Source organism: Atopobium fossor DSM 15642 (genome assembly GCF_000483125.1).
Classification (GTDB): domain Bacteria; phylum Actinomycetota; class Coriobacteriia; order Coriobacteriales; family Atopobiaceae; genus Atopobium; species Atopobium fossor.
Window position 1 is genome coordinate 853155 of sequence record NZ_KI519553.1, and the last position, 57671, is coordinate 910825.

The 57671-nt window shown below is 44.8% G+C and carries 44 protein-coding genes and 2 tRNA genes (2 of these 46 cut by a window edge); 7 read left to right on the forward strand and 39 right to left on the reverse strand.

All coding sequences use genetic code 11. The features are described from left to right. Positions 1–239 carry the 3' end of a threonine aldolase family protein gene (locus G469_RS0106790; RefSeq protein ID WP_245579129.1) on the forward strand. The gene continues 841 nt to the left of window position 1, outside the view, so 239 of the gene's 1080 nt are visible here — the last part of the coding sequence; the start codon falls outside the window, past its left edge; the stop codon is at positions 237–239. Here G469_RS0106790 and G469_RS0106795 read toward each other — a convergent pair. The 6 genes from G469_RS0106795 to G469_RS0106820 all read right to left on the reverse strand — a co-directional run bounded on the left by G469_RS0106795 (position 219) and on the right by G469_RS0106820 (position 8806). After that, positions 219–1001, reverse strand: coding sequence for a ZIP family metal transporter (locus G469_RS0106795; RefSeq protein WP_028264405.1), 783 nt, complete (start codon positions 999–1001; stop codon positions 219–221). The genes G469_RS0106790 and G469_RS0106795 overlap by 21 nt on opposite strands. Positions 1002–1140: 139 nt before the next feature. Further along, positions 1141–3423, reverse strand: coding sequence for an HAD-IC family P-type ATPase (locus G469_RS0106800; RefSeq protein ID WP_028264406.1), 2283 nt, complete (start codon positions 3421–3423; stop codon positions 1141–1143). A 142-nt stretch (positions 3424–3565) separates the two neighbouring features. Further along, entirely contained in the window at positions 3566–4663 is a 1098-nt protein-coding gene (locus G469_RS0106805) for a glycerol dehydrogenase (protein ID WP_028264407.1), read from the reverse strand. A gap of 236 nt (positions 4664–4899) precedes the next feature. Continuing rightward, positions 4900–5565, reverse strand: coding sequence for a transaldolase family protein (locus G469_RS0106810; protein ID WP_028264408.1), 666 nt, complete (start codon positions 5563–5565; stop codon positions 4900–4902). 93 nt (positions 5566–5658) lie between these two features. After that, complete coding sequence (locus tag G469_RS0106815; protein ID WP_245579130.1) at positions 5659–6522, reverse strand: radical SAM protein; 864 nt, start codon at positions 6520–6522, stop codon at positions 5659–5661. Continuing rightward, positions 6512–8806 (reverse strand): formate C-acetyltransferase/glycerol dehydratase family glycyl radical enzyme, encoded by a 2295-nt coding sequence (locus G469_RS0106820; protein ID WP_028264410.1) that lies wholly within the window; start codon positions 8804–8806, stop codon positions 6512–6514. The genes G469_RS0106815 and G469_RS0106820 overlap by 11 nt, the downstream gene beginning before the upstream one ends. Before the next feature lie 223 nt (positions 8807–9029). On the opposite strand from G469_RS0106820, the gene G469_RS0106825 reads away from it, so the two are divergent. Beyond that, positions 9030–9785: a DeoR/GlpR family DNA-binding transcription regulator gene (locus G469_RS0106825; protein WP_028264411.1), complete on the forward strand. Its 756-nt coding sequence runs from the start codon at positions 9030–9032 to the stop codon at positions 9783–9785. Between the two features lie 96 nt (positions 9786–9881). On the opposite strand, the gene G469_RS0106830 is transcribed toward G469_RS0106825, so the two are convergent. The 6 genes from G469_RS0106830 to G469_RS0106855 all read right to left on the reverse strand — a co-directional run bounded on the left by G469_RS0106830 (position 9882) and on the right by G469_RS0106855 (position 18361). Beyond that, positions 9882–10190 carry a PTS fructose transporter subunit IIB gene (locus G469_RS0106830; protein WP_028264412.1) on the reverse strand — a complete coding sequence of 103 codons (309 nt, stop codon included), beginning with the start codon at positions 10188–10190 and terminating at the stop codon, positions 9882–9884. Positions 10191–10257: 67 nt separating this feature from the next. After that, complete coding sequence (locus tag G469_RS0106835; RefSeq protein ID WP_028264413.1) at positions 10258–11355, reverse strand: PTS fructose transporter subunit IIC; 1098 nt, start codon at positions 11353–11355, stop codon at positions 10258–10260. Between the two features lie 259 nt (positions 11356–11614). Further along, positions 11615–15244: a mucin-binding protein gene (locus G469_RS0106840; RefSeq protein WP_028264414.1), complete on the reverse strand. Its 3630-nt coding sequence runs from the start codon at positions 15242–15244 to the stop codon at positions 11615–11617. A 130-nt stretch (positions 15245–15374) separates the two neighbouring features. Further along, a complete protein-coding gene (locus tag G469_RS0106845; protein ID WP_028264415.1) occupies positions 15375–16340 on the reverse strand; it encodes an LPXTG cell wall anchor domain-containing protein in 966 nt (321 codons plus the stop codon). 186 nt (positions 16341–16526) lie between these two features. Then, a tRNA-Val gene (locus G469_RS0106850) sits at positions 16527–16601 on the reverse strand. 104 nt (positions 16602–16705) lie between these two features. Beyond that, positions 16706–18361 carry an alpha-galactosidase gene (locus G469_RS0106855; protein WP_028264416.1) on the reverse strand — a complete coding sequence of 552 codons (1656 nt, stop codon included), beginning with the start codon at positions 18359–18361 and terminating at the stop codon, positions 16706–16708. A 113-nt stretch (positions 18362–18474) separates the two neighbouring features. Here G469_RS0106855 and G469_RS0106860 point away from each other — a divergent pair, with 113 nt between their 5' ends. Next, a complete protein-coding gene (locus G469_RS0106860; protein ID WP_028264417.1) occupies positions 18475–19857 on the forward strand; it encodes a M18 family aminopeptidase in 1383 nt (460 codons plus the stop codon). A 115-nt stretch (positions 19858–19972) separates the two neighbouring features. Here G469_RS0106860 and G469_RS0106865 read toward each other — a convergent pair whose 3' ends face one another. The 5 genes from G469_RS0106865 to G469_RS0106885 form a co-directional block, all read right to left on the reverse strand. Next, positions 19973–23557: an exo-alpha-sialidase gene (locus G469_RS0106865; RefSeq protein ID WP_028264418.1), complete on the reverse strand. Its 3585-nt coding sequence runs from the start codon at positions 23555–23557 to the stop codon at positions 19973–19975. Between the two features lie 167 nt (positions 23558–23724). Then, on the reverse strand, positions 23725–24696 hold the full coding sequence (locus G469_RS0106870) for a glycosyltransferase family 2 protein (RefSeq protein ID WP_035425431.1): 972 nt from the start codon (positions 24694–24696) through the stop codon (positions 23725–23727). Between the two features lie 6 nt (positions 24697–24702). Next, positions 24703–26412: a glycosyltransferase family 39 protein gene (locus tag G469_RS0106875; RefSeq protein WP_028264420.1), complete on the reverse strand. Its 1710-nt coding sequence runs from the start codon at positions 26410–26412 to the stop codon at positions 24703–24705. Beyond that, on the reverse strand, positions 26412–26780 hold the full coding sequence (locus G469_RS0106880; protein ID WP_028264421.1) for a YccF domain-containing protein: 369 nt from the start codon (positions 26778–26780) through the stop codon (positions 26412–26414). The genes G469_RS0106875 and G469_RS0106880 overlap by 1 nt, the downstream gene beginning before the upstream one ends. 15 nt (positions 26781–26795) lie before the next feature. Beyond that, positions 26796–27836 carry a glycosyltransferase family 2 protein gene (locus G469_RS0106885; protein WP_028264422.1) on the reverse strand — a complete coding sequence of 347 codons (1041 nt, stop codon included), beginning with the start codon at positions 27834–27836 and terminating at the stop codon, positions 26796–26798. Between the two features lie 139 nt (positions 27837–27975). On the opposite strand from G469_RS0106885, the gene pfkB reads away from it, so the two are divergent. From pfkB to G469_RS0106905, 4 genes are all read left to right on the forward strand, one after another. Then, positions 27976–28932 (forward strand): 1-phosphofructokinase, encoded by a 957-nt coding sequence (gene pfkB / locus G469_RS0106890; RefSeq protein ID WP_245579132.1) that lies wholly within the window; start codon positions 27976–27978, stop codon positions 28930–28932. Between the two features lie 237 nt (positions 28933–29169). Beyond that, on the forward strand, positions 29170–32013 hold the full coding sequence (locus G469_RS0106895; protein WP_028264424.1) for a lectin like domain-containing protein: 2844 nt from the start codon (positions 29170–29172) through the stop codon (positions 32011–32013). 186 nt (positions 32014–32199) lie between these two features. Then, complete coding sequence (locus tag G469_RS0106900; protein ID WP_028264425.1) at positions 32200–32493, forward strand: rhodanese-like domain-containing protein; 294 nt, start codon at positions 32200–32202, stop codon at positions 32491–32493. 260 nt (positions 32494–32753) lie between these two features. Beyond that, complete coding sequence (locus G469_RS0106905) at positions 32754–34307, forward strand: YfcC family protein (RefSeq protein ID WP_028264426.1); 1554 nt, start codon at positions 32754–32756, stop codon at positions 34305–34307. A 194-nt stretch (positions 34308–34501) separates the two neighbouring features. On the opposite strand, the gene G469_RS08685 is transcribed toward G469_RS0106905, so the two are convergent. From G469_RS08685 to uvrC, 22 genes are all read right to left on the reverse strand, one after another. Further along, positions 34502–36124 (reverse strand): ABC transporter ATP-binding protein, encoded by a 1623-nt coding sequence (locus G469_RS08685; protein WP_084522335.1) that lies wholly within the window; start codon positions 36122–36124, stop codon positions 34502–34504. Beyond that, the gene (locus tag G469_RS0106915; RefSeq protein WP_169726184.1) at positions 36109–36792 is read right to left on the reverse strand and encodes an energy-coupling factor transporter transmembrane component T family protein; all 684 of its coding nucleotides are present in this window, start codon (positions 36790–36792) and stop codon (positions 36109–36111) included. Before G469_RS0106915 ends, G469_RS08685 begins: the two co-directional genes overlap by 16 nt. 28 nt (positions 36793–36820) lie before the next feature. Next, complete coding sequence (locus G469_RS0106920; protein WP_028264428.1) at positions 36821–37435, reverse strand: MptD family putative ECF transporter S component; 615 nt, start codon at positions 37433–37435, stop codon at positions 36821–36823. 84 nt (positions 37436–37519) lie between these two features. Then, positions 37520–38278, reverse strand: a complete 759-nt coding sequence (locus G469_RS0106925; protein WP_028264429.1) for an anti-sigma factor antagonist — start codon at positions 38276–38278, stop codon at positions 37520–37522. A gap of 37 nt (positions 38279–38315) precedes the next feature. Then, complete coding sequence (locus G469_RS0106930; protein WP_051353822.1) at positions 38316–40565, reverse strand: GAF domain-containing SpoIIE family protein phosphatase; 2250 nt, start codon at positions 40563–40565, stop codon at positions 38316–38318. Between the two features lie 75 nt (positions 40566–40640). Next, positions 40641–40730, reverse strand: a tRNA-Leu gene (locus tag G469_RS0106935). A gap of 113 nt (positions 40731–40843) precedes the next feature. Next, positions 40844–41269: a hypothetical protein gene (locus tag G469_RS0106940; RefSeq protein WP_028264431.1), complete on the reverse strand. Its 426-nt coding sequence runs from the start codon at positions 41267–41269 to the stop codon at positions 40844–40846. Positions 41270–41314: 45 nt separating this feature from the next. Further along, entirely contained in the window at positions 41315–41575 is a 261-nt protein-coding gene (locus tag G469_RS0106945) for a hypothetical protein (RefSeq protein ID WP_028264432.1), read from the reverse strand. A gap of 288 nt (positions 41576–41863) precedes the next feature. Further along, the gene (locus tag G469_RS0106950) at positions 41864–42904 is read right to left on the reverse strand and encodes an ABC transporter ATP-binding protein (RefSeq protein ID WP_407637652.1); all 1041 of its coding nucleotides are present in this window, start codon (positions 42902–42904) and stop codon (positions 41864–41866) included. Then, the gene (locus G469_RS0106955; protein WP_028264434.1) at positions 42904–43992 is read right to left on the reverse strand and encodes an ABC transporter ATP-binding protein; all 1089 of its coding nucleotides are present in this window, start codon (positions 43990–43992) and stop codon (positions 42904–42906) included. Before G469_RS0106955 ends, G469_RS0106950 begins: the two co-directional genes overlap by 1 nt. Before the next feature lies 1 nt (position 43993). Then, positions 43994–44932, reverse strand: coding sequence for an ABC transporter permease (locus tag G469_RS09105; RefSeq protein ID WP_028264435.1), 939 nt, complete (start codon positions 44930–44932; stop codon positions 43994–43996). 12 nt (positions 44933–44944) lie between these two features. Further along, entirely contained in the window at positions 44945–45985 is a 1041-nt protein-coding gene (locus G469_RS09110) for an ABC transporter permease (RefSeq protein WP_028264436.1), read from the reverse strand. Positions 45986–46163: 178 nt separating this feature from the next. Then, positions 46164–47798, reverse strand: a complete 1635-nt coding sequence (locus G469_RS0106970) for a peptide ABC transporter substrate-binding protein (RefSeq protein ID WP_028264437.1) — start codon at positions 47796–47798, stop codon at positions 46164–46166. A gap of 235 nt (positions 47799–48033) precedes the next feature. After that, positions 48034–48282 carry a preprotein translocase subunit SecG gene (secG, locus tag G469_RS0106975; RefSeq protein WP_028264438.1) on the reverse strand — a complete coding sequence of 83 codons (249 nt, stop codon included), beginning with the start codon at positions 48280–48282 and terminating at the stop codon, positions 48034–48036. Positions 48283–48396: 114 nt separating this feature from the next. Next, entirely contained in the window at positions 48397–49956 is a 1560-nt protein-coding gene (gpmI, locus tag G469_RS0106980) for a 2,3-bisphosphoglycerate-independent phosphoglycerate mutase (protein ID WP_028264439.1), read from the reverse strand. Beyond that, on the reverse strand, positions 49956–50720 hold the full coding sequence (tpiA, locus tag G469_RS0106985) for a triose-phosphate isomerase (RefSeq protein ID WP_028264440.1): 765 nt from the start codon (positions 50718–50720) through the stop codon (positions 49956–49958). Before tpiA ends, gpmI begins: the two co-directional genes overlap by 1 nt. After that, positions 50713–51906, reverse strand: a complete 1194-nt coding sequence (locus G469_RS0106990) for a phosphoglycerate kinase (RefSeq protein WP_028264441.1) — start codon at positions 51904–51906, stop codon at positions 50713–50715. Before G469_RS0106990 ends, tpiA begins: the two co-directional genes overlap by 8 nt. 100 nt (positions 51907–52006) lie before the next feature. Continuing rightward, positions 52007–53032, reverse strand: a complete 1026-nt coding sequence (gap, locus tag G469_RS0106995; protein ID WP_028264442.1) for a type I glyceraldehyde-3-phosphate dehydrogenase — start codon at positions 53030–53032, stop codon at positions 52007–52009. Between the two features lie 210 nt (positions 53033–53242). Then, the gene (whiA, locus tag G469_RS0107000) at positions 53243–54187 is read right to left on the reverse strand and encodes a DNA-binding protein WhiA (protein WP_028264443.1); all 945 of its coding nucleotides are present in this window, start codon (positions 54185–54187) and stop codon (positions 53243–53245) included. Beyond that, entirely contained in the window at positions 54165–55211 is a 1047-nt protein-coding gene (locus G469_RS0107005; RefSeq protein WP_028264444.1) for a gluconeogenesis factor YvcK family protein, read from the reverse strand. Before G469_RS0107005 ends, whiA begins: the two co-directional genes overlap by 23 nt. A gap of 12 nt (positions 55212–55223) precedes the next feature. Beyond that, on the reverse strand, positions 55224–56120 hold the full coding sequence (gene rapZ, locus G469_RS0107010) for an RNase adapter RapZ (protein ID WP_028264445.1): 897 nt from the start codon (positions 56118–56120) through the stop codon (positions 55224–55226). Positions 56121–56155: 35 nt separating this feature from the next. Continuing rightward, on the reverse strand, positions 56156–57671 hold the 3' portion of the coding sequence (gene uvrC, locus G469_RS08690; protein ID WP_084522337.1) for an excinuclease ABC subunit UvrC. 503 nt of this gene lie beyond the right edge of the window; 1516 of the gene's 2019 nt are visible here — the last part of the coding sequence; the start codon falls outside the window, past its right edge — the gene reads right to left on this strand; it ends in the stop codon at positions 56156–56158.

The window sequence follows — 57671 nt, forward strand, 5'->3', positions numbered from 1 at the left end:
AAAATCATTTGGCCGAGAAGGGCTTTGATCTATATATAGACTCCCCTACCAACCAGGTATTTTTTGTAGTAACTAACGCACAAATGAACTGGCTTAGAAGCCGTGTGGAATACGGTTTTATGGAACGCTTAGATGCCAATCGATGTGTCATACGTTTTGCTACCTGCTGGTCCACCACCCAACAATCAACTGACCAGCTCCTTGAGCTTATCGACCAATTAGCCCAGTGCCACATCTAAGGTCATCATAAGGGCAAAGCCAAGCATAAAAATGACAGTAGCCAGATTTGAATGTTTGCCAGCACTCATTTCTGGAATGAGCTCCTCTACCACCACATACATCATTGCACCCGCTGCAAAACCAAGAAGATATGGCAAGATAGGAACAATTACGTTTGCAGCCAAAATAGTAACCAGAGCAGCAAGGGGTTCTACAATGCCAGAAAGCAAACCCATAGTAAATGCTTTAGGCTTAGACTGACCTACGGCACGTAATGGCATAGATATGATGGCGCCTTCGGGAAAGTTTTGTATTGCAATCCCCAACGCCAAGGAAAACGCACCTGCCAAAGAAATAGTTGCGTTGCCACTTACCCAGCCAGCATATACAACACCAACCGCCATGCCTTCGGGAATGTTGTGTAGCGCTACCGCAAGAACCATAGTGGTAGTGCGCTTAAGATGAGTTTTTGGACCCTCGGGTTCGTCTTCACCAATATGCAAGTGAGGGATTACGGTATCGAGTAGCAATAAAAACGCAGCACCAAACAAAAAACCAAACGTTGCTGGAGCAAAAGCAAACAATCCCATGTCACTGCTCTGCTCAATTGCAGGTGCAATCAAACTAAAAAACGAAGCTGCTACCATAACCCCAGCAGCAAAACCTTCTAGCGCATGAGTTACAGAATCACTCAGCTGATTACGCATAAAAAAGACCATTGCAGCACCAAATGTGGTACCAGCAAATGGAATAAGCAAACCAGCCAGTACATCGGTATTCATAAAACTATGTTCCATCCTATTTGAAATTTAACAGCTTGCTCCCTCTCCAAAGAACAAGCTGCACTATTTTAGTCCTTTTTAAGCTTTTTATGTTGGTAATTTCCTAGCAGATACAAAACGACTGCTTCTAAGCCAAAAATTACTGTTGTAAAAACGAAAGATGCTTGTGGGCAAATATGCCAAACAAATTCAGACACAGCATAAGTAGTATCTCAATTACAGCAATCGCACCTGTAAGAAGTGTCGCATCAAACGAAATGGGTGTAATAGCAAACAGGTCTGACAGGAAAAATGCTGTACCAATAAAACCTGCTACACAGCCCACAAAAATACAAGCATGCCACAGGTTGAATGGTCTACTAAGCTCAAACAACACCATAAAGCCTGCTATAGAGAGCAAAAAGGTACTTCCTACTCCCACATCTGTCTCGGAAATTTTTAATACAGGTGCTAGGGCAACCAATGCCGCAATAGCACAAAATGAAGTAAGCGCAGCAGGGATTGCACGAATAAGAGCTTCATAAATAAACCTACCGTGCTGTTTTTTATTATTTTGTTCCATCGCCAGCAAAAACGCAGGAACACCGATATTAAACATGGAAACAAGCGATACCTGAGAAGGCTTAAGCGGATACACCCAAGCAAATAAAATTGCGCAGGTAGCCAGCAACATCGAGAAAATATTCTTATACAAAAATAAAGTTGCCGAACGTAGCAGGTTGTTAATATCGCGTCTGCCCTCGGAAATAATCTGCTTCATGTGACTAAAATCATCATCCAAAATAACAACCTGGGCTGCCTGACGAGCTGCATCACTACCAGTTCCCATAGCAATGGAACAGTCTGCTTCTTTCATGGCAAGAATATCGTTTACGCCATCACCTGTCATAGCCACACGTAAGTCTTGAGCTTTGAGCGCTTCTACAATCTGCTTCTTTTGCTCTGGCTTAACGCGACCAAATACTGTGTACTTGGTTACCGCAGTTGCAAAATCTTCATCCGACAACTCCGAAGCATTAACATACTGATCTGCATGTGGAATCTCTACCTGTGCTGCAATCTTGGAAACAGTCTGGGGATTATCTCCAGAAATAACCATAACGCGCACTTCTTGCTGACCAAACCACGTAAAGGTTTCGGAAACATTGGGACGCAATCCGTTTACCAAACTCACAAACAACAAAGGTTTGAATACACCTGTTGTATCTGCCTGCGCAAATACCAACACACGTTGGCCACGAGCCGTGCGCTGAGTAAGAGCATCTTTACAAATCCCAAGAATAGATGCATCCAACACAAATTCAGGTGCACCAAAGCGTAGCGAACCGCCATCCATAAGGTCAACCTGTGAGTACTTATTTTTTGACGAGAAGGGCAAGACATTGTTTACGTTAAATGCTGATGTTGGCGTTGCTGATGAAATCTGCTCTAAACAAGCACGGATAGCTTCCATGGTTGCATTAGCATCGGGCACAGTAGCTGCATAGCGTGCAAGTAAATTACAGGAAGCACAATTGTCTTTCTTAACAGCCACTCCAGTTGGATCAAACAGCTCAACAACCTGCATATTATTGTTGGTAATTGTGCCTGTTTTATCCACACATAACACGTCTATACGAGCCAAGGTTTCCGTACTACGCATGTCATGAAGCAAGACTTTGTTTTGAGCTAGTCGTAAGGCAGAAAGTGCCAGCGCCACAGTTACCAGTAAATATAGACCCTCAGGAATCATACCAATAATGGCACCAACCATGGATTCAACCGACGCCTTAAATACATATCCATTTACATAAAATGCCTGATAAAAGAGCATGCAACCAAGGGGAATGATCACAATACCAGCAATACGAACAATCAGATTAATATCGTGAATCATCTCGGAGGGCTTCTCGCGAACCTCCTTAGCCTTTGCTTGCAGACGTGCAGCATAGCAATCCTCTCCTACATGAGTGAGAAGTGCAGTGCAGCTGCCAGAGACAACAAAACTACCCGATAGAAGCTGTGCCTGAGCAAGTTTTTCAATCTCATCCGCCTCGCCCGTGAGTAAGGATTCATTAGCTGCAATGAGTCCATCCATCACAATGGCATCTGCGGGAATTTGTTGACCCGCTTCTAAGGTAATGATGTCCCCTGCCAAAAGTTCTTCACTCGCAAGAGAAAGCTGCTGTCCATCGCGCAAAACCACATAGCTGGAGCGCGACAATAATGAAAGTTTGTTAAGTACGCTGCGTGCACGTAGCTGTTGCACAATGCCAATAAGCGCATTAGCAATTACTACCGGAAGAAAGGTCAAACTACGATAACTACCTGCAAAAATAAGCAATACTGCAATAACTGCAAAGATAGCATTGAAGTAGGTAAAGACATTGTTGATAACAATGTCTTTTGGTGTAAGTTCTGACTTGTTAGTTTGTTTTTTCATGCACTAAATTAAACGGTGGTCAGCAGTTTATCGCAAGAGTCATTAAGCAGATACAACAAAAGACCCTAGAAATGCTTTTTACACGAGCACTTCTAGGGTCTTATTGCTGACATATGCAATAACTAAAACATAAATCCAAAGATTAGTTAATACCCAAGGCCTTCTTACCCATTGCGTCAGTTGCCACAATAGCAGCGTACAGCTCATCAACCGTTACATCACCAGCAAGGTTATGGATAGTCTCTCCCTCAACACATGCAGCTTCTGCAATCTTTTGAATTTGCTCGGGAGTGGTTACACCCAACTCTTCAAGCGTTACGGGAAGACCTACCTCAAGACAATAACCCTGAACGTCAGAGAACTCGTCCTGGTCTACACCCTCAAGCACAAGCTGAACCAAGGTGCCAAAGGCCACACAGCAGCCATGAGGAGCACTGTGTCCACCTAGAGAAGTAAGACCGTTGTAGAAAGAGTGAGCAGCAGCACAGTTTACATTGTCTGCACCAACACCGGACAAATATACACAGGCCTCTACGATATTCTCAAGCGCAGGGGTAACTACATTGTTTTCGCAGGCAGTAATTGCCTGAGAGCTGTAGTCGCGTAGAGTCTCATAACACAGCTCGGCTAAAGCTAGACCAGCACGCGTAATACCAGTGCCTTCAAGGCTTGGAGATTCGGTACGAATAGAAGCGCGGCCCTCAAAGTATGTGCCCAAAGCATCACCCATACCGGCCACAAGAAACCGAACAGGGGCGTTTGCAATAACTTGGGTGTCTACCATTACGGCAGCAGGATTTTCTGGGTAGAACAGGTACTTATCAAAACTACCATCATCGTTGTAGATTACAGACAAACCAGTGCAGGGGGCATCAGTTGCAGCAACTGTTGGAATAATAACAACTTTCTTACCTGCATAATATGCAGTTGCCTTAGCAGTATCTACCGCAGATCCACCGCCAATAGCCACTACTGCATCAATATTGTCTTCTTCCACGATTGCCTGCATCTTTGCAATCTCGCCCTTACTAGAAATACCGCCAAAAATTTCATAGCGACGATAGCTATCCGAATCGCCAAAGCTCTGCTCAATCAAATCATGACATGCCTTGTAGCCACTGTTGGAACAAACAAACAAAAAGCGAGTTCCCATGTAGCCCATCTCTTCTTCAAAATGAAGAAGAGCATTTTTACCCTGAACATACTTGAGGGGCTCACGCATGGCACGCAACATTTTCATATACAACCTCTATCCATCATTTGCTTGCTCTTTAGCGGCAAACAAAACCAATATGAATAGCTTAGTACTTTTATCGTATATAACATGCATATTTTTTATATTTTAAACATAGATATTCGTCTTCAGAGTAATAGACATAAAAACAGGCTGAGATACTTCTCAGCCTGTTAAAGACAAATCTATGTTTACTACATTTGTTTGTGCAACGCCAACTTATAAGCAGCGATCTTAAGAGCTTACATGAAGGTATCGCGACCAAAAGCCTCATGCCAAGCAGTGGAGAACTCATCAACTGCAATCTGAGTGCCAGGATGATCAATCATGGACCATGCAACAGCAGGAGGAATAGTAACAGCTTGAATGCCCGCAGCAATCAACTCATGAACCTGATGAGGATTCTTAAAGGAGGCAGCAATAACCTTGGTATCCATATTGTTAATGGAGAGCATCTCCAACAAATCCATTACTTGACCAATGCCATCACCATAGCTCTCCATACGGTTAACGTAAGGAGCAAGGTAATCTGCACCATTCATAGCAGCCATAAATGCAGCGTCAGCGTTATAAATAGCAGTAGCTAATACGCCTAGACCCTCTGCCTTAGCAGCTTTAATAGCACGCAGACCCGTATGAGTAACGGGAATTTTTACATACATATTCTTGGAGCGAAGGGAGCAAATCTTGCGAGCATCTGCCATCATACCATCAAAATCAGTGGCAACTGTTTGCATAAAGAAGGTCTGGTCATCAGAAAGGACGTTAAGCATCTCATCTGCAACTTGCTCAGGAGTCTTGCCGCTCTTAGTAATAATAGTTGGATTAGTAGTCACGCCCGAGACGGTAAGAACTTCAGAAACTTCCTTAACGGCTTGTGCATCGGCTGTATCGAGTACCAGTTCCATTCCCACTCCATTCATGTAAAAAACTATGCAAACAAAAACTTATATACGTAAGTATACTTGCTTTTCTACGTAAGTATACTCGCATAGGCCACGTTATTCTCCGTCAATCACAACAGATAAACCCGCGTCCTCTAAAATTGCTACAATTTCCGCAATTTGATTGTCTGTGGGAGGCTGCACATCATGTAAGGTATACGGACGTCCCACATAACTATACTTATTCTCCCCTAATTGGTGGAACGGAAGTACATCAGCACGCACAATACCCAACTCACACAGCTTGGCTGCATTAGCACGAACGTTATCTAATCCATCGGTAAACCCAGGTACAATGGGCATACGCGCTATTACACTTGCTCCCTCCGATAAGATTGTTCGCAAATTAGCATCTCTTATCTCGGGATCAAGACCGAGCAACTTTTTACTTGTAGCATGGTCTGCAATTTTGAAATCCACTAAGAAGCTATCTACCACAGCTACCAGCCTACGCGCATCGTACAAAGGCAGGGCCAAGGTGGTCTCTAAAGCCGTGTGAATACCCTGTTTTTTTGCCGCAGAAAAAAACGAACATACAAAAGGTTCACGTGCAAGCGCTTCTCCACCAGAAAGCGTTATACCCCCGCCGCTTTCTTCAAAAAAGATACGGTCACGTAGCATATCTTCGAGTAAATCCTCTACCTCACGCGGTGTACCCATAATCTCTTTTGCACGCGTAGGGCATAGCTCCACTGTCGTGCTACACAGCTCTCCATGAGGTCGAGGTGAGCAATGAATACATAGATTTTCTTTAAGCGATAATTCGGGCTCAAAGGATAGATTTTCTGGATTACAGCACCACGGACACCTAAAAGGACATCCCTTCAAGAATGCCACGGTACGAATACCGCCACCATCATGAAGGGAGTAGCGTTGTACATTTGTAACTATTGCCGATGTAGCAGAAAGTCTAGAGGACATGCTCGGTCCTACTAATGATGTCATCCTGGACAGCCTTTGAAAGCTCAACAAACATAGCAGAATATCCTGCAACACGAACAATTAAATCTTTGTGTTTCTCTGGATGAGCCTGTGCATCCAGCAATGTTGCCTTATCTACTACATTAAACTGCACATGCTGAATTCCCAAGCGAGAAAATGCCTTAAGGAATGCCTCAAGCTTGGTAAGCCCCCCTTCACCTGCTAAGGTAGCCGGTGAGAATTTCACATTAAGCAAGCTACCATTGGAATCCAAAATATTCTTTAGCTTGGATACACTCTTAAGACTTGCAGTAGGACCGTTGGTGTCGCGTCCCGCCATGGGGCTTAATCCGCCATCTGCCAGCTGCTCTTTTGCAAAACGTCCATCTGGAGTTGCGCCGCACTTCTCGCCAAGAGGAATATGAGCAGAGACGGTATAGCTGCCGGGCTGGAAGTAACCGCCACGAGGGTTCGTATACTTTTCTACCTCGTAGCCATAATGCTCTAAGAAATGGCGACCTAGCGTATCCACCTCGTCAATATCATTACCATATTTGGGATAGGTATTTATCAAACGCTGGCGCCATACTTCATCGCCCTCGCCTGCCCAATTACGCTCAAGCATGCTCATAAGATCCTGCCAACTCAAGACTTTCTCTTCAAAGACAGCATGCTTAATGGCAATCAGCGAGTCAGCCAAATTTGCCGTACCTACCCCCTGAACACCAGAAGGATTATAACGTGCTCCACCTGCAGTAATGTCTGCACCATTAATCATGCAATCTGCTACCAACACACTTAATAGAGGTGTGGGGCTTGTTGTGCGATGCGCTAAATCACAGGTGTTGCAGCCTTCAACCATAAGACCAACGTAGGTATCAATAACACCATCTACTGCATCGAGAAGTTCTTGGAAATGGGCATAGCCCTCAGGACGTGCCTGCATGGCAATTTCTAGGCAGCGCACCATATTGAACATAGAGATGTCATGCAAGCCATACATACGGCCTGGAATAGACAGCTCAACGCAACCTACGATTGCATAATCACGAGCGTCTTCTATGCTAATGCCACGATTTACAAACGCAGGAATGTTTACCTCATCGTTAAAGCACTGAGGAATACCATCGCCTAAGCGAATGACTTCACCCGCCTTATGATACAAGGTCTCGGGCAAGCCAGAAAACACACGTAAAGACAGGTTAGGCTGAGGTAAACGAGTGTCCTTTTGGATGTCCAACAAAAGCTCAGATAGCTCATTGGAAGCATCATTACCCTGAGCATCTACGCCACCTACAACCAGGTTAAAACCTGAGGGAAAACCAGCAAAAGATTTAGCGCTATCCGTAGAGCGAACAAACACAATAGTATTAGTCTTAAGATAGAAGCACTGGATAAGTTCACGAATATCCTGAGCACTCACACCAGCATCAACTGTTGCACGATAATACGGCCACAAATACTGATCCATACGCCCTAGAGAAATGGAACTCGCGTTGGATTCGTGCTCAAGCACCAGCTCTGTTAGCCAAACCAACTGTAGAGCATCTCGCAAATCACGTGCAGGCTGAGTAGCCACATGCGCTAGAACTTCTGCCATAGCCAACAGCTCTCCTGCGCGCTTCTCGTCCGCCGTAGAAGCCATGACACGACATACATGCTCATAACGCTTGATGTAAGCAATTGTTGCTTCTAAACACACAACCGCAGCAGCATAAAACTCATTGCTGGGATTTTCTTCTGCTCGCTGATGAGCATCTGCAGCCAAAGCGCCAAATCCACGCGAAAGCACAGCAGGAATGTCTGCAATGATATGTCCTTGACCCTTATCGGTCTGGGCTACCGAGAAAATCTTAGTCTTTTGAGCATCTGCTGCCTGCTGAGATATATGAGCGTTATACCAATCGTTGAGCGACTTACCGCTCCAATAGCTCAACAACTCATCTTTGAAGGTGCGCTTATCTGCCTCGCTCATCTCAAAGGTGTCTTGCGGACGCGTAGGAAATTTATCCAGCTCGTCTAAAATCCAATAGGGAGACATTTCTGGAGACAATACACCCGCACGAGGAGTACGCGTACGATTACCCACTAGCAGGTCATATTCATCAATTACAATCTCATGCTGTTCAAGAATATGACGCAACGCCAAAGCTCGACGCATAAGTACCGATTGACCCTCTGTCTGCTTCCAACTTTGGGTATATAACAGTGCACGCTCAAGATCAATCTGTCGGGGTTTTGCAAAAAGAGAATCCCTGATGGCTTGTGTTCGAGCGCTTAGCATACATGCCTCCCAGCACAGTATTGAGCATGGATTATTGAGTACTTTCAGTCTATATTGTTATGTATTGATTTGCAATTCTTTTTTATTGTTAATTATTGTTTTGTCCCAATCAATCGAGAAATTTTTGCACTATTAATCGATATTTTGCAGTCAAGCATATATCTATAAAAAGTATTGTTTAGTATTGTTGTACCACAAACAATCCAATTTTAGAGGAGAACCTATGTTCCTCAAGGAGCGTCAAAACGCGATTGCCAATATGGTTAAATCCAACGGTCGTGTAGCTGTAGCAGACCTTGCTGAACAATTTGCTGTTACCGTTGATTGCATACGTAAAGATCTTCGCCAACTGGAATCGCAAGGTGCGCTCAAACGCGTATACGGCGGTGCTATTAGCATTACCGAAACCCCAGAGCGTACCGTCTATAAACGTTTCAGCACTAATACTGCCGAGAAACAAGCAGTAGCTGCAAAAGCCTATGATCTTATTGCGCCTGGAGATATTATCTTTTTGGACATTTCTACCACTAACTTAGAACTTGCTCGCCTATTAGCCACAGGACATAAGCGCTGCATTGTGGTTTCCAACATGATGGACAGCTTGCAAGTCATGGCAGAAAATCCCGCCCTTACCGTCATGTGTCCTGGTGGAAATGTAAGCCTGGATCTCAATGGATTTGTGGGTACTCTTACAATTGCTAATCTCAAACCTATTACCTTTGATAAATCCTTTATTGGTGCTATTGGTATTGATCTTCTCACTGGCGAGGTAAGCACATTTGAGATGGATGACGGCATGGTCAAACATACCGTTTTGGAAAACACAGACCAAGTCTACTTAATGGCTGATTCCCATAAATTTGACTCACGCGGCAATTATAATTTTGCCTCGCTCAGTGAGTTTGAAGGTCTTATTACCGAAGCTGTAACAACCAAGCAGAAGAAGGCGCTGGCCAAGTTTGATATCGAGCTTATCTAAATCTAAGCAAATACGCAACAAATAAGCGGCGCCCCACAATGTTAGGGACGCCGCTTTTCTTACCGTTAAACGGTGGATATAGAAAGCTGCAAAGAATTAGCCAAGCTCTTTTTGAACCTTAGCAACAATGGCCTCGGCAGACTTAATTACCTGACCAGCAGTCAAGCGAATCTTAGGAAGTTTCTCAAAACGCTCGGCACCCTTGATGGGCATATCGGTAGTAAGGACAACTGCGGTTGCTTCTGCAATATCCGCATCAGTCAAAGCATCCTCAATACCAATGGAGCCCTGGGTTTCCACGCTGCAGTCTACACCAGCCTTTGCACAGGCCTTCTTCAGAGCTTCGGCTGCCATATAGGTGTGTGCAACACCTGAAGGGCAAGCGGTAACAGCAATAATCTTCATTGAGTAAACCTTCTTTGTTGCGAATGGTTATCACACTATGTGTGACGCTTACTTGGTTACGAGCTTATTAGAACTCAATCTGGATGTCCAGATCATCTGCATCTGCTGCAGAGTTAATCTCTTCTGCTACATAATCCTTCTTGAAGAGGAAGATAAGTGCCAAATACAGTGCAATACCTGCACATAAAGAGATCAGGTATGTAGCAATGGAAGTTACAGGAAGAACAACCAAGCCACCCCATGCAGCGTTGCAGTAAGTACCCAATGCACCAGCTACGCCACCTGCAAATGCACAGGAAATCACATTAATAGGAATCATACGACCAGGATCGGTAGTGGTGTAAGAAATTGCACCCTCAGTGATGCCACAAGCACCCATGACAATAGCGCCAATACCAGCATCGCGCTCCTCCTGGGAGAACTTGTTCTTAAAAATGAAGGTAGCAAGACCAACTGCAATGGGAGGTACGCAAATTGCCAAAGCAATGGGACCAAAGAATGCACAGTTGTTGCCAGCCATAACCTCGGTACCTACAACTGCCACACCAGTGGAATAAGCAACCTTGTTTACAGGGCCGCCCAGGTCAAAGCCAATCATGGCACCACAGATAATACCTACAATAATTGCACTTGCGCCACTCATGGAAGTAAGCCACTGAGTAAGAGTCTCCAGCAACCAAGCACAAGGAGCGCCAACTACGCAAATAATGATGGTGCCAACTACCAGCGAAGTGATAAGAGGAATAATCATGATGGACTTAAGAGACTGCATAGACTTAGGCAGTTGAACCTTCTTAAGTTGCTCTGCAAGCAAACCACAGAGAATACCGGCGATAATACCGCCGATAAAACCAGAGCCAACGGTTACGGCAAGCTGACCACAAATAAGTCCAGGAGCAATGCCGGGACGATCTGCAAAAGAAGCTGCAATGTAAGCAGACAGGACAGGAACCATAAGGCCTAGACCAGTGCCACCAATCTTGCTCAGTACATCAATAACAATGTTGCTTGCCTGTACAGAACCCTCAGTAGTTACCGAATTAAGCGACAACATTGTTGCAATTGCATACAAGATTCCGCCAGTTACAACGACAGGAATCATATGCGAAACACCATTCATAAGGTGTTGCTGAAGCTTCTGAGCTCCAGAAGTTGACTTGCCCATTAACATCCCCCTTTAAACACATTTACTATTTATTGCTCTTGTTTTTTCTTACTGTGTCCCCAATATATGTAGAAAATTTGTTTATGTCAACACAAATTTGGGTAAAAGGAAGAAATATTTTGCTCCTATGTATAAAAAATATTTAAAATACAAGCTTAACAATCTAAGCAATATAAACAATGTATAAAAATGAGCTGCTGGATACCTTTCCAACAGCTCATTTTTGCACTACAAACCTATTTTCGTGCTGTCTTTTGCACTATAAGTCTACTATTGACTTATATCTTTCTAGAGCTAATTGCACACGCCTCTGGTCATGCTTATCTTTCAAAACCCATGCAATGATTACAAGCACCGCGGATACAAACAAGATTGATGCACTGCCAACGGTACCATCTCCCATCTTGGGCAAAATCTTTGAGAGAACATCCGCCTGAGCATTGTTGCTAGTACCAGGCGTTTTATTGGTATGAGTTCCAGGAGCTGTAGAGTTATTGTTGGAATTGTTAGGAGTATCAGGAACACGAGGAGTGTTGGGATCCTGAGAAGTTGCTGCTACAACAAATGAGACTGTTGCAGCACCATCAGCAGATACAATTGATAGCGTATGGCTACCGGCTCCAAGAGTCTTAAGGTATGCACCCTTAATAGTTACCTCAGTACTACCGCTCTTGGACGTATAGTTAGCTGGATCTACAACCTCATTATCCATCCGAACTTCCTTAAACTTATCGTAAGGTGCTTCGGAAATAAACAAGACATCAGTGCCATCTATCGTTATGGATGTAGGCGCCTTAATCATCTTATAGTCAATAGGCTTTATCGCTGTATACACAACCTGTGTATCTTTTGCAGGGTCTTGTGGTGTAACCTGTGAAAACTCTGGCTTGTATCCAGGGACTTCAGGCACCGACATATCTGCCAAAACCTTTGTTGGATCATTTTGATCGTTTTCATAGGGCTTTGGCTCCACCCCCAACAAAGGCTTACCCTCTGTATCCACAGGGACAATACGTCCAACCTTTTTGTAGCTAACCTCAGCAGTTGCAGTTGGTTTATCAGGCGTTACCTGAGCACCTGGAACGTAGGCTTTATCGGCAATATATCCCTCAACAACAGGAGTGGGGACATCATTATAGGTATAGCTCTGTTCGTTCCAAATAGTCTTTCCTGTTCCTTCATGTCTCTTGCCGGTAAAGCTAAATGTCTCTTGGATATTTGCAGCGGGAGTCTTGCTATCAGCACCTGTATAGGTCACCGTCTGGCTTGTCTTCAGGCTTACTGGCTTAGCTTCGGCATCCCATTTATTTTGTTCAGATTCTTCTTTTGTAAGAACCTTTACCGTGAATTTGCGTTTTACTAGCACACCATCTTCGCCATTGCGCACTTCAAAGCTAAAGACATAGGTACCTGGCGTGACAAACATCTTATTAAGTGTATTTGGAGCTTCAGACTCAGGTACTGGAACAGTCCATGCACCCTTTGCATCCTTCTTAAGTAACTTTCCTTCATAAAGTTTTGTTGTCTTATATTTTGGGTTGTCCTCATCGTCGAGCAAATAAATATTTGCCTCATCAAAGCGAGTATTAGTAATACCAAGGGAGTTCTTCCATTCCCTTGTTATGGGGTGACCCCTATATTGGAAGAACTTTTCAAAGTTACCTCCGTCTGGTATTTCATTATTGGTGTCTTCCATTTGTTTTGTTAGTCTGTTGTACTTTCTAGCCATCAGACCAACTTTGTCATCAGCGTCTTTCTCAATGTAGTACGTATCACATTCGAGTTTTGTCGTTGTTGTCTTTTCAACTTCAGTAAAGTTAATTTTGAATTCAAGGCTTGACCATTTACCATCATCGCCTTTAGCCAATACTGTTCTTACAAGATAATTGTTATCCTTTGTTGGCTTATCGATAGGTGCATTGTCATCGTTATACTTTGAATCTTGCCAGATAATTTTTTTCTCGCCCTTAAATTCCGTAAGTGGAACACCCTTGCCATCTTGCATGACTTCGGTACGTGCCATGATTTCTTTGTCTATCTCGGCAATCTTGGCTGTCCTCAGAAGCTTATTCTCAGACGGTACGTTATTAACTACCTGCTGAGGAAGGGTAATTAGACTATCGGAGCCATCTTTGAGCTGCATTGCTAAGGTAGATTGAAATTCACTATTAGGTGCAATTTCCAGCGCTACGTCTTTTGCGTATCTTTTACCATCTACCTCAAAGAATGCCGTAAGAGTGATTTTTGCTCCCTCAGTGTCTTTGATTTTCTCAAATTCTGCTGCTTGCTTTTTATCATCATGACTTACAGCTATTGATTTGACCGTAGCAAAGTTGACGAAACCTTTTGCATTGCGGCTTCCATCTTGAAGCATAACTCCACATACACCCGCAGACCTTAGTGCTTCTTCGGGTGTCTTGATGCCCTTTCTAACCTTAATAGGGTCTGCACCTTCTTGGTAAGCTGGCGTAACAACCTCATATCTAGTTTGAGGAACATATTTCAAATCTTTTTTCTCAAAATTGAGCTTTCCCTTATCATCATAAATACGACCCAAGGGATAGTTATTTTCAAAAGAGCGCTGCAAATAGGGATCTGAGTTGACGCCACCATTGAAGTCAAACGCATACATAACATCGTAGGTCCACTTAAACGGCTCGGTTGCAGTGTCGTAATTTTCGTTTTGATCCCAAACTAAAAACTGTTTACCTACGAGGAAGTTTCCCTCGTCATCGGAAGCCGGTACGGTAACGGGCTTCTTCATTTCTTCGTCTGTTCTTAGGAAATACTTATAGCAAAAATGCTGTGGTGTAGGCCATGAATTTTCGTAGTGAATATGAGTTTCACTCGAATCGCCCGAAATATCGGCGTTATACCATTTATCGCCTATCTTTATTTGATTCCAGCCATGGTTTGCACCATATTCGCTGGTATCCATACCCCACCTACCACCTTTTTTGGCGGTAGCAACAGCGGCATTCATGTTGTCAATATATTCCTGCTTAGAAGCATCGTTGTTATACACATACGAAAGCCCCTTGTAGCCACGTACCATTCTGGTATCAAGACCTACTCGATTTGCAATGCGTGAATAGAAGAGGAAGAAACCCTGGCAGACGCTTTCCCCTTCAAACACGGCTGTACTCATAGCATGACGCTCGTATTTGTCTTCTCCAAGGTAAGCCTTGTTTCCATAGTATGGTTTAACATTCTTGATTACATAATCATGAATGAGCATGGCTTTTTTGAGATCTTCGACACCCTTTGCATCCAAATGATTTTGCTTAATCATCTCATCTGGAATCTGCACATTCTTAGTCTGCTCAGTTACCCATGCAGCAATTTGATCTACCCGGTCTTCCATCTCTTCAGTGTGATTTTTAGGAACCGCATACTCAAACGATACAAGATGACGATATATATCATGAGCTGGGTCGATAAGCTCAGACTCTATTTTCCAATTACTTAAATGCTTGAGATATATGCCATACGACGCATTGTAGATAATGTCTTCTATTGCGTTTTTTGCAAAGTCTTTACTGCCAAAGAGTACTATACCAGGCTGCCCTTCAGAAGCAGCTTTTATAAAATATTCTTTTGCCTCTTGATCAGATGGAAGATGGTTTGAGGTTGTACTGCTATAATCCAAAATTTTTGTAGGATTGTTAACATCAATTTTATTCTGTGCATATTGCATGAGATCGGCACTTGGCTCAAAGCGCTTACCAGTACTGGCAATCTTTCCGATTGTCTGTTCCGTCTCGGCAACTTTTGAATCTATACTTTGCGGTTGAGCAAAAATTGATACTGGACATACATTAAGGACAAGTACACAGACGAGCACAAATCCTACGATTTGGCGCCAGTGAACCCTCTCCTCACTTCTCATTGCACATACCTCTTTTCGCAATAAACTTGTTAGCAAGATACAAAAACTTCGATGAAGGGGCACCCTTGGGACAGAGAAGTCTCAAGGGTGCCCGCATAAAGACAACCTTACTATGTAACTCTAAAGTCTTTTAACTCAGGCTATTTTCTTTACGCCCTGTAAATCCAAAGACAAGACCAATGCAACCAAGGGTGCCTAAGAGATAAACTACCTGAGACGTAGCATCGCCTGTTGCTGGAAGTACTTCTTTATTAGTAGATTTCTTCTGTTTTACAACAGGATCTTTGGCATTTGCGTGAGCTGCAGAAATCTTCTTGAGATTTGCCTTTGCTACCGATAAATCTTTTTTAGCATTATCAGCATTCTGCTTTGCGACCTGCAATGCTGCATTAGCTTGAGCTGCAGCATCGTTAGCTTTATCGCGTTCCACTTGTGCCTTATCGAAATCTTTCTGAGCCTGCTCTTCAGCTGCAGTAGTTTGGGCAACTGCATTACGTGCATCAGCAAGTTTGGCTGCTCGAGCATCTGTTTCTTTATCAGCAGCATCTAATTTTTCATATGCTTCTTGTACTGCTTTATTATTTTCTGGCGTCGGGTTAGCGTTCGCCTTTTTTACAGCCTCATTAACCGCATTTTGTGCATCATGCCATTTTTTGATGGCGTCATCAAGAGCAGCTTTTGCGGCCGTCTGAGCTTGCACAGCAGCGTTTTTAGCATTTACAGCTTGATCATACGCAGTCTGTGCCTGATTAAACTCAGCACTCTTAGCTGCAGCCTGCTGGGCAGCAGCGTCTGCATCCTTTTGAGCTTTTTGTAAATCGCCTTCGGCTTTCTTTACAGCAGCAGCACACTTGTCTACTACCGACTGCGCCTCGGTCTTCATTGCACCGAGTTCCTTTTTGGTTTTCTTTGCAAGGTCAGATTCATTAACAGGCTGCACGCCACTATCGCCTGTTTTAGCTCCAGCAACTGCAACTGCTGGAACTCCTAAACTCACATCCCATGCAAAGGCCAAACGAGCCGGAGTTACTGATGCAACAATAATGCCGGCTAATAGTACAGCACTTCCCCGCTTTAAAGTAGACTTCATTTTCATAACAAATCACCTCTTTATCACTACTCTACACCATTATCTATATAATTTTTCAAATAATATAACATTGTAATTACGTTTAACGAGCGCTGAATATACGCTGATATGAAGTTTTTTGATGGCAGATTAGCGACCAAGAAAAATAAGAAAAAGGTCAGGCGGAAAATATACCGTCTGACCTGCTGTTTTTGGTGGGCGATACAAGATTTGAACTTGTGGCCTCTTCCGTGTCAGGGAAGCGCTCTCCCCCTGAGCTAATCGCCCGAATACGCTACAAACCGCAGCGGAGGTAACTATACGACAACAACGCTTATTGTGCAAGACAAATTATGCGATTCATCTGCCAATCGCACTTATCCCACAAGCAGTTATTTGACAATGCCATGATGTGCAGCAAATTGCTTAATAGCTCTGCTGTATGCCTTTTTCTGCTCTTCTGTCCATGTACCAATATTGCCCGCAACTATAAGCGCCTGGGTATTTCTTGTAAAAGCATCAACCACCTGATTGTAGCGAGTTTCTTTAAGTACAGAAGCATCGTTAAACACCAATACACCAGGGTCTACACCAAACGCATGCTTATTAAGACTGTTTCGTGCTGTAATAGTACGAACAGCATGCTTGGTACTTTTGCGTTCGTGTGTATTCAGACGGCCAAACATACGACCATCCCAATCGTTGCTCGCACCACAAGATATTTCACAAAAATTAGCGCGACCAATGGCACACGACAATGGCGTAGCTCCCAATGAGATAAAACACTTCTCGCCAGCCGCCTTACGAATGGTATCGAGAGCCGTGCAGGTAAGCTGAGCTCGATTGTGACCTCCATGGTCAATAAGAGCTGCTGCATAGGTGTAATCAATCTTGAGATACTCAAAACCCCAGCTGTGAACCGCCGTATGAACTACCATATTGATATAAGCCTGAACTTCTTTATTGCACACATCCAACGCATATAGACCACCATTGTTGGCGCTCACCTTTTGAGGCTTGCCCTCAATATTGGTAAGAACCCAATCGGGATGGTCACGCAAAACTAGAGAATCTTTTTGAGCCACAAAGGGTGCCAACCACAAAGCTGGACGTAACCCTTTAGCTCGAATTGTCTGCGCAATATTCTCTATACCGCTGGGAAATTGCTCTAGATTGGGTGTCAACCAGTCTCCCACTGTGCAGTAACCCTCTCCCAGCTGGAAGATTTTATCGATACCACGCAAATGTAGGGGCAAGCCTGACAAGAGCTCTGTAAAACTGTTAAGGCTTTTTTTCACACCAGTTTCACTCACATCCGCCAAACGTGTTTGCTCAGAGGCTTTAGTAGGATGTGTTACACCATCATAACTGGTGGAATAGCCAATAGTAGGACGTGCCTTGAGCGGACGAGTTACATAGCGACCAAGCCAGCGGCGCGTTACATTTTCTAGTGTGCCACTCAAAACACACAGGCTTAAAATATCGTAATCTACGCCAGGCTCCAAGGCTGCGGCAGACGGCTCTTTTTCAAAGGTAAGGAGCTCTTTTGAAGCGTTTTGACGGATTAACGTAAGACCATCATTTTCATCCAAAGATCCAAAAAGCGTAACCTGAGAACCACGGCGCACATAACCATAGGTAAAACCATGTTGATGACCAGCAAGTGAGTCTTGTTTTACAAAGCGATAGTCACCAATCACATCCGCAGCAGTAGCGTTAATAAGAGAACGTGGATAAAACGGTAATGCTTGGGTCTTCCCAAGAAGAGGTTGCTCATAGCAATCTGTATCTGACTGATACCCATTCATAAAGATGGCTTTGGCACCTTTTTGAGGCATCTTAAGAACCATGGTGAGCTTATCAATAACTATCCATTTTGTTGGCACAACATGAATATGCCATTCGTCCTTTTCTGCTTGGACATAAAAACCAATCTCACGTGCAAATGACACAGGCCTAGCCACGCGATCGCTGCCCAAAAAAAGCTCGTAACGAGCGCGTTCTCCTGGAATATGATAGGTAAGCGTCACCGATTGCAATGGATTCATGTATAAACTCCTTAGTTTGCCGCACATATTTTACGTGTTGCAGCTTTGAAGGCGCAAGGTGCACCCTATTGGTGATAGGCTTTTTACAAAACCACTCGCTTTTGGAGGTAGTTGTGGACAGCGTTACCACTTCCCAAAAACTTATTGCTTTTATTCAAGATTCACCAAGCATGTTCCATTCGGTAGCAACTATTTGTAAAATCCTTGATCAACACGGCTTTGTTTATTTACCTGAAAGCGCTGATTGGTCCAATCTCGTTAAAGTCGGTGGAAGCTACTACACAACGCGTAATGGATCGAGTGTTATTGCCTGTAAGATAGGCGCTTGTGCACTAAAAAATCTTTCTCGTAAAACTACCTTACATACTGCAGAGAAATCCCAGGATACAGCACCCTTTCACTTTCAGATTGTCGCCTCACATAGCGATTCTCCCACTTTTAAACTCAAAGCCCAGCCTACGCTAGAGGGACCCGGTTCTTACATACGCCTGAGCGTGGAAGGCTACGGCGGCATGATTAATTCCACCTGGCTGGATCGTCCCCTAGGTCTTGCCGGTCGTGTGCTTATACGCACACAAAGCGGTATTCAAAGCCGCTTATACAGCTCCCATGCAGATGTTGCGCTTATTCCTAATGTTGCTATTCACCTTAATCGCGATGCCAACAAGGGCTTTGAATACAATCACGCCGTGGATCTCTGCCCGCTTTTCTCGGCAGGAAAGCTGGAAGAGGCCGATGTTATGCGCATGGTTGCTAAGGGTTTAGGCGTAGATGTATCAGACATTGTGGCGCATGACTTGTACTTAGTAAATCGCCAACGCGCTTGTGTATGGGGTGCAGCAAGTGAATTTGTGTCCTCTCCTAAACTAGATGACTTGCAGTGTGCTTTTTCTTCTGTTGAAGCTCTAATAAGCGCAGGTAACGAGAATACCATTAGTGTGATGAGCTGCTTTGATAATGAAGAGGTTGGCTCAGGCACTAAACAAGGCGCACTTTCTACCTTATTGCACGACAGTCTGCTCCGTCTAGTTTTGAGCTTAGGGGCTAACGAGCAGGACTATTTACGAGCGCTCTCTGCCAGCTTTATGGTGAGTTTTGATAACGCTCATGCTGTACATCCTAATCATCCAGAATTGCATGATGCCACCAACCAGTGTTTCCTTAACAAAGGTATCGCCATTAAGGAATGCGCTAGCCAGAGCTATACAACAGATGCTTTTAGTCGCGCGGTCTTTGTTACACTATGCGAAAAAGCTGGTGTACCTGTGCAGCTCTTTGCGAATCGTTCTGATAGAAGCGGTGGATCTACCTTAGGAAACCTATCCAATATACAAGTAAGCATGCATGCCGTAGATGTAGGCCTACCTCAGCTAGCCATGCACTCTAGCTATGAGACTGCTGGTAGCACGGACACAAACTATGCCATTGTGGCATTGAAGAAGTTCTACAACACTAATGTGATAATCGATGGTGCCAGCAGTGTTAAGCTGTGCTAAGACTTACTAAGACTTAATGCGCTGAAGATAAACCTGTTGCATTAAAAGAGCGTCGGCATACAATCTTAGATGCTAACGCTCTTTTTTAATACATGCGAATAACTAGTTTATGTACCTACCACGTAAACTTACTACTGTTTTTTCTTACTGCATAGCCAACCACACCAACAAGAACACCAAGGGCCATTACAGAAACTACCGCTATAGCGGAGCTGTCACCTGTTTTGGGCAGTACCTTTGCACTAGCACCAGGCTTTTTGTTAGGCTTAGCGCCAGGAGCTATAGAATCGGTATTGATCTTATCAGACTGTTGGAAAGTATCAGATTGGCCAGGTTGATTTGGATTGGCAGGAGCTGACAGTAAGGCAAATGCTACCGTTGCAGCACCGTCATTGGATACGATAGCCAATGTGTGGTTACCAGGCGCAAGAGTCTTAAGATAAGCACCTTTAAGAGTTATTTCTGTACTACCACTCTTGGAGCTGTAGTTGGATGAATCAACTACCTTACCATCTATGCAAACTTCTTTAAACTTATCATAGGATGCCTCAGAAACAAACAGGATATCAGTACCATCTGCCACTATGGACGCAGGAGCTTTAATCATCCTGTAATCGATGGGCTGAGGTGCAAGCTTTGCAAGAGCAAGTTTTGCCGCATAGAGCTTACGAGCGGTCTCATCAATTGTAGCCTGGGCGGCTTTTGCCACTCCCTCATCCTCATACGTAGAGCTACCTTGGGCCACTACGGTCTGGGCATCCTTAAGCATTGTCTGGAAAGCTGACCATGTCTGCTTAGTAAACTCACTTTGCTCGATAAGAGAAAACTCTGTCACCATCTTTTCCAAGCCGATTACCGAGGTGGTATACAGGTCGCAATCCTTCTTGTCTCGCTTATGGAAAAGTAAGAAGTTAGTTGCTTCGGTGCTTACATAATGCTGACTAGTAGCAGCATGAGCAAGATAAAGCTTAGAACCATTTACCTCGCGACTAATGGTATACAAGCCTTTATCTGCATCAACAGCGGTCAAGGTTAGTTTTTGAGCATCAGAAGTTACCGGAGCCTTAGAACCAGGCTGAGTGACGTTATTGAGGTTAAGATACTTACCTACAGCGTCATTACCAGCCAAGGTATAGCCTTCAAAATCAGAACCAGTAATAGTCCAAAGCTGTGTAGTAGCGGCAAAACCAGAGTTCAAAAACAATTGATTATTGAATACGCGCCCGCCAACCTGATCGGTTGTATTCTTACCATATGCGTAATACAAAATACGTGCGCTATCTTCATGGAAAATCGCATAACTGTCACCAGACGTAATACCGTTAGTTACCAAATCATAGGTAGTACCCGCATTCTGATGTTCCTTAGAAAGAGTGTCAGCAAAGCGCTTGGGTATAACAGTGGTCTTACCGTCTTGTACGGTTACCTCTACAACAGCAAAGCGTTTAATGTTACCAACCTTGACGGTTGCATATACATCTGCCGTACCTGCAGTTTTAGCCGCAAGAATGCCATTTTCTACAGATACAACCTTGGGGTCTGTAGACTCCCAATCCAGTAGAGCATCTGAAGGGCTATACGTAGGCTTAAGTTCTAATTTATCGCCTGTCGTGAGATCTGCATATTTGGTATTTAAGCTGATGGAAGGTAATTTATCTGCATGTTCCACCAACAGCCAACCCTCACCCAGCATGTCAGCAACACTTATCTGAGCGTATTCAATGGTATTGGTAGTGGGGCCATACTCGTAAAGCAAACCAAACTGGTCCAGCTCGGGCAGCTGTGTTACGCAAGAGTATGCAAATGTGCCGTTGCCCCTAAATTGCTTTTGGTCAGACAGCCAAGTTACACTGCCCTTCTCATCCATATATCCAAGACGAATAACACCAAGGTTACGTTGAACTCTAGGATATGAAGCAAGAATCACATGGTCGTAAATCTTATTGTCAGGGCTTACAAGGACACCTTTAATATTGATAAAAGAAACCATGCAGCCGTTACCAGGGTTAGTGCTCTCCAGCGCATTGTCACGATGGTTAGGACCCCATGTTATGCCACCATCAGAAGAATCCGCATAGCTGATATAGTTAACCTTATTACGAGAGTACATGCGCAACTTACCGTCGGGTAATGCAACGATTTGCGATTCACTGGTCTTGCCTACACCATTTACCTGCGAGTTAAGATCACCACGCTGCCACGTTTGACCGTTGTCATCGGAGTAAATGGTGCTTGCGTATTCCTCCCCGCGAGAATTGTCATACAACGGAAAAATAAGACGTTCTTTACCCTTGTACTCAAAAGACAGACCACGACCAGGACAAACACCCGTGAATCTCTCACTCACGCTCTTCTTGATGTTTAAGAATTGGGGGTCACCCCATACTAAACCATCATTAGTAACAGTTGCCGTACGATGCATGATATAAAAAACAGGAAATGCCTTCCATTCGCTATTAAGGAAGAAAAGGTTCTTCTGAACAGACTTAGAACTGGAAAGCTGTTGACACATATCGGGAACAATATTATTGCCCTCACTGATATATATGTTCAGCCAAGCATCAACCCACACTCCGGTATTCTCGTTAGTGTTCTTATCACAGATGGGATGCAGCGTAACGGTCTTCTCACCCACTATCTTAGGTTCACCAGCTGTGTTGAGATCAACATAGTAGCCATATTGGTCTACCGTTTTAGGAGCGCTCTTGCCCACAGCAGCCTTAGCAACAATCATACGGCCTTGATTATCAAAACCAGTAGAACCAGAACCCATTTGATTGCCATGCATAAGACCAACATAAGCAGGGCATGCATCTACAACCATATGCACCTTGCCATCGGCAGCTTGCATAATGGATGGATCAATAAAAGAAGCACTGCTTTGACTAGTTGCAGTATGTGCCATATCACCATAATAGTTGGTTACTTCCCAGTTCCAGGTTTTACCACCATCTTTGGATAGGCTCACAATGGTATCTAGATTTTGAGGAGAGTCAGCAGAGGTACGCCAGCGAATATCAGAAGCTGCCAAAATCCAACCATTAGAAAGTGTAGTTAAAGAAGGAATACGGAAGTACTGACTGCCAGTCTCGTGTGTAGAAAACGGCTGATGAGCACTTGTACCCGCAAAATGAGTCTGCGCCGGAGCGGAAACTACCGCAGTCTTCTTATATAATCGCATGCCATGCGCACGAGAAGACGAGAAGAAATTGGTTGGTCCAGCCTCATCAAAGCTCAGAGCCATACCGTTCGCACTAAAAGCATACGTTTTTACGGAACTGTCAAATACAACGGTAAGTACAACTGGCTCAACAGAGGTATGGATATTCTTGCTGGTTGCAGTACGTAGATCAAGATAGTAACGAGAATCAACAGACTGGAGGGTAAAGCCGTCACCCACTTTTTTGGCAATCCACTCCTGACGAGACGCAGAAAAACTCCCATTGAGTGTCAGGGTCTTACCTTGAACACTACCTGTAACCTTATCTGTATCTCCAGATCCTGTATGATATAAAATTCTATTACTTCCTGCAGAAGAAGCGTTGGTGTACAGTGCATATGTTGCACCATCATCAAGGCCATCTTCATCCAAAACATACTCGTAGCTCGTAACAGCAAGAGCAACGGTAGGAATAGTACCTAACACCACTCCCATAGCTACCAAAAGAATTAGAGCCCAAGGATTAAAAATCTTTTTCACCAGCCAGCCTCCCTTGTATATCGAATACAAAAGCATGACATGAGCATGACATGACTTACTCAGTCATTACTTATACGATACTGAGGCTTTACATACTTTTGACTAGAGTTTAATTGGATTTAGGCGAGCGGTATTCAGTTGTTTAAGAGTTTTATGAAGGCAAAATACTAATGCTTATTATTCTTTTGCCAATCCTGCTTACTGGTCTCTTTTATCAAATAGACAGGTCGGCCTTTTACCTCTAGGTAAATTTTGGATAAATAGAATCCGATAATACCCAAACCAAAGGTAATGACACCTGTCGCCAACAAGATAATAGCCATTAGGGAAGGCCAGCCCGAAACGGGATCACCATACAATCCAGCGCGAATAACAACAAATAAAAGAGCAAGCAGCGCAAAAGACGATGCCATAGCGCCAATACCCATGAGCATTTCGAGTGGCTTTACGGTGTAAGCAACAATGCCGTCAAAGGCGTAGTGTACCAAAGACCAAAAGGACCAGTTAGTCTCTCCTGCCGCACGTCCTACATTGGTGTACTCAACCCATGTAGTAGGATAGCCCACCCAACCAAACAAACCTTTAGTAAAGCGGTTGTACTCTCCACACGATAAAACTGCCTCAACAAAGCGCTTGGTCATAATGGAAAAATCACGCGCTCCATCACGTAAATCCAAATCTGTCAAACGAGACATAAGCCCATAAAAACGCCGAGCAAACCATGAACGAATGGGTGGCTCACCCTTACGAGACGTACGACGTACTGCAATGCGATCATACTCACCCGTGAGGGCTAAATCACACATATGTGGCAACAAGTTAGGTGGGTCCTGCAAATCTACATCCATAACTGCAATTAGATCACCAGATTGTACTGCAGCTTGTAAACCAGCTAAAAGTGCTGCTTCTTTACCAAAATTACGAGAAAAAGAAAGATAGGAAACCTCAGTATGTGCCGCTGCTAATGCTCGTAGCTTAGCCAAGGTACGGTCTCTCGAGCCGTCATCTATAAACACGTAGCGCAGCTCTACTCCACGTTTTGCAAGCTCGTCAGTAGCAATGGCTTGCGTAGCTGTGTAAAACAGCTCTACCGTTTGCTCCTCGTTATGACAAGGAACAACAATAGATAAACGAATCATATTAGGCTACGACCTCTCCAAAATAGAAATGGTCCACATGTTTGACTTGTAAGGACGCCAAAACGTTTTTGATTCAATAATAGTCGCATCCGTTTGACGAGCAAACTCTTGCGCATAGTGGTCATCATTACCATTAGCAACATAAATCATACGACCATGTTTGGTTTTAGCATCTGCAATTACGTTGTCTACCAGCTTAATCGAAGGCGTATATGCTTCATACGCAAGCTTTTCGGTAGGAATGGTAATGGTAGCCTCGGGTACATATATAGATAGCGGAGCTGCAGCAACAATGTTGTCTCCTATGTTACCAGCTGCATACACCGGTACTGGTGTTCCATCCTTGGTATACACCACATCACGATAGTAATCAACAACTGCCCAGTTATACCAGTCATAACTGCTATTGCAAATCTGTACCTGATTAACAATGCCCAAAAGGGTATAACTAACCACGGCTACACCAAGCAAGACCTTTTTGCCGAGAAGCCCTGTGTGAGTGGGCAAAGCATTTGATGAAGCACTTGCGATGTTATCCGTATCATATTCTATCAGCTTGGCAAAAAGCACTGCGAGTGCCAAACACGCTGCACCTGCCACGCAAGACAGATAACGCGCCTGCATAATGGATTGATGAATAGCAACAGATAAACCCGCGGATAACAAAATAGTGCTATATAACATTATTAAAGGCATGCACAACTTACCAGAAAGGCAGGCCACAAACCAATTACCTTGTGAAACAACACTACAAGCGCGCTGTTGCTTAAAACCCTTTACTGAACTAACGCCATACACAACTGCCGCCAGAACAATGGAAAATAACAGCGCATAAAACGCTATCCGAGGAATAGGTCCTAGAGCTGTGGGATCATTGTGATTAACGATGCCGTTAATGGCCACCGTTCGAACCGGAAACTCTAAGAATTCATAGATGGTTTGCGGAAAGTAAAACTCAATCCAGTAGTCATGAGAAACACCTTTGACCTGTGACATCATGGCATGAATCCAAGGTAGATAAGCTAGCACACACACAAAGGCTCCCACAACAAAGTTACGCAAAGCCTTATAAGCTCCTTCTACCTTTCTTGACAGCACATAACCAATAGTAATCAGCAATACAAACATGCACGCAAAGGCAGCTATAGCTGCATAGTAATGTGTGTACGCAGAAGCTAAGGCAAAACCAAAGTTAATAAACCACCAGGAGTGAGGAATACGTATTGTAGCCTTGTTGTCCAGCAATGCTTTACAAATACGCGCAGTATAAATGAGCACAACCATAGTAAATACAGCCGCCCAAGAATACATACGTATATCAACTGACTCTTGCATGCCCCAAGGGCTCATAAGTGAAAAGAAACAAAATAAGACAGCAGTGACAGCGCCATAATCTTTGCGAATATGCGTCCATCCCATCAGTGCTAAAACAGCGGTTCCTACAAGCGAGAAAAGACGCATAGCAAGAATGCTTTTACCAAACACCATATATACAAGATGCAACATCCAGTAATACAAAACCGGATGCACATCTGCAGCACCAATACGCCAAATATCAAAGAATGATTTGGTAGCAAGACCTACAGAGTAGCTCTCATCAAACCAAATCTGACCATTAAAAGCATCAACTACATTTACCGCTATGCCCACTACATATACAAATAAAAAGAGCGTTAACGCTCCTTGTTGCTTTATCCAAGAGATAAGCTTTGCCATTACAAAACCTCAGCACCAAAGGGAGCAAGAGAAAGCTGAGCCATCTTAAAAAGCTGTATACCAAAAGGAATGCCCACAATGGTCAGGCAATATAGTAATCCTACTATAAAGTAGTACAGCGCCATTATAAAGCCACCGCAGATAAACCAAATAACATTGGCTAGCATACTTACACTCGATCCATTCCAAACAATCTGGGATCCAAAGGGCATAAGGGTCAACCGCGCCATCTTAAAGGCTTGTATTCCCAAAGGAATACCTATTATTGTGCAGCAAAATATCACACCAATAAGTAACCAGCCAATAGCAGTGGTAATACCGCCCAAAATAAGCCATACAATATTGCCTACTAATTGTCCAAAGCTCACAGCAAAACCTTATCTTTAGTTAAACTTTACAACTTTACCAGCAATACGATATCCACCCATCGTAAGCTTTGTGCCCAGCTTAGTAGGAAGATTTGTAGCTACACCAACAATGCCCCACCGGCAACGACGATATAGACGATAGTCATATTCACGCAAATCATTCCACAGCTTTGCCAACTCATCCATAGCATCCTCATGGTCGGACAGTTTGGAAAAGACCGAACAAATCGCCATCATAATAATGAAATAATTGACCATATAGCTGCGCAACTTCACAGACTTAATATCCTTATACAAATGATAAGACTTCATCATAATGCGTGTCACGCGCACCTGCTGATCAATACGTCCGGCCATGACCGTCTCGTTAACTGACTGATCTTCTCGGCCAATAAAATATCGATACAAATCGACATCTAGATAATACAAACGCTCACAGCGAGGTAGAGGCACAAAAGCATAAATGTTATCTACATAAAACGTATGCGCAGGCAGTGGTGTGCCACCATTAGCACGCAAAACATCCGTACGATAACATAGCGAATGCATAAGAAGGTTTTGCCACATATGAAAGTGTCCAACCTCGTTCCATGCAAAAATCTTATCTACCGGCAAAATGCTACGGTATGACACAAAGTTACGCGTACTATCCGCAGTGTGCTCATAGACATAGTTAGAAATAACGAGGTCAAGATGTTCGTTATCTGTCTCGGACTGACGCAGCTTGTCCAACAAAGCTGCCAGCGCATCTTTATCCAGCCAGTCATCTGAATCTACAACTTTATAAAACGTGCCATCTGCTGCTTGCAAACCAGCCAATACGGCCATACCATGACCGCCATTAGGTTGATGAACAGCACGAATAAGCTCGGGGTACCGCTGCTCCCACTCATCTGCCTTCTGAGCTGTGTTATCACGCACAGAGCCATCGTCCACAATAATAATCTGAATATCTTCGGCGTACTTTGCACCCTCCAAAATAGATGTAATGCATCGATCCATATACTCAGCCGAATTAAAGCATGGAATGCCAAAACTCAAAATTTTTTGTGTCATTATGTCTCTTTATCGTCGGTTATAGGACTCGATTTTCCTATCTGAAAAATCGTCTGTGGTTTATTGTACCCGAAGTGATTTATTGTGCCTGAAGTGTTTTACTGCGAAATATGTTCATCTGGTTACACCAAGAAAGTGTATGGCGGATAATAGACACGATAAGGACAGCTTCTACATAAGGCTGGTAAGTATGATTTACACCGTCACTTTTAATCCTGCACTGGACTACGTTGTTCGCCTAGACAAGCTTATTCCTGGCGAAATTAACCGTGTACACTACGAAAATGTTATGCCTGGTGGTAAGGGTATTAACGTATCTATTGTGCTGGGTAACCTGGGGCATACTTCCTGTGCTCTTGGATTTACCGCTGGCTTTACCGGAGAAGCTTTGGAAAAATTGGTTGCTGCACATGGCTGCAAGACCCAATTCATCCACACGCAAACAGGTATGACACGCATTAATGTTAAGGTTAAGGCTAGCGAAGAAACCGAGATTAACGGCATAGGCCCTCATATTACTGCCGCAGAGCTGCAGCAATTATTTAGTCAACTCGATCAGCTAACTGCCAAAGACATACTTATTATTTCTGGTAGTGTTCCTCGCGTATTGCCCTCTGATATGTATGAGCAAATTATGGCTCGTCTAGCAAATCGTGGCATAGAAATCATCGTAGATGCAGAGCTTGATTTGTTGCTTAACGTACTGCAATACCACCCCTTCCTTATTAAGCCCAACAATCATGAGCTGGGAGCCATCTTTAATGTGGAACTCACAACTCGTGATGAGGTCATCCCATATGCTAAAAAATTACAAGAAAAAGGTGCACGTAACGTACTCATTTCTATGGCCGGAGAAGGTGCTGTATTTGTTTCCGAGAAGGGCGAGCAATTTCAATCTCCCGCACCTAAGGGAACCTTAGTTAATTCCGTTGGCGCAGGTGACTCTATGGTTGCGGGATTTGTTGCTGGCTGGCTTGAGAGCAATGGAAATCCCACGGTTGCTTTTCGTACTGGTGTATGTACTGGTTCTGCAAGTGCATTTTCTGCAGATTTTGCCACACGAGAAGAAGTCAACGCACTACTTGCAACGCTGTAGCATCACCGTTTGTTTTATATAACAACCGTTTAACAATTTTATATAGCTGAAAATTTATACACTAAAGTTCATTTTTATTCATATAATAAGATGAATTATGTTTGTTTATTCATTTTGAGGAATAACAATGTTAGATTTAATTATCATCGTTCACCAAAATACATAGTTTTTGCTATTTCATCCGTGTTACATATCGGTAGTACGAGTTTTTATCAATCCTTGTTTTGAGGAGGCCCGATGAACGATCGTTACCGTCTTAAGGTTCTTAATGCAAAAGCGAGTATTCGCGCTTGGTCTAAGCGTCGCACTCTACATGCTATTGCTGCTGCAGCTTTGGCCATTCTGCTTTCTTCACCTATGGCAGCTCACGCAGTAGAAGCAATTTCTACCGAGTCTGTAGCCATCAACGCTGACTCCGTAGTAACCGAGACCACTATCCTTGCTAATGATGAAGACGAGAAAACAGACGAAATACTGGCCGAGGCGGTAACTACCGCAGCAGATCCTGTTGCTACTACAACCACAGCCGATCCGGCTTCTACAACACCATCATCCGATGCAGACACAAATCCCACTTCTGCTCAGCCTGCACCAAGTACAACACCTGCTCAACCTGTAACAAATACCACCCCTGTAGCCGCTCCCGCAACTCCCAAATCTGATTCTGTAGTAGATAACACTAACTCCTACGGCACCAAGATTATTTTTGACTTTAATGGTGACGGTAAAACCGATGCAGAGGACTGGAAGGCATACCTTAAGTGGATGCACGACTTTAAGCCTTTTGACTTTGATCTCCAAACCGGCGACTTAGGTGATTCTCATAACGGTGGCGTTCAAATTACTGGTGCTACCCAGCTGCTTGTTAATGGTCAAACCCGCAGGCTTGATTCCATTGATACCAACCTGGATATCACAAACATTACGCGTTATTACCTCAACAACATCAAGCAAACAACCCCTGTTAAAAACCAAAGTCCTTTTGGTACCTGCTGGGCATTTGCTTCGATTTCCGCCCTTGAATCCGCCATTCTTAAAACGCAGGGTGGTGCAGCTGCACAGGCATACAATCCACAAGATCATCTTCATCCTCTTCTTTCCAATCTCGAAGATAATGGCGTAGATCTCTCCGAGTTGTATCTTGCGTGGATGGCCTATGACCTGCAGTCTTCCGGTAGCCAGAAGGGCGAAGGCGAAGTAGACGTTCTTCCTATTGACGAAACACCCGATCGCATGGACTGTGGTGGTTGGGCAACAATGGCTCAGACACTCTTTACTGGATGGCAAGGAATTGCTACCGAGAAGGCCCAGCCCTACTGGCCTAAGGGCATTGATATGACCTTTGAGAACTTCCTCAAGATGCGTAAATGGCATGATAACTGGAGCTTGTACACCGATCAAAACAACAAGCCTACCGAAGGCCAACCAGGCGTACATGTAGACGGCGTATATTACTTGCCTAACCCCAACAACCTAGTTCCCGATAAGAACGATCACCTGGTATGGAAGGGCTACAACACAGAGGCCGATACTACAAAGCTTATTAAGCAAGCACTTGTGAAGCATGGTGCTGTTCAGATTGGCTACGGTGCTGATACCTATAGACCTGGACAGCCCGCTAAGTCCGATTACTTTAACGGCGATCACTGGGCACAGTACTGCGATGCAACCAATGTGGAGATAACCCACGCAGTCACCATTGTTGGTTGGGATGATGACTTCGATCCTGCGAAATTCCAGGCTGGTAAGAACAACGTTGCTGGTCTTAAGAAAGGCGCTTGGCTGGTAAAGAACAGCTGGAACTCTGCCGACTGGTTTAAGAAGAACTTCAATTTAGATGATGCAGCTGCAGCTCAAGCAGCTAAATGGGGCATTGTTAACGAGAAGGGCGAGCACACTGGTTATTTCTGGCTGTCCTACTACGATCACTCCATCAACACTCCTTCGTTCTTCTCGGTAGATTTGGAGAAGGATGGCTTTGACTACGATAACAACTACTCCTATGACTTCCTCATCAACCAGTCTCAGTCTCCTTTTGTGCTGCGCACTGCCGATCAGGGCACTGAAGTCTCTAACGTATTTACCGCCAATGAAGACGAAACCTTGCGTGCAGTTTCTGTTCACACGGGCGAGCCTAACTCCAAGGCCACAGTAAAGGTATACGTATACGAAAATATGGATGCCTTTAAGGACAATGACCCCACCAATGATGGTAAGGCTGTCATGGAATTTACCTATGACGCCGCTATTGCTGGCATGCATACCGTTAAGCTTCCTCGTGCATTGCAGCTCAAGAAGGGTCAGATTTTTGCTATTGTCCAAAACATTACTGGTGTAAACGATGATGGCACCATTAACTCCTACCTCAACCTCGAGACCGGCATGTCGCAAAAGGCTCAGTTCCCCGACAAGAACGATGCTGCAACCAAGGGTCGTGCTATGGGTTACATCTGGTCTACAGTTGTTGCAAATGATGGCGAGACCTATGTAAAGATTTATACCGAGAACGGCTACAAGTGGGTAACCCCCAAGGAGATTGGCACGCTCATTGGTAATGACGAGTACTTTGAGTTTGGCAATGCCTTGATTAAGGCCTTTACCACCAATGGTCATGACGATGCTGATCTCATGAACTATAAGATGGAGAAGGAAACCCCCAAGGTCATTAAGGGCGAGAAAGCCGTATTTGTATCCGAGGCTCCTTTTGTACTGTTTAAAGAAGTGCGCGTAGACGGCAAGGTTATTGATCCTTCTAACTACACCGCTGTTGAAGGCTCCACCGATGTAACACTTTCTGCTGCCTTTATTAAGACATTGGCTCTAGGTGAGCACACCATCGACATTATCTCCAACGATGGTATGGCAAGCGCTAAATTTACCGTTGCCAATCCTGAAGTTACTCAGCCCGATACTACCAAGCCTGAGGCCACTAAGCCTGCAGTAACACAGGCAAAGGCTACTAAGGCTTCTGCTGCTCTGCCTGCAACCGGTGATGCCACTACTACCATTCCTCTGATGGTAATGGCCATGGGTGTAGCAATTGCTGGCTCTGGCGTTCTTGTTCGTCGCAAGAATCAGTAAGGCAGAGTTCTAAAGAGCAACAAAGCTGGCACCGCAACTCAGTACTAACACAAAATCGAGGTACGCCCTGTAAAGGAAACGGCCTCGATTTTTATATAACCTGCCATTTTTGATAAGCTTTCATAAGCCAGTACTATAAAACATCAACACTTTTATTCACTTGATAGCATGCACAAAGGAGCTTAGATGAAGTCCATTAGTATGGCAGCATTTGCTCAGTTACCCCAAGATATCATCAATGTCATAGATGTGCGTGAAGTTCTTGAATACAAGTTGGGACATATTCCTGGTGCTGTAAACATGCCCTTATCAGGTTTACAAACAAGCTATACCAAACTCGATCCTGCAATCTCCTATTACTTAGTCTGTCGCTCAGGCAGTCGCTCTGGCAAAGCTGCACAGTTTTTGGCTATACGGGGCTATGATGTCACTAATGTAGAGGGTGGAATGCTTGCATGGAAGGGTGCTGTTCAGCGATAAACTCAACATATCTGCAGGACTTCTTGGTGGACTCTGCACAAAAACCAAAGCAGTTCAAAATTTCTTTTACATCAAATGACGGCTCAATGCAACTATTGAGCCGTTTTTGTTATTCACGGAATTTTAGGGGCCGTTCACAAATAAAAAAATATGTTAATAAGCAACACGAGTATTATTTCCAAATTGTTACGAAAGGTTTTTATTAGTGGCTGACACGCACAAAAAACGTGCCGGCTTCGTTTTGGAGAAAGGAATAAAAAATGGCCGACGAAGCCACTCTTACCGAACAAAGTTCTCCGGAAGAGCCTAAGCACAAAAAGTTTAAGCTCCACTTCCCAACTGCAATTACCGTGCTGTTTATTGTAATGATTTTTGCACAGGTTCTTACTTTTGTGGTGCCAGCTGGTAATTATTCCAAGCTGCAATACAACGAAGATGCCAATGTTTTTGTCATTACACACCCTGACGAGACAACCGAGGATATGGCTGCTACGCAAGATACCCTTACTCAACTGGGCATCTCGGGCAAAATTGAGGACTATACCAGTGGAGCAATCTCAAAGCCTGTAGCTATTCCTAATACCTACGAAAGACTTGATGCACGTCCACAGGGTGTAGTTGAATTTTTACTTGCCCCTATCTCGGGCGTTTACGACACCATTGACATTATTTTGTTTGTCTTTATCTTGGGCGGTTGCATTGGTGTTCTTAACAAGATTGGTGCTTTGAATGCCGCCGTATTTGCCCTCTCCCGTCTTACCAAAGGCAAGGAATTTATTCTGATTATTGTCTTGTCTCTTCTTATGATTGTGGGTGGCACTACCTTTGGCTTAGGCGAAGAAACTATTGCGTTGTATCCCATTTTGATGCCAGTCTTTTTGGTAGCAGGCTATGATGCAATGACTTGTATTGCCGTAATTTTTGTTGGCGCATCTGTTGGCACCATGTATTCCACCCTTAATCCCTTTGCTATTGGCGTTGCCACCAAGGCTGCTGGTATTAACATGGCCGAGCAGATGAACTGGCGTTTTATTGCCTTAGTTATTGGTTCTGTCATGGCTATTGCCTATGTATTGTGGTATGCCCACAAAGTACGTAAAGATCCTTCTCAGTCTGTTTGCTATGACATGAAGGACAAGATTGAAGAACGCTGGGGTGGCCAGGGTGAAGTCCTTGAGTTTACTGGCAGGATGAAGCTTTCTTTATTGGTATTCCTTGGTGCCTTTATTGTTTTGGTTTGGGGCATTGTTGCTCAGCAATGGTGGTTTGATAACATGACTGCTGTTTTCTTGGCAGCAGCTGCAATTCTTGCGTTTACCTGTGGCCTTTCCGAGGAAAACTTCATGGACACCTTTATTGAAGGCGCAGCAGATCTTATGAGTGTTGCATTGGTTTGCGGTGTTGCACGTGCTGTTAACATTCTTTTGGAAAACGGTCTGATTTCCGACACTATTCTTAACTACTTCTCTGGTGTAGTAAATGGTATGAGTCCCATGATCTTTATTGTGGTCATGCTGCTTGTATACATTGTTTTGGGCTTCTTTATTAACTCTTCTTCTGGCCTAGCAGTGCTGTCCATCCCCATCATGGCTCCTTTGGGTGACGCTGTTGGTGTATCGCGCGCTGCCATTATCGCCGCATACAATTATGGTCAAGGTCTTATTTCTTACATAACCCCAACGGGTCTGATTTTGGCCTCGCTTGCCATGGTTGATGTTCCCTTTAGTCGTTGGCTTAAATTTATTACCCCGCTGTTGATTGCAACTGTTGCACTCAATGCCTTACTGCTCATTGCGCAAGTTGTTTTTGGCTAAGCACATGGTTAACTAAAGGAACACGTCTCCTAACGCAGCTACTAAGCCTTTTATCTACAAAACAGCGACAGAGAACTCTCTGTCGCTGTTTTTTACCGCACTACTTCTTTAGGATGAACGTGTCCTTTGTATCGCAACGGATAGCATCTGCACCAACAAAGACAAGCTTCTTGAAAGCCTTATATTGCTACAGTTCAAGCACCCGCCATAAACGCATGGATACGCTGTTCATTGCCAGATACAGCTACCATGTGTGTATCATGCTCGCTACACAGCAAGCAATGCGTGCATGCTTTCATAATGAGTTCGGTATCATGGGTAATTACCATAACAGCACTGGTTTGTGCACATACAGCAATAAGCTCTGCCAAACAACTCATGCGTTTATAATCCAAGCCTGCTGTAGGCTCATCAAATACAATCAGCTTATGAGGCTCCATCAGCGCTGCTCCCACTACCAAGCGCTGCTGCTCTCCTCCAGAAAGCATTTGAGGGTGTTCAAGACGTTGCTCCCATAAATCTATCTTTTTGAGTAAGTACGCAGCACGCTCACAGCTACGTTTGTCACGCCTGCCTTGGAGCAGCTCTTCCTCCACCGATTCAAAAAATATTTGGTTTGCTGCTTCTTGCATAACATAAAAACTTGCAGCATTACGCGTTCTCCCATTATTTCCCCAACTCGTAACTAGTGATGTATTAGCCGGAATTAAGCCGCATAACTGTTTTGCCAGCGTAGACTTACCCACACCATTAGAACCAACCACCGCAAGAACCTGACTTTGCAACAAATCAAAACCAACATCCTGCATGAGCTGCGTGCGCTTCCAAAAATGATGCTGCACAAACACATCAAGCCTCCGCACAAACTCTCGAGAAACCCCTATAGCTGGTACAGCATCTACAGATTGTGTGGTTTGAGCTACGATCTGCATTTGTGCATGAGTAGCCAGCATTGGTGTCGCTGGCGCAGCAACCTGCGCTATGAGGCTTTTCTCGTCAAACGCGCGAAGATGAAGACGCTGTGCAAGATCTTGATGTAACTGCTCTGGCCCATACACACCCTCAACGGTTCCCTCTTGCATAACAACTAACTGGTCAAGGATGTGTGTAAGATAAAACAACCTATGCTCTGCCACGATAATGGTTTTACCAGCTTGTTTAAGTTTGACCAACATCTGTGCCAACTGCAGCGTAGATGCATAATCTAATGACGCAGAAGGTTCATCCATGACAATAACGTCTGGTTGAGACACTAAAACCGATGCAATAGCTACCTTTTGACGCTCTCCGCCAGACAGCTCCAACACACTTCGATTTTTAAGATGAGTAATACCCAAAAATGCAAGTATCTGTTCTACACGCTTTTGTAGTTCTTCACGCTCAATACCCAGATTCTCCCCAGTAAGAGCAATCTCATCTTCTACGGTAGTAGACAAAAACTGACTCCGCGGATCTTGGAACACCAGACCTAAACAGGCTGCCATTTCGCCTGGTGCATAATCATGAGTATCACGACCTAATACGCGCACATTACCCTGTAATCTGCCTTCAAAAAAATCTGGATATAAACGACAAATGAGCCTAAGCAGCGTAGTCTTACCACAACCAGAAAGACCTGTTAAAACCGTCAAACTTCCGCGCTTAATACATAAATGCACATCATGTAAGGCTAAATCTGCTGTATTGAGAATAGGCGCTTGAACAGCATCGCTTTTCTCGGTAGATGTGTACTTAAACGAGTCAATATGAGCTTCAATAGCAAACTGAGGTTCAGAAGCACCCTGAGCAGAAAAAGCCTCAGTTAATACCCCAGCCATAGCAACACCCCCATAGATGCGTATGCAAACGCTATGCACGCAAAATCGCGCATCCTAAAACGAACGTTTCGATAGTTGGTTTTAGCACAGGGATACTCAATGCCTTTAGTAATAATTGAGCAGGTCATTGTGTTGGAAACGTCAATAGACTGAAAAAGTAGCGGTACCATATGGTGCTCAAAATAGCGCAAAGGATGTGTAAACAAACGTGCTAGACCACGAATCTTAAGCGCCATCCGCAATGCAGCCATCCGCGCATGCATCTGCGACAAATAGCACCAAAACACCGTTAACCCCACACAAAGCCACTGGGGCAAGCGCATGCTACGACAGGCACTCAACAGTTCAGATGCGCTGTATGTTGTTAGTATTTGCGCTATTACTAACATAGGCAACATGCGAAACATAATAACCAGCATGCCCATAATGGAGTGAAACATCATACTTGCGTGTGACAACCCCATAAGTACCACAAACAGCAGTGTGCAAAGGCCTACCACCACAAGCAAGTGAGGTACGCGCGCAGGCGCTTGCCATAGCAAAAGTACTACCGATAAGAGCAAACATCCTGCAAATCCCCAGCTACCCAGCAGCGGAATCATAAACGACTGCACCACAACAATGGCTGCAAGCGTAAACGGATTCAAGCGAACTGATATCGTCCTCATATTATGTATCATCACGAGCTACGTTGTACTACTCACTCGGTACTTGCTCGTCTAGAGCACTTTGTAGGCGCTTACCCGAGAAATACTTTGTATCGATAAAGAACGCCAAAGCCACACCAAGCAAAGAAGCAACAATCTGAATGGCAATTACGATAAGCACGTTAAGCGGATTGAAGTAGAAGTTAGCAGTAATCTGAGCCAACTCTGCTGTAAACATAGCTGGGAACTGATTGACTAAGCCAGCAGCACCATAATACAAAACAAAAAACATGCCGTGCAAAGACTCAAACAGTGTTGACACAATAAAAGATATGCCTATACGTTTATTGTCATGTATGCCCTCACCAAGCAAGATAAGCTCGGATAGGATGGCAGCACCTATATACACCACCGTCATAGGAGCTAGACCCATCAATAAATAAACAATTCCTGGCACAAGATAAAAGATACCTGCAACGCCATGAGCGGGAACTTTCTTAAGAAGCACTACATAAATGGGAGCGCCCAAGATGGTTGCAAAAGATACATTGAGGTAAAACGCACCAATAGTGCCAAACACAGTCACAGCCATGCCAGCACCCAGCATTACAATAAAACCAATAACTGCAAATACTGCTGCAGTAATTATATTTTTAAGAGACATATCTACTCCTTATAGTATTAGTTAGTTATAGCTAACTATAAAAAGTAGACAAAAACTTTGTCAATATACAATCAAAACAAATTATTAAACGCGTGGAAGCTCGCAGTACTTAAGTAATTTTTCCATGTGCACAACCGTACCGCTACCACTTTGCTTTTTTTGAATGGATACAGAGTCTACAAGCATACGCATAAGCTTAATGCCACGACCACGTTCTTCACTACCAGTCTCTGATACCGCATCTTCGCTATCTGCCAGAGCATATCCACAACCACAGTCGCTTACTTCAACCACTACACGATCTGGATATGTAGCCAGCGTAAGATAAATACAATCATCATTACAGTGAGAATGATCAATAGCATTACCCAACGCCTCACCAGCTGCCAATGTCATGTCAAAGATGTCATCACCGGAAAGACTTACACGCTCTAACATGCTTGCAGCCCACTTACGAGCTTCAGAAAGCTTGTTAGGGTATACAATCATGGAACTTTGCCATACGGGGTGCACAGAAGCATCTAGAACGGGCACCGTAACCTTTTTGCCAGCTAAAGACACTGGAATAACATCTACAACACAGGCAATACACAACGCGCGGTAGACACTATCCGAAACAGATTCGAGCGAAATCAAGCCACCTGCTCTTCTCATCCGGCGCATCTCATAAAACAGCATGGCCATACCTGCAGAATCCACGTATGCCACATCCGACATGTTAATGATGATGCGTTTACAGCCACCCTCAATCAGGTTGTCGATGGTTGTGCGTGCCCGAGGCGTAGATACTACGTCTAAATCTCCAGAAAGAGGCAGGACTACGATGTCAGCTTTGTGTGTCATATACGCCTTGTTCCCAAACAAAGCCAGCTACAAACAGTTATTGCTCGCCAATTTGCGTAAACGTAAGCTCCACCATAGCAACGTCATCTTCTAATCTACGTGCTGTGTAACGATCCAATGTTTCAAGCAAGCGGTTAAGCATTCCCTCACTGCCACGCATAGCTTCACGCAGGGTTGCTTCCTGTAAGTTGCGCTCGCCAAAGAAAACGCCTTCGGGATTACGTGCTTCGGTCACACCATCGGTATACAACAACAAGGTATCACCTTGCCCTATGTTTACCTGGCCATCTCGGTAACTCATCTCTTCAAACGCACCTACTACACCGGACTGCACATCTAACACATCAAGTGTTTGCGTACCTGTTCGAACTAACAATGCAGGAGGATGTCCTGCCGAACAATAGGTAAGCTTGCCCCGAGCTAAATCGATGACACCTACAAATAAGGTAGCAAACGTCTCTAGCCTAGAAAACCCCAACAAAAATCGATTAAGAGTGCGTACCATACGTGCAGGATTAAGACCTTGCCACGCATAGGCGCCTAATGCCGTTTTAACCGCAGCAGAAACCGATGCCGCTTCCACACCATGTCCTGATACATCACCTAAAATGACGCAAGCACGATGTCCCGGCAAACGAATTAAATCGTAAAAATCTCCACCAACAAAGGCATCAGCTGTTGCAGAAGAATAAATACCATCTGCAAAAATACCTTCGACCTTTTGTAATTCATTGCGCATACCCAGCTGAAGAGCCTGCGCAATACGTTTATCATTGGTACGTGCCTTTGCACTTGCCAAGCCATCCTTGAGCGTTGTACTCACATTACGCAAAAACGCAATCTCTATGTCCTCAAGCGGTTCATACTCATCGGAACGCAATGCCAAATATGCCCAGTTCTTCTTAGCTAACGTACCCACATACACAAAGGCACCACGGTTTTCTACACCCTGGTCTTCCAACCATGCAGACAACTTATTACCTGCCACTGTACTCATAAGTGATGTTGCAGCTACTTCATCTATAGAACTCAATTCACAAAGCTCTGAAAGCTGTACAGGTAAGCTACCTATAAGCCTATGAGCGTCATTAGTGGGATAGACGCTTAGCATTCCATCCTCTGAAACTTCCAACGGAATAAAGCGCGTTTCTATTTGCTCGCAGGCACTACGGAACATCTCTCCCACATCTGCACCCGTAAAACTATCTTTATCTGACATACGATCATGTAAGCTCGATACAAAGCCGTCCAAACGAGCTCTGTGCTGCGTACGGAGGTCAGTAAGTGCACCCATTAGCTGTACGGATAAATACTGTGCCACCGAGTCCAACAGGCGTGCATCATCACGTCTGAGCGATCTAGAGCGTTCCCAGCCCACTACAATCAGAGCAATTACACGCTCTGCAAACCATACGGGCACTAAAATACTACTCGCAAAGGGAAACAGTGCTCGTACGGAAATACTAAAGGTCTCGTTTGTCTCCTCATTAAGCACCCTGCGCATATGAAAGTTCTGGGCGCGTAAATCCTCTTTTTCTGGCGATAAAAGCTGCACACGAATTGCCTTACCAGCAGCAATAGCGTGTAGCTCCATTCCCTCACCTAACGATAAATACTTGGGGACACGTAAGGTTTCCATGGAGGCTGTAGTGCCGCGCAACACTAAGCCATCGGATTCTGCCAGATACAAAAGCGTGCCCGTTGCCTCCATAGTGTCACGTAGCTGTTCCAATACGTTGGTAAACAACGTAGCAACATCGCTCCAGTCCAAAGTCTCCAACACAATGTTAAGCACACCAGAAAGTCTACGATTAGCTCCGCGCAGTTCACTTACAAGCTCGTTAGTTTGTTCATTGCCTGAACCGGCTAACAACGAAGAAGGCTCCATAATGAGTAAATAATTATTACCTGGAGCGCTAATTTCATCGCAACGTATAGTAAGAAAGACATCACCTCCGTTGCTGTGGCGTGCAACGACTGAGCACGTAGAGCCATCAGTAGCAAAAGGCGGAACAAACGTTGCGACAGTAGCTTGAGATCCCAATGACTGGGCAGGATACATAAATTCATCCACACGACGTCCGATAAGAGAGCGTACACCCAGCATATGAGCTGCGCGCTCATTAGAAAAAAGCACAACGCCCGTGCTTGCAAAAACAATGACTCCATTAGAGGTAATGTCAAGCATGCGTGCCAAAGTAGCAGGTGCTGTTATGCCCGAACCAACAGAATAGGCACGCTCAATACTTGTAGAGGGATAAGAATCAGTCTGGAAATCTTCTGACATGCGACACACCCCGTATCCCATCGCACAAAGCGATATAAAAAAAGCCCCTGCGGGGCTCTTATCTACTTTTAACGCTGGTGTCGGAGGCGGGACTTGAACCCGCACGACCGTTGAGTAGTCACTAGCACCTCAAGCTAGCGCGTCTGCCAATTCCGCCACTCCGACGTGCGTTACAGCAAGAAGTAATATAACACATGCTCTTGCTTATGCAAACAATAATTTTGATAATTTCTGTGATTAACGCTTTGAACATTCTAAGAAAGGATTGTCCCTACACACTAAGCTAAAGTGCGTATCTCTGCATCAAGCCTAGCAACAATCTCAACAACTGACATTCTAAAATCTTTGAGTTCCCTAAGGGATTGTTTAATTTCACTCTGAACGCGCACATCAGTAAAAATGTTATCAAACCAAATATCAAACATACCGTCAGTCACAGTATCGCTTATCTCGTTAGGTAGATACATGTTTACATCTTCAAGCTCTTTATTAAGCGTGTGCAATGAAGCAGATAACCCTCTAATATCACTATTAGCATCCTTGATTTTCTCGCGCTTAATAAAGCTAGAAAATGTTCCTCCACCCAATATGTCAAATAATCCCCAAGAAGAAGCGCTATCCAAAGAAGAAATAGCATTATCTATTCTGGCAATTACATTAAGCGCCGCAGTACGCGCCTCTTTAAGCTCTTTGAGCCTGTCCATTTATATCCCTTGCCTCGCAAAATAAATTCATTCAGATAGTTTTCCCTAAGTAAAGTATAGAAAAATCGTAAACATCAAAGAAAGAAATGCAACAACATACACCCACTTTTTATGAAGAAGATGCGCGGCAATAAAAAAGTAAACTGTAGTTAACGCAGGATACAAAACCATAACAATAGTGCTACTCCCTTGAAATCCAAAGAAATTAACCAAAATAAGGGAAATAGCTCCAGCGATTAAACAATCGGCATATAGTAAATACGTCAATACCTTTTTAACATCGTTCTGCTTAACATCAGCAAACATATAATCATCTCCCCCAGTACATACCACACCAGAAACCAAATGATTAAAGTAGACTCTTTCCTATCTTTGTTATATTACTAACAACTTATTTTACAAGAACTTTTTCCACAAATGGTAGCAATTTTTGTTTGAGCGCCTTCACATTACTTCTTTTACTGCAAGAAATACTACTGCATATCAAATAAAAATATCTCTCATTGGATACAAAAAACGAGGTAGTAAATCTACCTCGCTTCTTGATTACAAAACTTTTTTATAGCTAAACTTTTACTCTCTTAGCATATCCTTTTAAAGCTCAATCGATGCATCCTTAATAGGATTGACTGATGCAAAGTGACACGCACAGAAATGTTTCTTGCCTACCTCACGGAACTCAGGCATGGGCTCTTGTCCACAAATATCCTGAGCAATGGGGCAACGTGTATGGAAACGACAACCCGCAGGAGGATCAATAGGTGAAGGTACATCGCCGCGCAAAATAATGCGCTCACGCGTACGCTGAATGTCAGGATCAGGAATGGGTACTGCCGATAAAAGCGACTGCGTGTAAGGATGCTGAGGAGCATCGTAAAGTGTTTTCCAGTCTGCAGTCTCCATCATGTTGCCCAGATACATTACGGCTACACGGTCAGAAATGTGCTGAACGACTGAAAGATCATGAGCAATAAACAAGTAGGCTGTACCATACTCTTTTTGGAGATCCGTAAGCAGGTTGAGCACCTGTGCCTGGATAGAAACATCCAAAGCAGATACAGGCTCATCACAAATAATAAGTTTAGGCTTAAGGGCAAATGCACGTGCAATGCCAACACGCTGACGCTGACCACCAGAAAACTCATGGGGATAGCGGTTGATGTGCTCGGGATTAAGGCCTACAACATCGAGTAAATTACGTACGTAGTCAATACGCTCTTCCCTACTGGGCATGACACCGTGAATGAGCAGAGGTTCGGAGACAATCTCACCAATGGTCATACGTGGGTTAAGAGAGGCATAGGGATCTTGGAAGATGAACTGCATGTTGCGACGCATTTCCTTAAGGCCAGCCTTGTTAAGCTTGCCAACATCCTTGCCATCAAACACAACCTTACCACTGGTAGGCTGAGTTAAATGCATGATGCAGCGACCTGTAGTTGACTTACCGCAACCAGACTCACCAACCAGACCAAAGGTTTCGCCAGGCCAAATGTCAAAAGAAACATCATTTACTGCGTGAACACGCTTCTTGTTCATACGACTAGCAAGAACGCCAGACTCTACAGGAAACTCTTTAGTAAGGTGCTCCACATGAAGGAGAGGCTCGCCGACATGCTTATCTACCATGGCCATTACTCCTCCTCTCCCTTGTTAGCACTACGAGAAGTCTCGGGTGCATTCTTTGCAACAAAATCTGCGTCACCAGCAAAGTGACAACGAGAATAGTGACCAGTTTCGGTCACATGCAACTCAGGCTTTTGCGTACGACACAAATCCGTTGCATAAGGACAACGGGGTGAGAAGGCACAGCCCTCGGGCACATGAACCAATGAGGGAGGATTACCGTGAATGGGCGTAAGTTCGCTCTTCTCGTCAACCGCAGGTTTAGGAATAGAACGAACAAGACCCCAAGTATAAGGGTGTAGTGCATTATAAAAAATCTCGTCTGCGGTACCAAACTCAACAGGTGAACCCGCATACATAACCATGATCTTGTCGGCCACATCTGCCACAACACCCAAATCATGCGTAATCATGATAATGGCGTTGCCATTCTCTTCCTGCATACGCTTCATGAGCTCAACAATCTGAGCTTGAATGGTTACGTCCAAAGCTGTGGTAGGCTCGTCCGCAATCAAAATGTCAGGATCGCAAGCCAAAGCCATTGCAATCATAACGCGCTGACGCATACCACCAGAAAACTCATGAGGGTAACTCTTGAGACGCTCACGAGCATTAGGAATACCAACAAGCTCCAAAAGCTCAATAGCACGCTCATTTGCCTGCTGCTTGGTGTAGCCACGATGCAAACGAAGTCCTTCGCCCAGCTGACGACCAATGGTGTAAACAGGGTTAAGCGAGGTCATGGGGTCTTGGAAGATCATAGCAATATCGTTGCCACGAATGTGCTCCATCTCATGCTCAGACATCTTCAACAAAGACTTGCCACGATAGCGCACATCACCGCCCTCAATCTTTCCTGGAGGCATATCGATAAGACCCATGATGGTGAGGCTTGTTACTGATTTACCAGAACCAGACTCTCCTACTACACCTAAGGTCTCGCCACGGTCAAGCGTATAACTTACACCGTTAACAGCCTTTACCACACCATCTTGGGTGTGAAAATACATCTTTAGATCGTCTACCTCAAGCAGGTGATGACCTTCTGGTACGGGCTGAGTCTTAAGATCAACCCAGTTATCGTTCTTTTTAGCCATCTTATGCATCCTTCATCTTTACATCGAGTGCATCGCGCAAGCCATCACCCAACAAGGTGAAGGACAAAACGGTGGTGAGAATTGCAATACCAGGCATAACCATGAGCCAAGGTTGAGTTGCCAGATACACCTGGCCATCTTGAATCATAATGCCCCAAGAAGGATCTGGTGGAACAACACCCATGCCCAAGAAGGACAGAGCGGCCTCGGTAAGGATTGCACCACCAATATTCATAGTTGCATATACAACAATAGTTGCTACGGAGTTAGGAAAAATGTGACGAGCAACAATACGGAAATCAGATGCTCCCATAGCGCGTGCTGCATCTACATAGTCATTTTCCTTAACCGTAAGAATTGCCGAACGGAATACGCGAGCAATAGATGGCCAACCCAAAACACCAATAGCAACAAAGACGTTTTGAATACCAGGCCCAATAACAGCCAACAAGGCAATTACAAATAAGATGTACGGAAACGCGAGAAAGACATCTGCAAGACGCATGATAATCGTATCCCAGATACCACCATAGTAAGCAGCCATTGCTCCCATAAACAAACCAATGATGGTAGAAATAGCAGTTGCTAATAAACCAACAGAAAGCGAAATACGAGCACCATAAATTACACGGCTCAAAACATCGCGACCTAAGGTATCTGTACCAAAAGGATGCTCCAATGAAGGTGCAAGCCTGGAAACTGCAGCCATGTTGGAGGAGTCAGAAAATGTTGGACTACCCAAAACCTGAGGCACCCACAAGTCTGCACTAATGGCAATAACAACCATCAGAGCAATCCAAATCAGACCACCCATTGCAAGTTTGTTCCTACGCAAACGACCCCATGCATCGCCCCAAAGTGTACGAGCAGGAGCGGCTGCAGTGGACTCTTTTTGAGATTCAGATGCAACTTCAGTTGCTTGATTCTTCTCATCTGCCATGCTAAGTCCCTCCTAACCCTGGTCCTTAGGTGCGCCATACCTAATACGAGGATCAAGGAAGGCGTAGCTAACATCTACAAGCAAATTAATAACCATAACCAAAACTACGATGACGGTTACCGAACCCAAAACAATAGGCCAGTCACGCTGGGTAATTGCACGGTAGGTTTCAAAACCAACACCGGGCCAGTTAAATACTGTCTCGGTAAGGATGGCGCCTGCCATCATGCCACCAAAGTCCATACCAATATAGGTAACAACAGGGATGAGGGCATTTTTTAAAGCGTGGTGCAAAATTACACTACGACGAGAAAGACCTTTAGCACGAGCAGTACGAATATAGTCTTGGTTCATAACCTCAAGTAGCTGGGAACGCATGATACGAGCCGTATATGCAGTAGATACAGCAGCTAAGGTAAGAGCCGGAAGAATATAATAAACCCAACCTTGGAAGTCCGCATTTGGACCACCTGCACCAGAAATGGGCAAATAGACCGCTCCGCCGGTTACATTCTTAAGCGCAACACCAAAGATGAGCTGCAGTAACATACCAAACCAAAATGCAGGCATTGCAACCAGGATAGAAGTGACCAAAGTTACCAGTATGTCCCAGAATGAATACCGTTTAATTGCGGAAATCATACCAGCACCAATACCAATTGCTGCCTCAAGCAAAATAGCCACAATAGACAAGCGAATGGTGTAGGGGTACTTGGAAAGCAAAATACTTGTTACTGTCTGACCACTACGCTGATAGGAAGTACCCAAATCTCCATGGAGTAGATTGTTCAAATAGGTCACATACCGCTTCCACATAGGTGTAGGAATTGCGTTACCAGACTCATCTTTTAGAGCCTGACCATTTGCGTCAGTTTCAACCAAGCCATATGAAATGCGCAAGTTTAACTCAGTGACAGGATCAAGCTTTTTCTCTCCAGCCATAAGCTTGATAGGGTCACCAGGAACGATATTCTCCATCGCAAACAAGATAAGCGTCACACCAAGAAAGACTGGTATGAATTGGAGAATTCGCTTAAGAATGTACTTCCCCATACCTGGAATCCTTTTTTCCGCTATTAGGACACATACAAAAACAAACTACACAAGTATAGACACTAATCTATGCAAGAATTATGTGACATCTATGAGAAAATGTCATAGATGCGAAAGAAGGCAGGATACCGGCCATATGGTACCCTGCCTTACACAATAAAAGCAGTCTAAACAGCTGTTATGCCTGCATCTCTGCAGTAGCAAAATCACCCTTGTTAAGAGGATTGAAGTAGAAGTTGGCAACCTTTGAAGAACCAACATGGTTGTGAGAGTAATACACGATAGGAACAATAATTGCAAGATCACCAAGCTTCTTATTAATCTCGCGGTATGCCTGGCGACGCTTCTCCTCATCATTTTCCTGACGTGCTGCAAGAATGGCAGCATCAATCTCAGGGTCATTAAACTTGGAGTAATTATTCTCTGCCGTAGAGAAGAAGTTAGGATAAATGAAGTTATCCATTGTTGGGTAGTCTGCAGTCCAGCCTAAACGACCAAACTGAATGTCGCCATTACCCATCTTGGAGAGATAGGATGCCCACTCCATACCATCTTGAGTTACCTTAAATCCAACCTTCTCGAGGTCACCCTGAACGATGGTCATAAGATCCTCGTGGCCACCACCTGTATTGTAAGAAAGGGTAATCTCGGTGCCAGCAAGATTGTTGTCATCCATAATCTTCTTAGCAGCATCAAAATCATACTTGGAATATGCCCACTTATTAGCAGGATTATCGTCAATAAGGCTGGGGAACAAGCCATCTGCAGGGATACGAGCGCCCTCATACAGCGTATCAGCAATGTTTTGGCGATTAATAGCCAGAGAAATAGCACGGCGTACGTTTACGTCTGCCATAGTCTTATCATTAAGATTCATAACCAAGTAATACAGAGCTGCATTTGCACCAGTCAAAACCTGCTTACCAGCACTTACGGTATAGCCGTCATCAGACTTGCCATACTGACCCTCGGTCTCCTTAATGCGACCAGAAGGAATAGCGCAGAAGTCCATATTTCCAGCGGTGAACTCAGTAAAACCAGTGTTAGGATCCTTCTGGATGGAGAAGTTAATGCCATCAAGCTTGGCCTTCTCGCCATAGTAATCATCAAAACGTTTAACGTTGATGTACTGACCAGACTCCCACTTGCCATCCATCATGAAGGGACCATTACCAATAGGTGCAAGCAAAAATGCATCGGGATCATCCAAAGCTGCCTGAGGAACAGGAGCAAGACCTGGGTGGCAGGTAATATAAGGGAAGTCAGCAGTAGGCGCCGTAAGCTTAACTACAAGGGTGTTCTCGTCTGGACAAGTTACACCAGTAAGCTCGGTAGCAGTACCAGCCTTCATCTCTGTTGCACCAACAACAGGATCAAGGTGATAGGCAATCTCGGAAGGAGTCTTCATATTGGGATTGCAAATACGCTCCCAGCCACGCTTAAAGGAAGCAGCATCTACCTTATCGCCATTGTGGAACTTAGCACCCTTTACCAAGTGGAAGGTAAATTCAGTAGCGTCATCATTGACGTCCCAAGACTCTGCTGCCTTGCCCACAAGCTCTTTTTTCTTCCAATCAAACGCGGTAAGGGAGTCAAACAGAATGTGCTCAACCTGAGTACCTTCGGACTCTTGAGCGTTGTAAGGATCGATTGCTACAGGCTCGGAGAGATAGAACTTCATGGTTCCGCCAGACTTGCCAGAACCGCCACCTGCGTTAGAGTTATTCTTGCAAGCTGCCAGTGCGGTAAGAGCACTTGCTGCAAGGCCACCCTTAACAAAGGTACGACGACCAATCATGAGGTTGTCAGCCATGTGTCCTCCTTATAGCCCAATATAAGCGGAGCAACCAGTTTGCCCACAGGAACATATATTGGGTGCATTTAATACTTATTACACAATATAGGGAATTATTAGCTTTTTATAAAGTAATTTTGTTGGTATTGTTTCCAATTATTAACAAAACGCCTCCAAAAGGAGGCGTTTTTCTCATATATATGGAGTTTTTTGCATAAAACATGTGGTACGAGAAATGCAAAAAGACACTTTTTTAGAACGTACCCTGAGGGAAGGTGATAACAAAAATAAGGATGGTAACTACAAACACCACTGATGCAATAACTGTCAGACGATCCAGATTCTTCTCCCACACTCCTGAAGCAGCAGAAGAATTATACAGGGAGCTGGCAATCATGTCAGAAACACCGGTACCCTTACCGGAGTGCATGAGCACCAAAATAACTACTGCAAGAGCGGAAATTGCCCAAACAACCAGCAAAACAATGTTTAATGGACTCACGACTAAATCTCCTCAAATAACAATTTCATAAAAAAGCCGGCACTGCATGAGCGGTACCGGCTTTAAAAGCTTCACTCAACAATTGAGTAGCATAGCACATGAGCTGTGGAAAGACTACTCCTCCACAAGCACTCTACCTGTCATTTCTACAGGACGCTCTACACCCATCATTGCCAAAATAGTTGGAGCAAGGTCACACAGGCGGCCATCCTCAATATTGGCAAGTTTAGGCTGCTGGTCATCAACCACAATAAGAGGCACTCGATTGGTGGTATGAGAAGTAAACGGTAATTTGTTGCCATCTACTACGTCATACATGTGATCTGCATTACCGTGGTCTGCCGTAACAAGAGCAAAGCCACCCTTAGCCAAAATAGCAGGAATGATGTTGGATAGGCCATGATCTACCGCCTCGGTAGCCTTGGTAGCTGCTTCAACTACACCGGTATGACCAACCATATCGCAGTTTGCGTAATTAACTACATAAAAATCTGCCACATCGTTGTTGATTGCCTCAGTAAGTTTAGCAGTAACCTCAGGCTCGCTCATTTCAGGCTGTAAGTCATAGGTTGCAACTTTAGGAGACGGAATAAGAACACGAGTCTCCCCTTCCTTAGGCTCCTCTACCCCACCATTAAAGAAAAACGTTACATGAGCGTACTTCTCAGTCTCTGCAGTATGAAGCTGCTTGAGACCCTTACTTGCAAGCACATCTGCAAGAACGTTAGCAGGAACAGTCTTAGCGTAAGCCACTTGTACATCCAAGGTTGGATCATACTCGGTCATGGTAACAAAAGCAGCCAACTGAGGAATGCTTTTACGCTCAAAGCCTGTAAACTGCGGATCGGTAATGGCGCGCGTAATCTCGCGTGCGCGGTCGGGACGGAAGTTGAAAAAGACAACTGTGTCACCATCTACCAAGCCAGAAGTATCCAACACAAAAGGCTTTACAAACTCATCACCACGAGGATCCTGCTCGTAGTAAGCTTTTAAGCCATCTTCCGCAGAAGTAGCTGAAACGCCCTGCCCCATAACAATGGCGTTATACGCAAGCTCCTCGCGCTCCCAGCGATTGTCTCGATCCATGCCATAGTAACGACCAGAAACCGTAGCAATAGCAATATCATTACCATACTGAGCAGCGGTTTTATCGATAAATGCCTGGAAATCAACCATGAAGCCCGCGCCAGATTGAGGTGGAACGTCACGTCCATCCGTAAAGGCATCAATGCGAATGCGCTTTACGCCGCGCTCGGAAGCCATAGCAATAAGCGCTTCTGCATGCGCCATATCAGAATGAACGCCACCATTGGAGATAAGACCCATAATATGCAACGTAGAGCTATTAGCAATAACAGCATCCATTGCATCAACTAAAGCAGGATTCTCCTTGATAGAACCATCCTTAATGGCATTGTTAATCAAAGATAAAGACTGGTACACAATGCGGCCTGCACCAATATTAAGGTGACCAACCTCAGAGTTTCCCATTTGTCCATCGGGCAGACCAACGTCCTCACCCGAAGCGCCCAAGGTGGTACTGGGATACGTAGCCATCAGGCTATCCCAGTAAGGACGCTTTGCCAGAGAGACAGAGTTATCTGGGCCTGCTGGAGCAAGTCCACAGCCGTCCATGATAACAAGCATTGCTGGCCTACGTACTTTAGAACTCATTACATAACCGCCTTAACCATTGCGGCGAAGGAGTCTGCCTTCAAAGAAGCACCACCAACCAAAGCACCGTCTACGTCGTCCTTCTCGAGGAAGCCAGCTACGTTGTCGGGCTTAGCAGAGCCGCCATACAAAATGCGAATACCATCTGCAATCTGCTGGCCAAAAATCTCAACCAAGGTCGCACGAATTGCACCGCATACTTCTTGGGCGTCATCGGCAGTGGCTGTCTTGCCGGTGCCAATGGCCCAGATGGGCTCGTAAGCAATAACGTACTTGGAAGGATCGGTAATAGCCAAATCCTTGGTGTCCTTCTTAATTTGATCAACTACAAACTCTACGTGTTTGCCAGCCTCGCGAACCTCAAGAGACTCACCACAACAACTGATGGGCACAATGTTGTGCTCCATCAAAGCCTTGGCCTTCTTGTTAATGTCCTTATCGGTCTCGCCAAAATAACTACGACGCTCAGAGTGACCAATGATGCAGTAACCTACGCCAATATTAGTAAGCATGTCAGGAGCAGTCTCGCCGGTATAGGCGCCAGACTCTTCCCAGTACACATTTTGTGCACCCAGACCAAAATGAGCATTTTGCTGGTCAATGACCGTAGCAACGCCCTTAAGGTCTACCGTTGGAGGACACACTACAACATCTACATTGCCTGTGCCATCCTTTAATTCTTCAGCAAGCTCGCAAGCAAGCACCACACTTTCGGTGTAGGTCTTGTTCATCTTCCAGTTGCCAGCAATCATACGATTACGCATTAAGAAGCGCCTCCACTCCAGGAAGGGCCTTGCCCTCTACGAGCTCCATAGATGCACCGCCACCAGTGGAAATCCAGCTCATCTTATCTGCAAGGTTAAATTTATTAATAGCAGCTACAGAGTCGCCACCACCAATGATGGAGGTGCAGTCAGAGTCTGCAATTGCACGAGCAACAGCCTCGGTGCCGCCTGCAAATTGATCAAACTCAAATACACCCATAGGACCATTCCAGAAAACAGTCTTGGCAGCCTTAACAGCCTCGGTATACAGAGCAATGGTCTTGGGACCAATATCCATACCCATGCGATCCTCAGGAATTGCGTCAGAAGACACTACCTCACCAACAGCGTCCTCACCAAAGTGATCGGTTACCACGTTGTCAATAGGAAGCAAAATCTTGCAGCCCTTCTCCTGGGCCTTAGCAAGCATCTTGGCAGCAGGCTCAATCCAATCAGGCTCCTTCAAAGAAGTACCAACGGTCTTGTAACCCTTAGCCAAGAAGAAGGTATACGCCATGCCACCACCAATAATCAGAGTGTCAGCGGAATCAATCAGGTGGTCAAGAACACCAATCTTGCTGGAAACCTTAGAACCACCAACAATGGCCACAAAGGGACGCTCGGGTTCTGCAAAGATAGAAGTAAGCGTATCTACTTCCTTCTCTAACAAAAGGCCTGCCACTGCTGGAATGAACTCAGCTGGTCCTACTACAGAACCCTGAGCACGGTGAGCCGTACCAAAAGCATCCAAAACAAAGATGTCACCATAGGAGGCAAGCTTCTTGGCTACTTCAGGATCGTTCTTTTTCTCTGCCTTGAGGAAACGAACGTTTTCCAAAACCAAAATGTCACCAGGCTTAACCTCGGCTACTGCTGCTGCGGCCTTATCACCATATGTGTCATCGCAAAACGTTACATTAAAGCCGGTGAGCTCGGCGAGCTTATCGGCAGCAGGCTTTAGAGAAAGCTCGGGCTCAAAGCCAGTACCTGCAGGACGACCAAGATGGCTCATCAAAACAATACCAGCACCATGTTCCTTAAGGTAGCTAATGGTGGGAATAGCTGCACGAACACGAGTGTCGTCGGTTACTACGCCATCCTTCAGAGGCACGTTAAAATCTACGCGCATCAAAACGCGCTTGCCGTCTACATCAATATCACGGACGGTCTTTTTAGTAAAGGCCATATGCCCTCCTTAACGGGGATGTAAGCGAGACGCGGTCGCGGCTAAGAAAGCTGCAACCGCGTCCAACTAAAATTACCTAGTATTAAGAACTCGTGTGCACTTAAGCAACAAACTTCTCGAAGTACTTAATGGTGCGAACCATCTGAGAGGTATAAGAATTCTCGTTATCGTACCAAGAGGTAACCTGTACGAGGCTCTGACCATTGCCCAAATCCTGCACCATAGTCTGAGTAGCATCAAAGATGGAGCCGTGGGTATCACCAATAATGTCACGAGATACGATGTCATCCTCGTTGTAAGCAAAGGTTTCGGGGATGGTCTGCGAATAAGCCTTCATAGCTGCATTGACCTCATCTACAGTAACCTTCTTATCTACTACTGCGTAGAGGTTGGTAAGAGAGCCGGTAGGCGTAGGAACACGCTGAGCGGCACCAATAAGCTTGCCGTTGAGCTCAGGAAGAACCAGACCGATAGCCTTTGCAGCACCAGTAGAGTTAGGAACAATATTCTCTGCTGCAGCACGAGAACGACGGAAGTTGCCCTTACGCTGAGGACCATCAAGGGTCATCTGATCACCAGTGTAAGCATGAATGGTGGTCATGATGCCGGATACAATAGGTGCAAAGTCATTAAGACCCTTTGCCATAGGTGCAAGGCAATTAGTGGTGCAAGAAGCTGCAGAGATGATGTTGTCATCAGCGGTGAGCTCCTCATGGTTAACGTTAAATACAACAGTGGGAAGATCGCTGCCTGCAGGAGCAGAAATAACAACCTTCTTAGCACCAGCGTTAATGTGAGCCTGTGCCTTATCTTTAGAAGTATAAAAACCGGTGCACTCGAGAACTACGTCTACACCAAGCTCGCCCCAAGGAAGGTTATTAGCGTCTGCCTCCTTGTAAATGGTAATTTCCTTGCCATCTACAACGATGGAATTCTCGGTTGCCTCGATCTTGTGATCGCGAGAATAGTTGCCCTGAGTAGAGTCGTACTTAAGAAGGTATGCAAGCATCTCGGGGGAAGTGAGGTCATTGATTGCAACAATCTCGGAACCCTCGTGACCAAACATCTGGCGGAAAGCCAAACGACCAATACGACCAAAACCATTAATAGCAACCTTAACTGCCATGCTTTCTCCTTTCGAGGGACCTCGGCACGCTCCACTTGCGGCCGACCGGTCTCAACAATGGACTGTTCTCATAGTACCCTTATTGCACGAGGGCTTTCTCCAAAACGCATAATTTATGTAAAAATATGCTATCTACCTGCAAGTTGACTAGTAATTTATGGTCAAATTTTGCACAAGGTTTTTACGAGTACGCAACCCTTATACCGTTTTTTATGTCCCGTTTTCTGCTTTAAGCTTGCGTTCAATCTCTTGCAAACGAAGTAGGCGGTGGTACAGTGCAGACTTAGACAATGCAGGCGTACACTGCTGCCCCAAATCACGTAAAGACAGCTCCGGAAAATCACGGCGCAACTCACAAAACATACGAAGTGATGCAGGAAGCTTTTGAATGCCATAGTTCTTATCGATAAAATCGATAAGGTCTAACTGAGACGCTGCCGCATCGGTAGAGCGTGCTTGGTTGGCAATCTCGGCATTTACACGACGGTTAACATCATTTTTAAGAGACTTCATTTGTCGGACCTTGACCAGCGTACGACTCATACGACGCGCGCCCAGCATCAGTAAAAGTGCCACAATATCTTCGTAGCTTTTAAGATACAGAGCAAAGGCACCACGCCGATGATTAAGCCTTGCGTGGACCCCTCGCTTATTTACTAAATCTACTAGCTGATTTGCAAACTGATCTCCCGTCACTGCAATTTCTAGATGGAAATCTCCTCGTGGATCTGCGATAAAACCACCCGCTAAAAAAGCTCCGCGAATAAAGGCGTCACAACAGGCGGTATTAAGTAGCAAATCTTGATTGATTCCCTGTGCAAGGCTGCCTTTTGGCGTAAGAATTCCCATTTTGACCAGTGCGTCCTGCAAATGATCCTGCTCTGGAATCTCTATAAGATAGTTACGTGATTTATGCAAAATAGACTGACGAAACGTAAGCTTGGTCTTGAGATTAAATACGTCGTGCGTAAGCCCCAACACCATACGTGCAACGGCGCCCGTCTCGGTAGAAACACGAATAGAAAACCTGCCTGGTCCCCTAAAAGACAGCGTGCCACAAATACGAATAAGAGCAGCTAATTCAGCCATATCGGCCGCAGCAGACTTACGCTTAACGCGAGAAAGCTCATCTTTAACTTCTGCTGTAAATGACATGTGTCACCTCTTCTAACGGAACAGGGCACACTCCACGTAAAGCGTCTGCCAACTTATGAGGATTATGCACGCTTGGCATACCAGGAAGGTCAAAGTCACGCACTACAACCGTAGGTATGTGTGATTCTATATGTTCTACTATGGGTGCATCTACACGTACAGGGCGTGCGTTTTGTGCCGAAAAACCCAATGAATGAGCAGTAATTTGTTCTTGGGTAAGTGCCCTAAAACTTACCGTAGCAGCTCCCACACTTTCTTTGGTTTTGTGTAGCAGCACGGCATCTATACAACCACTTAAACCATGATTGATAAGTGCTTGAACATATTCATCTGCAGCAAGACCCCACGATTCATACTGCTCATCTGCCTTAGGACAGACAAATACACAACGTGCGGTACAGCTGTGCAAGGCCTCCAAAATACCTGGAACCAATAGATTGGGAATGATGGACGTAAAGAGCGAACCTGGACCTAATACTACAAGATCAGCCTGTTTAATTGCTGCAACAGCCTCAGGACATGCAGTAGGAGAAGCAGGCTCTAGCCACACTCGATCTAAGGTACAGGGTCCATGTCCAATAAAATCTTCTCCGCATATAACGCGACCATCCAGTGTTTTTCCTCGCAAAAGTACGTTATCCAAGGTAGAAGGCACAACTTTTCCCACGCAATGAAACATGTTCTCGCAAACATGAATAGCTTCCATAAATGAATTTGACTCGTCTGCCAAGATTGCAAGCAATAAATTGCCTAAAGCATGGTTAGATGCAAAAGGCAGGCGCCTCTGAAAAGAACGCACTAAGGCAGAGGTGGGATCTTGAGCTAGAGCCACTAGACAATTACGTATGTCTCCTGGTGGAATAGAGCTCATTTGTTGGCGGAGCAAGCCTGTAGAGCCACCATCATCTGCCATAGCAACAATGGCTGTAAGTGTGCAGTTAAACTGCCTAAGTGCACGGATAAGCTGGGACTGACCACTACCTCCCCCAATGCTTACTATACGCGGTATATGCAACGCATTCATCTTAGTAAGTTTCTAGTGAGTCTCGGCACGAGGCAAATCACGATGCGACAGGCTCACCTGATAACCATGAGCCATTAAATATCGAGCTGTCTGCGTGGCCAGGGTAACAGAACGGTGCTGACCTCCCGTACAGCCCACCGCAATAGAAAGCTGTGGCTTACCTTCGGATACATAGCCAGGCATAACCGAATCCAACAAGTTTTCCCATGCTGACAAAAACTTCTTGGTTTCCGGACGCTCTAACACAAAATCAGACACTTTTTTGTCTTGGCCCGTAAGTCTACGCATATCTGAATCGTAATAGGGATTGGGCAAAAATCGCACATCAATAAGGATATCTGCTTCTACGGGCATGCCATATTTAAAGCCAAACGAGAAAACATGTACCTCCATGAGCTGGGTATCGCTCAGCTCAGAATAGCGTGCACGAATCTTATTGCGTAACGTAGATGTACGCATCCTTGAAGTATCAAACACCATATCCGCACGATTGCGCACTTCTGCCAGCTGTTCTCGCTCACGACGAATGGCGTGAATGGTATCTTCACCCTCATTGGCAATGGGGTGCCTGCGACGACGTTCAGAAAAACGCCTACGTAAAACTTCATCCGAAGAATCTAAAAACATCAGACTATAACTAATCTCATGGTCCGTAAGACTATCCAGCTCATCTAACAGCTCATCAAACAGACCTTGGCTGCGTAGATCACATACAATAGCCAGATGACGACCAACTCCGCTATTAATACCTACAATTTTAGCCAGCGTAAGCATGAGCTCAGGCGGCAGATTATCAATAACGTAATAGCCAAGATCCTCAAAAATGTGCATGGCCTCAGTACGACCAGCGCCACTCATGCCAGTTATAACAACAACATCGGGGACTTCGGTTTTGCTTACGTTAGCCATATGCCCTCCAAAAACGTAGATAGTCTTAGTATAAGCTACACCTTTGACAGTTTGGCAGCTTGCTCATCTGCTTGCTCAGCCATCTGCCCATCTGCAGGTGCATGCTTATGTGTTTTTGCCAACTCTGCATCCCAGGCGCGTAGGGTATCGTACACATCTTGTGCCACAGCCTGCGGAATACCAGGCACCCCTGCAATATCCTCTACTGAAGCTGCACGCAATTTTTTCATGCTACCAAAGGCCTTTTTAAGAGCCTTTTTGCGTGTAGGACCAATACCTTCTATCTCATCTAAGATGGAAACAGTCATAGCCTTACCACGCAATTCTCGATGGAAGGTAATGGCAAAACGGTGAGCCTCATCGCGAACCTGCTTAACTAAATATAACGACGCTGACCCTGAGGGCAGCACAACAGGAACATCGTCCCACACGACAAACAATTCCTCATCAGACTTAGCAAGACCTGCCATAGGAATATTCACTCCCAACTCTGCCAACTGCTTACGAGCAGCATTAAGCTGAGGTTTACCACCATCTAGGATGAGAAGATCGGGTTTCTTGCCAAAACGTTCGTCTGCCATGCGCTCAGGACCATAACGACGACCCATAACTTCTGCCATAGACACAACATCGTTTGCCTCAATAAGTGGTGTCTTAATCTTAAAGCGACGATACTGAGACTTATCCGGTTTGCCTGCAGTAAATACAACCATAGAAGCAACCGTATGTTTGCCATGAATGGTGGAAATATCAAAACACTCTATACGCATGGGTGGGCCATCCAACGCCAATGCACTTTCTAGCTGCATAAGAGCATCATTGGTACGCTTATCATCATATCCTGTGCGAAGTTCGTAACGCATAAGCGCGTGGCGTGCGTTGGTGGAAGCCATGCTAGCTAGATGGGCCTTCTCACCACGTTGTGGAACGTGCAATACCACCTTACGCCCACGCTTTGCACTCAGCCATTCCTCCACTGCCTCAGGGTCAACCAGCTGTACAGGTATATTTACTTCAAGTGGAAGATCTGCGGTTTGCTCGTAGTAGCGCTTAACAAATCCCGCAACTAATTCTTGCTCAGGGACATCATTGCCTTTGTCTAAGATAAATTCACAGCTGCGAATAACGCGGCCTTCCCGAACAAGAAAGATACAGGCACCGGCAATGGTTTCTTCACGCCAAAAGCCGATAAAATCTGCATCAATAGCAGTGGGAAACACCACGCGCTGCTTGTCATCCAAACCTTTAATAACATCCAAACGACGCTTAATGCGAGCTGCTTTTTCAAAGTCTAATTCCGCTGCAGCATCTTGCATTTGATCAGTAAGTTGTGCAATAAAAGCGCCACGATGTCCTGACAAAAAATCTTCTACTAAGCGTACGTTTTGATCATACTGTTCTGGTGTAACTTCTCCCGCACATACACCGGGACCCTTACCCACATGAAAGTCAAAACAAGGACGCCCATTTTGCGCACAAATAAGCTGAATAATGTCCTTATCGTCCGGACGGGCCTGCGCCAAACGATTAACACGACGCCACTCTGCACAA

Excerpts from the sequence above, each read along its gene's own strand:
- G469_RS0106830 (WP_028264412.1), bottom strand. The coding sequence starts at position 10,190 with ATGAAGATTATTGCTGTTACCGCTTGCCCTTCAGGTGTTGCACACACC.
- pfkB (WP_245579132.1), top strand. The coding sequence starts at position 27,976 with ATGGCGGATAATAGACACGATAAGGACAGCTTCTACATAAGGCTGGTA.
- G469_RS0106990 (WP_028264441.1), bottom strand. The coding sequence starts at position 51,906 with ATGGCCTTTACTAAAAAGACCGTCCGTGATATTGATGTAGACGGCAAG.
- G469_RS0106895 (WP_028264424.1), top strand. The coding sequence starts at position 29,170 with ATGAACGATCGTTACCGTCTTAAGGTTCTTAATGCAAAAGCGAGTATT.
- G469_RS0106940 (WP_028264431.1), bottom strand. The coding sequence starts at position 41,269 with ATGGACAGGCTCAAAGAGCTTAAAGAGGCGCGTACTGCGGCGCTTAAT.
- G469_RS0106815 (WP_245579130.1), bottom strand. The coding sequence starts at position 6,522 with ATGTCCTCTAGACTTTCTGCTACATCGGCAATAGTTACAAATGTACAA.
- whiA (WP_028264443.1), bottom strand. The coding sequence starts at position 54,187 with ATGTCATTTACAGCAGAAGTTAAAGATGAGCTTTCTCGCGTTAAGCGT.
- G469_RS0106795 (WP_028264405.1), bottom strand. The coding sequence starts at position 1,001 with ATGAATACCGATGTACTGGCTGGTTTGCTTATTCCATTTGCTGGTACC.
- G469_RS0106870 (WP_035425431.1), bottom strand. The coding sequence starts at position 24,696 with ATGATTCGTTTATCTATTGTTGTTCCTTGTCATAACGAGGAGCAAACG.
- G469_RS0106875 (WP_028264420.1), bottom strand. The coding sequence starts at position 26,412 with ATGGCAAAGCTTATCTCTTGGATAAAGCAACAAGGAGCGTTAACGCTC.
- G469_RS08685 (WP_084522335.1), bottom strand. The coding sequence starts at position 36,124 with ATGGCTGGGGTATTAACTGAGGCTTTTTCTGCTCAGGGTGCTTCTGAA.
- G469_RS0106805 (WP_028264407.1), bottom strand. The coding sequence starts at position 4,663 with ATGAAAATGTTGCGTGCCATGCGTGAGCCCCTCAAGTATGTTCAGGGT.
- G469_RS09110 (WP_028264436.1), bottom strand. The coding sequence starts at position 45,985 with ATGGGGAAGTACATTCTTAAGCGAATTCTCCAATTCATACCAGTCTTT.
- gap (WP_028264442.1), bottom strand. The coding sequence starts at position 53,032 with ATGGCAGTTAAGGTTGCTATTAATGGTTTTGGTCGTATTGGTCGTTTG.
- rapZ (WP_028264445.1), bottom strand. The coding sequence starts at position 56,120 with ATGGCTAACGTAAGCAAAACCGAAGTCCCCGATGTTGTTGTTATAACT.
- G469_RS0106955 (WP_028264434.1), bottom strand. The coding sequence starts at position 43,992 with ATGGCTAAAAAGAACGATAACTGGGTTGATCTTAAGACTCAGCCCGTA.
- G469_RS0106970 (WP_028264437.1), bottom strand. The coding sequence starts at position 47,798 with ATGGCTGACAACCTCATGATTGGTCGTCGTACCTTTGTTAAGGGTGGC.
- gpmI (WP_028264439.1), bottom strand. The coding sequence starts at position 49,956 with ATGAGTTCTAAAGTACGTAGGCCAGCAATGCTTGTTATCATGGACGGC.
- G469_RS0106925 (WP_028264429.1), bottom strand. The coding sequence starts at position 38,278 with ATGACACACAAAGCTGACATCGTAGTCCTGCCTCTTTCTGGAGATTTA.
- G469_RS0106920 (WP_028264428.1), bottom strand. The coding sequence starts at position 37,435 with ATGTCTCTTAAAAATATAATTACTGCAGCAGTATTTGCAGTTATTGGT.
- G469_RS0106950 (WP_407637652.1), bottom strand. The coding sequence starts at position 42,904 with ATGGCCATGGTAGATAAGCATGTCGGCGAGCCTCTCCTTCATGTGGAG.
- G469_RS0106930 (WP_051353822.1), bottom strand. The coding sequence starts at position 40,565 with ATGTCAGAAGATTTCCAGACTGATTCTTATCCCTCTACAAGTATTGAG.
- G469_RS0106885 (WP_028264422.1), bottom strand. The coding sequence starts at position 27,836 with ATGACACAAAAAATTTTGAGTTTTGGCATTCCATGCTTTAATTCGGCT.
- G469_RS0106835 (WP_028264413.1), bottom strand. The coding sequence starts at position 11,355 with ATGGGCAAGTCAACTTCTGGAGCTCAGAAGCTTCAGCAACACCTTATG.
- G469_RS0106845 (WP_028264415.1), bottom strand. The coding sequence starts at position 16,340 with ATGAAAATGAAGTCTACTTTAAAGCGGGGAAGTGCTGTACTATTAGCC.
- G469_RS0106840 (WP_028264414.1), bottom strand. The coding sequence starts at position 15,244 with ATGAGAAGTGAGGAGAGGGTTCACTGGCGCCAAATCGTAGGATTTGTG.
- G469_RS0106900 (WP_028264425.1), top strand. The coding sequence starts at position 32,200 with ATGAAGTCCATTAGTATGGCAGCATTTGCTCAGTTACCCCAAGATATC.
- tpiA (WP_028264440.1), bottom strand. The coding sequence starts at position 50,720 with ATGCGTAATCGTATGATTGCTGGCAACTGGAAGATGAACAAGACCTAC.
- G469_RS0106945 (WP_028264432.1), bottom strand. The coding sequence starts at position 41,575 with ATGTTTGCTGATGTTAAGCAGAACGATGTTAAAAAGGTATTGACGTAT.
- G469_RS0106855 (WP_028264416.1), bottom strand. The coding sequence starts at position 18,361 with ATGAATCCATTGCAATCGGTGACGCTTACCTATCATATTCCAGGAGAA.
- G469_RS09105 (WP_028264435.1), bottom strand. The coding sequence starts at position 44,932 with ATGGCAGATGAGAAGAATCAAGCAACTGAAGTTGCATCTGAATCTCAA.
- G469_RS0106820 (WP_028264410.1), bottom strand. The coding sequence starts at position 8,806 with ATGCTAAGCGCTCGAACACAAGCCATCAGGGATTCTCTTTTTGCAAAA.
- G469_RS0106825 (WP_028264411.1), top strand. The coding sequence starts at position 9,030 with ATGTTCCTCAAGGAGCGTCAAAACGCGATTGCCAATATGGTTAAATCC.
- G469_RS0106905 (WP_028264426.1), top strand. The coding sequence starts at position 32,754 with ATGGCCGACGAAGCCACTCTTACCGAACAAAGTTCTCCGGAAGAGCCT.
- G469_RS0107005 (WP_028264444.1), bottom strand. The coding sequence starts at position 55,211 with ATGAATGCGTTGCATATACCGCGTATAGTAAGCATTGGGGGAGGTAGT.
- G469_RS0106915 (WP_169726184.1), bottom strand. The coding sequence starts at position 36,792 with ATGAGGACGATATCAGTTCGCTTGAATCCGTTTACGCTTGCAGCCATT.
- G469_RS0106810 (WP_028264408.1), bottom strand. The coding sequence starts at position 5,565 with ATGGAACTGGTACTCGATACAGCCGATGCACAAGCCGTTAAGGAAGTT.
- G469_RS0106800 (WP_028264406.1), bottom strand. The coding sequence starts at position 3,423 with ATGAAAAAACAAACTAACAAGTCAGAACTTACACCAAAAGACATTGTT.